Source organism: Bradyrhizobium sp. ORS 86 (genome assembly GCF_045571475.1).
GTDB lineage: Bacteria > Pseudomonadota > Alphaproteobacteria > Rhizobiales > Xanthobacteraceae > Bradyrhizobium.
The window spans coordinates 6773710-6827639 of record NZ_CP120699.1; the positions used below are offsets into that span (position 1 = coordinate 6773710).

Consider the following 53930-nt stretch of genomic DNA (forward strand, 5'->3'; position numbering starts at 1 on the left):
CTGCCGAACGGCGATTCGATGCGCTCGGCGATCAAGCAGGTCGCCTCGGGCCGGTTCGGCGTGACCACGGAGTATCTCGTCAACTCCGACATGATGCAGATCAAGATGGCGCAGGGCGCCAAGCCCGGCGAAGGCGGCCAGTTGCCCGGCCACAAGGTCGACGCGACGATCGCCAAGGTCCGGCATTCGACGCCGGGCGTCGGCCTGATCTCGCCGCCGCCACATCACGACATCTACTCGATCGAGGATCTCGCCCAACTGATCTACGACCTCAAGAACGTCAATCCGGACGGTCAGGTCTCGGTCAAGCTCGTCTCCGAGGTCGGCGTCGGCACGGTTGCCGCCGGCGTCGCCAAGGCGCGCGCCGACCATGTCACCATCGCGGGCTTCGAGGGCGGCACCGGTGCCTCCCCGCTGACCTCGATCAAGCATGCCGGCTCGCCGTGGGAAATCGGTCTCGCCGAAACCCACCAGACGCTGGTGCGCCAGCGGCTGCGCAGCCGCATCGCGGTGCAGGTCGACGGCGGCTTCCGTACCGGCCGTGACGTCGTGATCGGCGCGCTGCTCGGCGCCGACGAGTTCGGCTTCGCCACCGCGCCGCTGATCGCGGCGGGCTGCATCATGATGCGCAAGTGCCATCTCAACACCTGCCCGGTCGGCGTCGCGACCCAGGATCCTGTGCTGCGCAAGCGCTTCACCGGCCAGCCCGAGCACGTCATCAACTACTTCTTCTTCGTCGCCGAGGAAGTGCGCGAGATCATGGCGCAGCTCGGCTACCGGAAGTTCGATGAGATGGTCGGCCAGGTCCAGATGCTGGACCAGACCGCGTTGGTCTCGCACTGGAAGGCCAAGGGCCTCGACTTCTCCAAGCTGTTCGTGCGGCAACCGGAGGAGAAGGGTCAGACCATCTATCACTCGGAAGCACAGAACCATCATCTGGAGGCCGTGCTCGACCGCCGGCTGATCGAGAAGGCGCAGGCCGCGCTCGATCGCGGCGCGCCGGTCAGGATCGAGGAAGAGATCCACAACACCGACCGTTCCGCCGGCGCGATGCTGTCGGGCGCGGTGGCCAAGATCTACGGCCACGAGGGGCTGCCGCTCGACACCATCCATGTCGACCTAAAGGGCACGGCGGGACAGGCGTTCGGCGCTTGGCTCGCCAAGGGCGTCACCTTCGAGCTCGAGGGTGAAGGCAACGACTATGTCGGCAAGGGCCTCTCCGGCGGCCGCATCATCATCAAGCCGCCGAAGGTCTCCGGCATCGTTCCCGAAGAGTCGATCATCGTCGGCAACACCGTGATGTACGGCGCGATCGCGGGCGAGTGCTACTTCCGCGGCATCGCCGGCGAGCGCTTCGCGGTGCGCAACTCCGGCGCGGTCGCGGTCGTCGAAGGCTCAGGCGACCATTGCTGCGAATACATGACCGGCGGTATCGTGGTCGTGCTCGGCAAGACCGGACGCAACTTCGCGGCCGGCATGTCCGGCGGTATCGCCTATGTGCTGGACGAGGCCGGCGACTTCGCCAAGCTCTGCAATCTCGCGATGGTCGAGCTCGAGCCGGTGCTGTCGGAGGAGATGATCAATGCCGGCACCTACCATCACTCCGGCGATCTCGAGGCGCATGGCCGGGTCGATGTGTTCCAGAACCTGCTCGACTCCGACGTCGAGCGGCTGCACGTCCTGATCACGCGCCACGCCAAGCTGACCGGCTCGAAGAAGGCCGCCGAGATCCTCGCGAACTGGACGACGTGGCTGCCGAAATTCCGCAAGGTGATGCCGGTGGAGTACCGCCGCGCGCTGAAGGAAATGAAGGCGAACGCCGACGCCGAGCCGAAAATCGCGATCGGAGCGTAAGCCTTGGAGACCCTCATGGTGAGGAGGCGCGAAGCGCCGTCTCGAACCATGAGGCCGCGACACGGGCCTCCATCCTTCGAGACGCGGCGCACGCGCCGCTCCTCAGGATGAGGGTCGAGGAGAACAGACACATGATGCAGGGGCATCGGGTTTAATGGGCAAGATTACAGGTTTTCTCGAGATCGACCGCAACGAGCGCAAGTACACGCCGGTCGCCGAGCGGTTGAAGAACTTCAACGAGTTCGTCATTCCCCTGAGCGAGAAGGACACGCGCGACCAGGCCGCGCGCTGCATGAACTGCGGCATCCCTTATTGCCACGGCACCGGCTCCGCCGCGCCGGGCACGCCGGGCTGTCCGGTCAACAACCAGATCCCCGACTTCAACGACCTCGTCTATCAGGGCAACTGGGAAGAGGCCTCGCGCAACCTGCACTCGACCAACAACTTTCCGGAGTTCACCGGGCGCATCTGCCCGGCGCCGTGCGAGGCCTCCTGCACGCTCAACATCGACGACAACCCGGTCACCATCAAGACCATCGAATGCGCGATCGTCGACCGCGCCTGGGACAATGGCTGGCTGAAGCCGGAGATCGCGCCGGAAAAGACCGGCAAGAAGGTCGCCGTGATCGGCTCCGGCCCCGCGGGCCTCGCCTGCGCACAGCAGCTCGCGCGCGCCGGCCACGAGGTGCATGTCTACGAGAAGTTCGCCAAGGCCGGCGGCCTGCTACGCTACGGCATCCCCGACTTCAAGATGGAAAAGAACATCATCGACCGCCGCGTGGCGCAGATGGAAGCCGAGGGCGTCACCTTCCATTACGGCAAGGCAGTGGGCGGAAGCACGCCAGGCGCGATTGATCCGCAGGAGCTCGCCAAGCAATATGACGCCGTGGCGCTGACCGGCGGCGCGGAAGCCCCGCGCGACCTGCCGATTCCCGGCCGCGATCTCGCCGGCATCCACTTCGCGATGGACTTCCTGCCGCAGCAGAACCGCCGCGTCTCCGGCGAGCCGCTGAACGGCGCCGCCGAAATCCTCGCCGGCGGCAAGCATGTCGTCGTGATCGGCGGCGGCGACACCGGCTCCGACTGCATCGGCACCTCGTTCCGGCAAGGAGCCAAGTCGGTGACGCAGCTCGAGATCATGCCGGCGCCGCCCGAGCATGAGAACAAGGGCGTGACCTGGCCGAACTGGCCGCTGAAGATGCGCACGTCGTCGAGCCAGGCCGAGGGCGCGGTGCGCGAATTCGCGGTGCTGACCCAGAAGTTCGAGGGCACCGACGGCAAGGTCACCAAGCTGCATTGCGTGAAGGTCGACGACAAGTTCAAGCCGCTGCCCGGCACCGAGTTCACGCTTGAAGCCGAGCTCGTGCTGCTCGCGATGGGCTTCGTGCATCCGGTGCACGAGGGCCTGCTCAAGACGCTCGGCGTCGATCTCGACCAGCGGGGCAACGTCCGCGCCAACCTGCAGGACTACAAGACCTCGCAGGCCAAGGTGTTCTCCGCCGGCGACATGCGCCGCGGCCAGTCGCTCGTGGTCTGGGCGATCCGCGAAGGCCGCCTCTGCGCGCGCTCGATCGACACCTTCCTGATGGGGAAGACGGACCTGCCGCGGTAACGCCGCGGCGGTTGCGCGGGACTGCTCTCCACAAACTCAACTGTCATCGCCCGCGAAGGCGGGCGATCCAGTATTCCAGAGACGTCAGGGCGTAAACGAAAGGCCACGGCGTACTGGGTGCCCCGCCTCGCCGCTAATTCTGCACCCGCACGCCCAGCATCACCACCGTCGAGGCCGAGCTCTGTCCGGGCTGGTTGGAGTCCAGCCAGTCGCGGCGCACGGTGCCCTTGACCCAAAGGCTGCGGGTCATCTTGTAAATCAGGTCGGTCGATACCGAGTAGATCGAGTCGGTGCGGTTGTCGCCCTTGTACTCGAGCGTGCCGTAGGTGAACTTGCCGATCGCGGTGAGCCAGCGGCGGAAGTCGTGATCGACCTCGACGGTGTAGGTGCGCGACAGCACGCCCGAGGTACCGGGCAGCGTGGTCTCGCCGAGCTGGGTGTCGGAATAGAATTTCGCCGTCGTCAGCGGCGTCGCGGTCCAGGTCAATGATGCCGTCGTGAGCAGGCCTTCGAGCCGGCCGAGCCGCGTGTCGGCATAGTCGCGCATCGCGTAGCCGATCGAGACCTCACCGAACAAGAGCCGCGTGAACTCGAACGACGTGCCGGCCTTGGCATAGCCACCGTTCGAATCGCGCGCGTAGCCGGCGCGGTCGAGGTAGAGATCATGGACGCGGCTGTCGCCTTCCACTTCGAGGAAGGGCTTGACGGCCGGCGTCAGCTCATAGCTGACGCGGCCGACGCCGCCATACTGGGTGAAGTTGCGATCGTCGTTCGACGAGGTGGTGCCGTCGGTGAGCTTGGACCACTGGTAGTCGGTGCGGTCGATGGTGGCGCCGGCGGCGACATTCAGGCGGTTGAAATTCTGGTCGATGCCGAAGGTGCCGCCGACCGTGCTGTAGAGCGGATATCTGGCAAGGCCGGCCTGGATGTTCGGGCTGCCCGGATTGTCGGTCGAGACCAGCAGGCGCGCCTGCGCGGTGAGGTGCGTGTCTCGCGAGACGTCGAAGCGGCCGTCAACATGGCCGACGAAATTGGGACGGTCGATGTCGAGCGGCGCCGACAGCGGCGTGCCGTCGGCGTTCGGCGTCAGGTCAGAGCCGTAGCCGGTGAAGGAGCCGCGCAGGTCGGCCACAACAGCATGCCGCTCCCAGTCGGACACCGCGAGGAATTCCGGCGAGACCATGTAGAACGCCCGTCCCTGCGGCGAATACAGCCGGCCCGGATTGGTATCGTAGCCGGCCATGACCTCGACGGCGGTCTTGATCAGGAACGAGCCGGCGTAATCGCCGACCGCACCGAACGGATCGTCGTCGAGCCTCAGCCGCCTGCGCGGCGGTTGCCCAGGAATGATGCCGGCCATCGCCGGCGGGACCGGCGGCTTGTTGGCCGTGGCCGACGGCGGGATCGACAGCCGCAACTGCCCGGCGGCATCGAGCGGCGGCGATGGAGGCGGCGGCGTGCCGGGACCGGGCGACGGCTTCGGCCTTGCCTGGCCTGGATAGTATTTCGGTCTCTGTCGCTTGCGGTTGAGCGAATCGTAGCCGGAGGTCGAGGCGCCGTTGGCAGCCGGCAGCCCGTAGATCGGGAGCTGGCCGGTGCCGAGTTGAGCAGTGCCGGCACGCGATGGCGTGCGCCGGTTGCGATCGCGGTCAGGCAAGCCTGAACCATTGAGCGGATCGCTCGCATCGGCCGTGATCGGGCGCAGCGGCGAGTTGGGATCGATGAACTGGCTCTGCCGCGTCGGGCTGAACAGGTCGGGCGTCACGGTCTGGGCCTCCGCGAACCCCGCAGTCGCAGTCAGCGCAAGACACGGCAAGGCAATGCGAACGAGACGCCCGCGCCCAGCCCGGCCCCTTGCTGGCCCCCGCACCACGACAGAAATACCTCAACAAATCCATGCACTTGACGAACGCATTCCGGCTGCTGCCGGAAATCGTCGTTAATGGAGTTAAAACAATTATGGTTAATGAGCCGTTGAGGGCCGCGCGCCGCGCGTCGCGTCACGGAATGGACCGTGCTAAGGGAGACGCCCGGGCGCAAAGCTCTTCCCTGGAATCCGATATGGCCAAACCGAAACCGCTGATGACCAAATCATCCGGCCCCGATGACGGCGCCGTTCAATCGGCGCTCCGCACCCTTGATGCCGAGGCGAGCGGCGTTGCCGCGATCGCGGCGGCGCTTAAGTCCGACCTTGGCGTGTGCTTCACCGCGGCGGCTGACCTGATCCGCAACGCGAAGGGGCGGCTGATCGTCACCGGGCTCGGCAAGTCGGGTCATATCGGACGCAAGATCGCGGCAACCTTCGCTTCGACAGGCACGCCGGCGTTCTTCGTGCACGCCGCCGAAGCGAGCCACGGCGACCTCGGCATGATTACCGCCGACGATGTGATCCTGGCGCTGTCATGGTCCGGCGAGCAGCCGGAGATGCGCAACCTGATCGCCTACGCCGCGCGCTTCGGCATTCCCTTGATCGCGATGACGGCGGACAAGGAATCAACCTTGAGCAAGGCCGCCGACGTCCAACTGACGCTGCCGAAGGCGCGCGAGGCCTGCCCGCACAATCTGGCGCCGACCACGTCCTCGCTGATGATGCTGGCGCTCGGCGATGCGCTGGCGATCGCGCTGCTCGAAGGCCGCGGCTTCACCTCGACCGATTTCAGCGTGCTGCATCCGGGCGGCAAGCTCGGCGCCATGCTGAAATATGCGCGCGACCTGATGCATACCGGCGATGCGGTGCCGTTGAAGCCACAGGGCACCAAAATGTCGGATGCACTGGTCGAGATGACCTCGAAGGGCTTCGGCTGCGTCGGCATCCTCGATGCGCAGGGTTACATCATCGGCATCGTGACCGACGGCGACCTCCGCCGCCACATGGGCCCCGATTTGATGACCGCGACCGTCGACGAGGTGATGACCAAGACGCCGAAGACAATCAGCCGCGACACGCTCGCCGGCGAGGCGCTGGAATTGCTCAACGCGTCGAAGATCACCACACTGATCGTGACCGATGCGAAGAAGCCGGTCGGCATCATTCACCTGCACGACCTGTTGCGGGCTGGCGTGGCGTAGACCAGCTCAGTCTCTCACCGCGTCATTGTGAGCGAAGCGAAGCAATCCATCCTTCCGAGTGCGAGGACGTGTAGGGTGGGCAAAGGCGCGCATGCGCCGTGCCCACCACCAGCTAGCGTGCTCGCGATGGTGGGCACGCTTCGCTTAGCCCACCCTACGGTCGCGCAATGACGGCTACATCGGAAACCGCGCCGCCGTCGCCTCCAGCGGCATCGCCAGTGCATTGGTGAGATAGGAGACCGTGCGGTAGAAGCCGCACAGCAGGATGATCTCCAGGATCTGGTCGTCGTCGTAATGCGCTCTCAGCGCCGCGAACTCGGCCTCGCTCAAGGTCGCGCGCGCATGCAGCGCGTCGACTGCCGCGATCATCGCCTGTTCGTCCGGCGACCAGCAATCTGCGTCGGCCGGGCCGTGCACGGTGGCGCGAACCTGCTCCTCCGAAAGCCCGGCGGCCGCGCCGAACGCGGTGACATGCACGCCCCACTCATATTCGCAGCCGTTCAGCGCGCAGGTGCGATCGATCACGATCTCGCGCTGCCGCAAGGGCAGCGGCCCGCGGTCGAGCAGGCCGCCGCCGCGAAACTTCTCCCAGGCGCGCGGATGGCCGGCCATGACGCGGAACAGCAGCAGCGGCGGCCTGCCGCGCATGATGCGGTCGAAATCCTGTTGAACGTCCGCCGGGTAAGGCGGATCGAGCGGCGCGATGCGTGACATGGACTGATATCCTAGCTACAATTATTGTAGCAGCACGCTACAATATCTGTAGCAATACGCAAGAGGGAGTCGTGTTTATGCCGAAGCAGGTTCAGCCCGCCAGACCCGGCGTCCGCGGCTCACGGACCGGGCGTCCGATCATGGCGCTGCTCGACCTCTTGGGCCGTCGCTGGACGTTGCGGATCATCTGGGAATTGCGGGAGAACGCGCTGACCTCGCGCGCGTTGCGCACCGCCTGCGACGAGGCCTCGCCGACAATCCTGCAGACGCGGTTGACCGAGCTGCGCGACGCCGGTTTCGTCGAGCTGACAAGCGACGGTTACGGCCTCACCGCGCTCGGCAGGGAGCTGTTGCAGACCTTCGCGCCGCTCAATCGCTTCGCCGAGCGCTGGCGCCGGCGCGATGACTGATCTTCTCCCTCTCCCCGCTCTTCGCAGGGCCGAGACGAGCGAAGCTAGGCCACCGCCACCGTCAGGCTGGCACCGTCGGCCCGGATGACCTTCACCCGGCTGCCGGCCGGGATGTCGGGGCCGGCGATGCGCCAGACCGTATCGTCGATCCGCACCGTGCCCGCGCCGTCGATGATCGGCTTCTCGAGGGTGAATTCGCGGCCGATCAGGGCCTGGTTGCGGCGGTTGAGGAACGGGTTGCTCTGGCTTGCCGCTGTCGCGCTCCTGGCGAAATGCCGCCACGCCGGCACGGCGGCGGCGGCGAACACGGCGAACATCAGGAGCTGCGTCTGCCAGGACGGAGTGATCGCGAACGACAGCAAGCCGACCAAGAGCGCCGCAAGCCCGAGCCAGAACAGGAACACGCCGGGCGCCGCCAGCTCCAGCGCCATCAGGATGAAGCCGAAGATCAGCCAGTTCCATGTGCCCAACGTCGAAAACATCTCGGCCATTGTCACGACCTCTCTGATTGCGGGCGCGATGCCATCACGCCCTCACCTCTGCGGCGGCAGAGTCGGCCCGGCCGGCGGCACTGCCGGCGGAGTTGACCCAGCCGGCGGCACCGAGCCGCGCCGCGCGGCCGCCGAGGCGGACGCGGCACTCTCGCCGAACGTGGCGCGCGCGATCTCGCCGATGCCGGCGAGCGAGCCCAGCACGCTCGAAGTCTCGATCGGCAGCATCAGCACCTTCTGGTTCGGCGATTCCGCAAGCAGGCCGAACGCCTTGATATACTTGTCGGCGATGAAATAGTTCAGCGCGGCGACGTCGCCCTTGGCAATCGAATCCGAGACCATCTGCGTCGCCTTGGCCTCGGCTTCAGCAAGGCGCTCGCGCGCCTCGGCGTCGCGGAAGGCGGCTTCGCGCCGGCCCTCGGCCTGCAGGATCTGGCCCTGCTTGGCGCCCTCGGCGCGCAGGATCTCGGACTGCCGCTGGCCTTCCGCCTGCAGGATGTCGGCGCGCTTGACACGCTCGGCCTTCATCTGCCGCCCCATCGCCTCGACGAGGTCGGCCGGCGGCACGATATCCTTGATCTCGATGCGGTTGACCTTGACGCCCCAGGGCGACACCGCGGCGTCGACCACGCGCAACAGCCGCTCGTTGATCTCGTCACGATGCGACAGCACCTGGTCGAGATCCATCGAGCCCATCACCGAACGGATGTTGGTCATGGTCAGCACGGTGATGGCCTGTGTCAGATTGGCGACCTCGTAGCTCGCCTTCGCCGCATCGAACACCTGGAAGAACGCAACGCCGTCCACCGTCACGGTGGCGTTGTCCTTGGTGATCACCTCCTGCTCGGGAATGTCGATCACCTGCTCCATCATGTTGATCTTGCGGCCGACGCGGTCGAAATACGGCACGATCAGATTGAGCCCCGGCGTCAACGTGCGGGTGTATTTGCCGAAACGTTCGATGGTCCAGTCAAAGCCTTGTGGGACGGTCTTGACCCCGGCGAACAACGTGACGATGACAAGAAGAACAAGCGCGATCGCGAAAACATCGAAACCAGTCATAAAGTCCTCCAGGGCCGGCCGGACCGCCCGCCGGGCGCGGTCGCCCATTGGTCGGCAGGACCGCTACGCCGGTTCAGCCGGCCGTTCTTTTTGAGCATTACGTAGGGAGTGGTGTTGCGGGCTGCCAGATGCATGAAGGCTGAACCGACGCGGTGTGTCCAGCGACATCGATCGTTAACGATCTAGATCCAGCCTTGTTATATCCAGCCTTGCAACTCGCGCAGCACAAGCTGGCGGATCACGTTCATCCCGCCGTCGCTGTCGTTGAGACACGGGATCGCCGCGAACTGTTCGCCGCCATTGTGCCGGAAGATCTCGGCGTTCTCCTGCGCGATCTCTTCCAGCGTCTCCAGGCAGTCGGCCGAGAAGCCGGGCGTGACCACGGCGATCCGCCGCACGCCATCCTTCGCCAGCTTCTCGACGGTCTTGTCGGTATAGGGCTGCAACCACTCGGCGTTGCCGAAACGCGACTGGAAGGTGAGGATCAGCTTCGACGCGTCGAGCCCGAGGCGTTTGCGCAAGGCGTCGGTCGTCGCGATGCACTGCGCCTGATAGGGATCGCCCTTCTCGACATACTCCTTCGGCATACCGTGGAAGGACGCGAGGATGATCTCGGGCTGGAACGGCATGTCAGCCAGATGCGCAGTGATCGATTGCGCCAGCGCCTCGATATAAGCGGGGTCATCGTAGTAGGGCGGCGTCACCCGCAGGATCGGCTGCGCGCGCATGCCCGCCAGCACACGAAACGCTTCGTCGCAGACCGTTGCCGAGGTTGCGGCGGAATATTGCGGGTAGAGCGGCACGACCAGGAGCCGGCTGCAGCCACGGGCAGCGAGCGCCTCGATGCGCGACTGCATCGACGGGTTGCCGTAGCGCATCGCCCAGTCGACCGTGACATGCCCATGACCGGCGATATCGGCCGCGAGCTTGTCGGCCTGCGAGCGCGTGATCGTCTTCAGCGGCGACTCGTTCTTCTCGACATTCCAGATTTTCAGGTAGTCGCGCGCCTTGCTGCGCGGACGCACGCGCAGGATGATGCCGTTGAGGATCAGCTTCCAGAGCAGGCCCTGATCCTCGATCACCCGCGGATCGGACAGGAATTCCTTCAGGTACACCCGCACGCCCGCCGCGTCCGCCGTATCCGGCGTGCCGAGATTGACCAGCAGCACGCCGACGCGCTCAGCCGTCGCGTCCGCGGCCCGCTTCGCAGTTTCGAACGGAATGACCGTGCTCATGATGACCTTGGGCTTCGCGCGTTGCTCCAACCTTGTCAAGCCGAGCGCGGGTTGGCTACCTTCCGCTCCGAAATGGGGGAGGAACCATGACGGTCGCCGAATGGTGCGTCTTCGGGACGCTGATGCTCTCGCTCCTGACGATCGCATCCGTGAAATGGATCGGCTTCCGCGGTTTCGACAATTCCCGGCCGCGCGATCCGCACTTCTACGACGACCCGATCCGGTCGCGGGCGCTCGGCGCCCACCAGAACGGCCTCGAGGCCTTTCCGTTCTTCGCCGTCGCCGTGCTGCTCGCCGAGTTTCGGCTCGGCCCTTTGCGGCTGATCGACGAGCTGGCAGTGCTGTTCCTGATCGTGCGCATCGCCTACGTCTTCACCTATATCGGCAACCGGCCGACACTGCGCTCGATCCTGTGGAGCATCGGTTTCGCGATCAACATCGCGATCTTCTTCCTGCCGGCGATCAGAGGGTATTTGACGAGTTGAATGCGGATTCTTCCCGCTCTCCCCGTTCTTGCGGGGAGAGGGTTGGGGTGAGGGGCTGTCTCCGCAAAGCGACGGTCCGCAACTCGTGGAGAGTCCCCTCACTCGGATCGCTTCGCGATCCGACCTCTCCCCGCAAGCGGGGCGAGGTGACTTAGAGGCACGTCACCCGTTCGGCGGCGACGTAGCCGAACAGCAGGCCCAGGCCGAACAGCAGCACGAACGCGGCGGCGACGAATTCCAGGCCGCGCATGATCAGCATGCCGCCGCCGTCGCGGGCGGCGCTGAGCGTCTCGGCCACCCCGCGCGCCGACACCGCCACGATGGCGATCGCCGCTACCGTGATCGCGGTCCCGAGCCCCATCACGAAGGTCGCGGCTACGCCGGCCCAGAACAGGCCCTGCGCCAGTGCGAACACCAACACCAGGATCGCGCCCGAGCACGGCCGGATCCCGACCGCGAAAATCGCGCTCAGGCCGCGCTGCCAGCCGCCGGGACCGGCGAGCTCGGCCGGCGTCGGTCCGTGCGAATGGCCGCAATGCTCGTCATGGACGTGGTGCGGATCATCGTCGGGCTGATGACCGTGGTCATGTCCGTGCCCGTGACGATCATCGTGATGCGCGTGGGCGTGGTGATGCTCGTGGCCGCCGGAACCATGCTGCTGGGCACCAGCCACCGCCAGCGCCGGACGTGGCATCTGCAGCGCCCGGATCAGGCCGCGGCCCTTGACCCAGAGCAGCCGGGCGCCGAACGCGGCGATCAGCGCGTAGCTCGCGATCTCGATTGCCTTCTCCGCCCCGCACATGGTCTTGGCCGTCGCATTGAGCAGCCAAGCGCAGATCCCGACAATGACGACCGCGACCAGCGACTGCAGCAGCGCCGAGGCGAACGACAGCACGATGCCGCGGCGGGCGGTTTCGCGATTGGCGACCAGATAGGACGAGATCACCGCCTTGCCGTGGCCGGGGCCGGCGGCGTGGAAGATCCCGTAGGCAAAGGAGATCGCCAGCAGCGTCCACACCGCCGAGCCATCGGATTTGGCCGCGCGGATAGTTGCAGACATCTCGCGGTAGAACTCCGACTGCTTTGCCAACAGCCAGCCGACGAGGCCCCCCTGCGGCTCCGCCACGCGCGGCGCGCCGAACGGATTCTGCGCCAGCAAGGCGTGGCTCGCGCCATCGAGCAAGGCCACCGCTCCCAGCACGGCGCCGGAGATGGCGAGGCCACGCATCATGCGGGACAGCATTGTCGTCATGGGCAATCCACCACGATCTTGTTGGCGAACATCATGCCGAAATTGCTGTTGCTGCCATCCAGGAAATTCTGCTCGCCGAGCTTCTGCGCGGCGGCAGAGCCGTCATTCGGCCGCTCGAACTGCATCTTGCAGTCGGCCGATGCGCCGGTCAACTTGACCGGGTCCTTGTCGGCATATTGGAAATCGATGAAGTAGGTCGGATCAAACACCTCGAGCGCGAGCTGACGGGCCTTGAACGGCGTCTTCACCGGCAGCGTGAAGTGCAGGGTCAGTGCCGTGTCCTTGTATTCGAGGAAATAGTCCACCGGCTCGGTGAATTTCTGCTTCTTGCCGTCGGCCTTGGCGAAGGTGAAATAGGCGTATTCCTTCAGCGACTCGACATTGGTCTGGGCCAGCGGCGCCAGCTCCTCGCGACTGTAGCTGCCCTTGGTCTTGGCTTCGATGCCCTGCAGCGCATAGGTCGAGAACATGTCGTCGAAAGTCCAAGCGTGCCGAACCCCGGTGATGGTGCCGTCGGGCGCGTAGATCAGCTCGCTCCTCGCCGTGATCCAGACATGGGGATGGGCATAGGCGGGAGCCGTGCCGAGCAGGACGGCACCCATGAGCGCGAGCGAGCCGACAAGGCGGCGCAGGATCGGCGCCATCTCAGGCCGCCTCATGGGTCTCGAGCAGACCGCGCCGGCGCAGCAGCGCGTCCGGCTCGGGCTCGCGGCCACGGAAGGCGACGTAGGCTTCCTCGGGATCGCGCGAGCCGCCCGACGAATAGATATCATCATGCAGCCGCTTGGCGGTGGCGGGATCGAAGATGTCGCCGGCCTCCTCGAAGGCGCCGAAGGCGTCTGCGTCCATCACCTCCGACCACATGTAGCTGTAATAGCCCGAAGCATAATGGTCGCCGGAGAAGATGTGGCCGAACTGGGTCGGGCGGTGCCGCAGCGAGATTTCGGCGGGCATGCCGATCTTCTCCAGCTCCTGCTTCTCGAACGCCCGGACGTCGCGGCTGGCCGCGGCCGGCTGGGTATGGAATTCGAGGTCGACAAGCGCCGAGGAGACGAACTCCACAGTGGCAAAGCCCTGGTTGAACCTGCGCGCGGCGAGGAAGCGCTGCAGCAGGTCATCCGGCAGTGGTTCGCCGGTCTGGTAGTGCCGGGCGAAACGCTGCAGCACCTCTGGCCGCTCCTGCCAGTGCTCGTAGAGCTGCGACGGCAGCTCGACGAAATCGGTGAACACGGAGGTTCCCGACAGCGAGGGATAGGTCACATCCGAAAGCATGCCGTGCAGGGCGTGGCCGAACTCGTGGAACAGGGTCCGCGCGTCGTCCGGCGACAGCAGCGACGGCGCACCGTCCGCCCCCTTCGCGAAGTTGCAGACATTGATCACCAGCGGGGCGACGTCGCCATCGAGCTTCTGCTGGTCGCGCAGCGAGGTCATCCAGGCGCCGGAGCGCTTCGAGGGCCGGGCGAAGTAGTCGCCGTAGAACAGCGCCTTGTGATTGCCGTTGCGGTCCTTGACCTCCCAGATCCGCACGTCGGGATGCCAGACCGGGATGTCCTTGCGCTCCTCGAAGGAGATGCCGAACAGGCGGGTGGCGCAGTCGAAGGCGGCCTCGATCATGTGGTCGAGCACCAGATAGGGCTTGATCGCGGCATCGTCGAAATTGGCCCGCCGCTGCCGGAGCTTCTCGGCGTAGTAGCGCCAGTCCCATGGCGCGAGGGCGAAATTGCCGCCCTCCTCCGCAATCAGCTCCTGTAGCGCGTCGCGGTCCGCCAGCGCCCGCTCGCGCGCCGGCTTCCACACCCGCTCAAGCAGGCCACGGACGGCCTCCGGCGTCTTGGCCATGGAATCCTCGAGCCGGTAGGCGGCGTAGGTCGGGTAACCCAGAATCCCGGCGCTCTCCTCGCGGAGCTTCAGGATCTCGACGATGGTCTCGTTGTTGTCATTGGCGTTGCCGTTGTCGCCGCGGGCGATGAAGGCCTTGTAGACCTTCTCGCGCAGGTCGCGGCGGGCGGAGCTCTGCAGGAACGGCTCGACCGAGGAGCGCGACAGCGTCACGATCGCCTTGCCGGGCTTGCCGCGCTCTGCTGCCGCAGCCCTGGCGGCCGCCACAAATGTGTCGGAGAGGCCGGCGAGGTCGCCGTCGCCGAGCTCCATCGACCACTCCTGCTCGTCGCCGAGCAGATGATGGCTGAAGGAGGTGCCGAGATGGGCGACGCGCTCGTTGATCTCAGCCATCCGCGCCTTGGCGGCGTCGTCGAGGCCGGCGCCGGCGCGGCGGAAGCGGGTGTAGGTGCGTTCCAGCAACCGCATCTGCTCGCCGGTCAGGCCGAGCGAGGCGCGCTTCTCGTGCAGCATGGCGATGCGGCCAAACAGCACAGCGTTCATCATGATCGGATTCCAGTGCCGCGCCATCCGCAGCGAGACCTCCTTGTCGATCTCGAGGATCGCGGGGTTCGAATGCGCCGAGACCAGGTCGTAGAACACCGCCGAAACCTTCGACAGCAGCTTGCCCGAGCGTTCCAGCGCGGTGATGGTGTTGGCAAAGTCGGGCAGCGCCGGATCATGAGTGATCGCGGCGATTTCCGCCGAATGATCGGCAAAGGCCTGCTCGAAAGCAGGCAGGAAATGCTCTGGCTGGATCTCGGCGAAGGGCGGCGTTTCGAACGGCGTCTGCCACGCCTTCAGGAGGGGGTTGGCAAAATTCCGAGCCTCGGCCTGCGCGCTGGTTTCTGACATCGAATGTTCCGTTTTTCGTCTTGAAAATGCGGCGAGTCTATATCACGTGATACGGCGTTTTTAGGCCTTTTGCGCTTGATAGATGGGCACTTTTCGGAGAGATTGCGCCCCCTGAACAGGACCTATTCCATGACCATGCAGCCCTCCCCCTCAGGCAACCGCACCATCGTCTGGCCGAGCGTCATCACCGTGATCTCGGCGGCGATCCTGATCGGCGCGGAAGTGTTCGGCGCGGCGTTCGCCGGCGGATGGGCGCTCGCAATTCTGTTCGGGCTCAACGATGTCGGCGCACACATCCTGCAAGCCGTGCTGTTCGGCATCGGCGTCCTGATCATGATTGCCTTCATCCGCGCCGCTCAGCGCGTCGAGCCGTTCACACGTCGCGCGTGACACCGGCGATTCGAGAAAGCGCTGCGGCACAGGGCTGAAACGCACACGCTTCGTTAGTCATTCTTAACACCCGTTCATCTTCCGCACACTGAAGCGAGCACGACGCGCGCGATCGCAAGCGCGCGTTAGGGAAATTTGTCGCTGTCGCAAAAAAAATCTTGCGCGACAAAGTCAAAAGACTTATTTCCTCGCTTGCCCAATTTCGCACGTGCCTGTGGTCGTGTGTCAGTCGGTAGGTATCCGGACAAGAGGCCGGACAGCCGCCAAGGGGTGGAAGAACCGAGGGTCGCTTACGTCCATCAGGACACGAGGCGGCCAGCATCTCTCTCCAGGGATGCCGTTGAAGGTCTCGCCACTTTTTGCAACCGTGACTGGCAGCCGGAGGCGAACCGGCGCACCCCGCTCTCCACGGGGGACGCGACTTAAAGCAACGACGGATCGGGCTTTTTTGGTCTCTACCGGCAGTCCAACGCCGGCGCGGGCTACTGAAAAGGCTTGTCCTTCATTGCCAGGTGAGCGGGCGGGAGACTCTCCCAACCAATCCACGGCAGCACAGTCTGGTTTGAGTTTTTTGGCTTCGTTGCGCCTCCATCGCGCAATGTGGCCAGAGCGCTCTTATCCGACGTCACGTTGAGCGGATCCCCGTCGCTGGGGCCGTTGGAGAGTGCCATGACTGAACGCATCCAGGAATTCCTGCGCAACCGCCGCAGCGAGGGCCTCGACACCGAGCCATGCCTCGTCGTCGACCTCGAAGTCGTGCGCGACAACTACCAGACCTTCGCGAAGGCGCTGCCGGACAGCCGCGTGTTCTACGCGGTGAAGGCGAATCCGGCGCCCGAGGTGCTGTCGCTGCTCGCCTCGCTCGGCTCCTGCTTCGACACCGCGACGGTGGCGGAGATCGAGATGGCGCTGGCCGCCGGCGCGACGCCGGACCGCATCTCCTTTGGCAACACCATCAAGAAGGAGCGCGACATCGCGCGCGCCTTCGCGCTCGGCATTCGGCTGTTCGCGGTCGACTGCGTCGCCGAGGTCGAGAAGGTCGCCCGCGCCGCTCCCGGCGCCCGGGTGTTTTGCCGCATCCTCTATGATTGCGCCGGCGCCGAGTGGCCGCTGTCGCGCAAGTTCGGCTGCGACCCGGAGATGGCGGTCGAGGTGCTCGACCTCGCCAAGCGCCTGGGGCTGGAGCCGTGCGGCATTTCGTTCCATGTCGGCTCGCAGCAGCGCAAGGTGAAGGCGTGGGACCGCGCGCTCGCGATGGCGTCGACCGTGTTCCGCGATTGCGCCGAGCGCGGCATCAACCTGACCATGGTCAACATGGGCGGCGGCTTCCCGACCAAGTACCTCAAGGACGTCCCGCCGGTCGTGCAGTACGGCCGGTCGATCTTCCGCGCGCTGCGCAAGCACTTCGGCAACCAGATTCCGGAGACGATCATCGAACCTGGTCGCGGCATGGTCGGCAATGCGGGCATCATCGAGACCGAGGTGGTGCTGATCTCGCGGAAGAGCGACGAGGACGAGGTGCGCTGGGTCTATCTCGACATCGGCAAGTTCGGCGGTCTCGCCGAGACCATGGACGAGTCGATCCGCTACGCCATCCGCACCCCGCATGACGGGGCGGAGATGACGCCGTGCGTGCTCGCAGGTCCGACCTGCGATAGCGCCGACGTGCTGTACGAGAAGCTGCCGTATCCGCTCCCGGTGACGCTCGAGATCGGCGACAAGCTGCTGATCGAAGGCACCGGCGCCTATACGTCGACCTACTCGTCGGTGGCGTTCAACGGCATTCCGCCGCTGAAGACCTACCACATCTGATCCGCCTCCTGTTCGAGGCCTGACGAACCGGGAGCCGGCCCGCCGGCTCCCTCCCAGACCATTTGCAAAGCTCTGAACGACGCTTGCCGCGGCATGCCACATGCCGCTGCGAGCGGGGACTGACGTGCCATGACTGCAAGACGGAACACCCCCGTTGCCCTCATCCGGAATGCCGCTCCGTTCGCGATCCGTGCGGAGCGGGCATCGGACGTCGTCGCGCGCGAAGCGCTGCTGGATGCCTGCTTTGGCTGCAACCGCCATACGCGCACCTGCCAGCGCCTGCGCGACGGACGCGCGCCCGCCGCAGGCCTCAGCCTGTCGGCGGTGCGCCAGGACGGCCGGCTGGCTGGAACCGTGCGGCTGTGGCACGTCAGCGCGGGGGGCCGCAGCGCGCTGATGCTGGGGCCGCTGGCAGTCGACGGCGACTGTCGCGGCCTCGGCGTCGGCGCCGCCCTGATGCGGCGCGCGCTCACCGTCGCCGGGGCGCGCGGCCATGGCGCGGTGATCCTGCTCGGCGATGCGCCCTATTACGCCCGCTTCGGCTTCTCGGCCGGCAAGACCGGCGCGCTCGCGCTGCCGGGCGCGTTCGAGCGCGAGCGGCTGCTCGCAATCGAGCTCGTCGAGGGTGCTCTCGACGACGCCTCCGGCATGATCACGCCGACCGGCGCATGGCTGCCCAAGGCGAGGGCATCCCGCGCCCGCAACCGGAAGGCACCGCTCGCCGTGCCGCACGCGGCGTAAGAAGCGCGGTCGCCATGGCAGACAACCTTCCCGCAACCGACGTCGCGCGCCCGCGCCTGCGCGGCCTCGTCACCACAGTCATGCTGGCCCTGATTTCAGTCATGATCGTCAGGGACATCCTGGTGCGGCGCTGGGCCGCCACGCCGCCGTCGCCGCCCGACACCACGCAGCAATCCCGCTGAGCCCACGAGCGGGGGTTGCACGGGCGCGCAAATTGCCCGTAAACCCCGCGCCAAGCTCCCCCTTCAGTCGAGGTCCGAACATGCCCCGCCGCCTGATTTCCACCGGCTCGCCCTTTGAGAAGACCGCCGGCTACAGCCGCGCCGTGATCGACGGCGACTTCGCCTTCGTCGCCGGCACCACCGGCTACGACTACACCACGATGACCATGCCCGATGATGTCACGAGCCAGTCACGCAACTGCTTCAAGACCATCGAGGCAGCCCTCAAGGAGGGCGGCTTCGCGATGGCCGACATCGTCCGCGCGACCTACTACCTGACCGACGCCAACGATGCGGACGCCCATTTCGCGGTCTGCGGCGAGGTTCTCGGCGAGATCCGCCCGGCGGCGACGCTGCTGATCGTCGCAGGGCTTTACCGGCCCGAGATGAAAGTCGAGATCGAAGTCACCGCGAAGCGACGCAACCCCTGATCCACTCCTGACGATTTGTCTGCCAGCACTTTCCGGAGAAACCATCCCATGAGCCCCGCCTCGCAGATCTACGCGAAGATTACCGGTCCTATCGTCATGGTCGGCTTCGGCTCCATCGGCAAAGGCACGTTGCCGTTGATCGAGCGCCATTTCGACTATGACAAGTCGCGCATCACCGTGATCGATCCCAAGGACGAGGGCCGCAAGGCACATTGCGAGAAGCACAATGTGAGGTTCATCCAGCGTGGCCTGACCAAGGACAATTATCGCGATGTGCTGACCCCGCTGCTCACGGAAGGCGGCGGCCAGGGCTTTTGCGTCAATCTCTCGGTCGATACCGGCTCCACCGACATCATGGAGCTCTGCAACGAACTTGGCGCGCTTTATATCGACACTGTCAACGAGCCCTGGCTCGGCTTCTATTTCGATTCGTCGAAGGGCCCGGAAGCCCGCTCCAACTACGCTCTTCGCGAAGTGACGCTGGCCGCCAAGAAGGCGCGCCCCGCCGGCTCGACGACAGCCGTCTCCTGCTGTGGTGCCAATCCCGGCATGGTCTCTTTTTTCGTCAAGCAAGCGCTGCTCAATGTCGCCGCGGATCTGAAGCTCAATGCCCCCAAGCCGAAGACCAAGGCCGAATGGGCGGACTTGATGCGGCAGGCCGGCGTCAAGGGCATCCACATCGCTGAACGCGACACCCAGCGTTCCAAGTCGCCGAAAGAGCCGGATGTCTTCGTCAACACCTGGTCGGTAGAGGGTTTCCTGTCGGAAGGCGTACAGCCGTCCGAACTCGGTTGGGGCACCCATGAAAAATGGATGCCCGAGAATGCGCGTACCCACGAAGCTGGCTGCGGCGCTGCCATCTATCTGATGCAGCCCGGCGCCAACACGCGCGTGCGCACCTGGTGCCCGACCCGCGGCGCGCAGTATGGCTTCCTCGTCACCCACAACGAGGCGATCTCGATCGCCGATTACTTCACGGTGCGTGACGCATCGGGCACGGCGATCTATCGGCCGACCTGCCACTATGCCTATCATCCGGCTGACGATGCCGTGCTGTCGCTGCATGAAATGTTCGGCCGCGCCGCGAAGATGCAGGAAAAGCACCACATCCTCGATGAGAACGAAATCGTCGATGGCATCGACGAACTCGGCGTGCTGCTGTTCGGCCATGACAACAATGCCTACTGGTACGGCTCGCAGCTCTCCATCGAAGAGACCCGCAAACTCGCGCCCTATCAGAACGCCACCGGCCTGCAAGTGACCTCCGCCGTGCTCGCGGGCATGGTATGGGCACTGGAAAACCCGAACGAAGGCATCGTCGAAGCCGACGAGATGGATTTCGATCGTCTGCTGGAAATCCAGATGCCCTATCTCGGGCCGGTCAAGGGTTACTATACCGACTGGACCCCGCTGACGGATCGTCCGGGTCTGTTTCCGGAAGATATCGATTCGAGCGATCCCTGGCAGTTCCGCAACGTTCTGGTGCGCTGACCATCGGCTGTCGTCACCCGCGAAGGCGGGTGACCCAGTAACCATCGGCCTGTCGATCCCAATATCTGTCTCGGCGTACTGTCATGCCCCGCCTGCGCGGGGCACGACAGTTCGGGGATCACCGCGCCATGTAGTCGAACGCCACCGTCCCCAGCCCCAGCGTCAGATCCGCCTTGTAGTGCAGCGCCGAGACCACCTCGCGCACCGGCAGGCGGGCGACGTCGCAGAGCGCGTGAGGAAACAGGCCGAGCGCGGCGGGACCGGTCCAGGCCTCCTTCAGCGTGATGTCCTCGAGGTGGAAGCGCACCAGCTCGCAGATCCGCGGGCTGCCGTCGACATGCGGGATGATCTTGAGGATGAAGTTCGGCACCTTCATCGCGCTCAGCAACGTGTCGTGGTCGATCTTGCGGTGCTTGTAGCCCATGGTCGCCGAAGCGCACAGCACCGAGCCATAGTGCAGCGAGCCGACCAGCACGTCGCTTTCGACCTCGATCTTGGGCTTTGCGAGCTTCTTCGGGAATCCCCACAGCTCCCGCCCGCCGGCGATCGGACCTTCGTCGTCGAGGTACATCGCGTGGGTATAGGCGCCCTCCTCGCCCCTGAAGCGAACCGGAATGACCTGTCCGGTTTCGGTGTAGTCGCCGAAGCCGGTCGAGTCGGGCATGCGGATGAATTCGTACTTCACCACCGGCTCGGCGACCTCGAGCGGCTCCGGCACGATGGCCGCGAGTGCTTCCGGATCGGTCTTGTAGGTGATGATGAAATACTCGCGGTCGAAGAACCGATAAGGCCCCGGCGGAAATGACGGATTGGTGAGCGGCATCGAATAGGCGTTGCGCCTGACGTCCTCGATCTTCATGGCATGCCCCATCTGGCGTTGCAGTGAGGACGGATTATGGGGCGAGCGCGCGGCCGAGGCGAGACTGGATAATCGGCATCGATCGTCAAATGCGCGTCACAATGCGCAGGGCTCGCGGCCGGCTATTTCTGCTTGATCGGCGGCGCGGTCTTCTCGGCGGGCGCCGGCGGCAACACCGGCTTGGCGCCCTCCTTCTGCGCGTTGGTGTCCGGATGCGCCGGCTCCGGTGCCGGTGTGGTCGGACGATCGCCGCCGGGCTTCGACTCCGCCGGCGGAGCGGTCTTCTGCGGCTCCGGCGAAGGCTTCAGCGGTTGTGTCGCCTGCGCCATCTGCTCGGGAGCGGTCGCGTAGATCTCGTGCAGCGAAAGGCCCGCAATCGCGACGCCGGCCGCCACCAGCGCGGCGGCGATCAGCATGTGTTTGCGATACGTTTGCCTGGTATGATCCGCAGCCATTTCGTCCCACTCGCGACGTTTCCGCGACGTCAACGATTCCGCTCCGGCATGGTTCCTTGGCGCGAGATCGCTGGAACTCAGTCCGCGGTATTGCTTTCCCAGGTCGCATGACGCACGCCCGGTTGCCGTTTGAGGTCGGCGACCACGGTGTTCAACTCGGTAGGATCGATCGCGGTCGAGACCAGCGTCGCCACGATCTCGGGTAGGCCGTCGCCGACCTCGACCACGGCAACATCGGCGACCGGATAGCTCGCCGCTTCGAGCTTCTCCACCAGGCGGTCGCGCATCGCGGGCAGGCCATCTGTGGTCACCGCGACCTTGACGTAGTAGGTCGCCTCCGAGGCTTTCTCGTCGAACGGAATGCGGTTGATGGCATTGACCAGCGGACGCAGCAGCGTGTTGCCGGCGATCACAAACACAGTCAGCGCCACCGCCTGCGCCACCAAGTCGGCGCCGGCGCAGGAGCCGACCGCGGCCGAGGCCCACAGCGTTGCCGCGGTGTTGAGGCCGCGCACGTCCATGCCCTGCTTCATGATGACGCCGGCGCCGAGGAAGCCGATGCCCGACACGACATAGGCAATCACCCGCACCGCGCCGTCGGCGCCCGCCAGATGCATCGCGAGGTCGACGAAGGCGGCCGCGCCGACCGCGACCAGCACATTGGTGCGCAGGCCCGCGGTGCGCTGCCGGTACTGCCGCTCGGCGCCGATCAAGGTGCCGAGCACGAAGGCAGAAGCCAGACTGATCAGCGTGTCGATGAAGTCGGCGGTCTGGAACGTCGCAAGAAATCGCATGGCACCTGCCCGGCTGGATGCCGCGATCTCTTACATTTCCAGGATGCCCGCGTCACCATCTTCCGCGCCGAAGGCGAGCAGCGTGCCCTTGGCATTCCACGCCAGTCCCGAGACCGCCGCGCCGCCGTTCCGCCGCACCAGGATCTCGGCACCATCCTCGAGCCGCACCATCAGCACCGCGCCGTCGCTGTAGCCGACCGCCATGATGTCGTTCTTCGGATGGCATGCGACCACGGCAACCCGCGCCGGCATCGGCGCCAGCATCGCCGGCTCCTTGCCCATCGGGCCGTCCTTGCTGGCAAACGGCCAGACGATCACGCTATCGGCGCCCGAGGTCGCGAGCCCCTTGCCGCCGACAGTCCATGACATCGAGCGCACCCGGCCGGGATAGCCGCTCATCCGCATATGCCTGTTGTCGGCGAGCCGCCAGCCATGCATCGCGGGCTCGTGCATCGCGGTGACAAGAAATTTGTTGTCCGGGCTGAAGGTGACGGCGAGATGCGAGCCGGCCCATTCCAGGAATTCCGGATTGGCCGCCATGTTGGGAAACCACAATGTCACACCGCCGTAATGCGCGATCGCAAGCCGCAGCCCCTTGGGCGCGAAGGCGAGCCCGCCGACGGTCGACGGCACGTCAAAGCTCTTGGCCTCGCCCTTGGAGCTGCGGACGAAGGCAGTCTTGCCGGCCGACCACGCCACCGTGCCGTCGGTGTGCAACGCGACGTTGTCGATCCAGCGCCGCTTGGCGTCGGTCGCGATCGTCGCTGTCTCGCCCTTCGCATCTGTTGCGATCAGCTTGCCGTCGTCACCGCCGGTGACGAGCCGCTTGCCGTCGGATACCGCGCACAGGATGGCGCCGAAATGGGTCGGCACGCGAGTGATCTCGCCATCGGCGGTCGCGATCGCGACGCTCTCTTCCGCACCGACGAAGAACGCGCGGTCGCCGAGGAAGTGTACCGAACCGATGGCTGCGCCGAGCGGGAGCTGCTTGACGCGGTCGGTGATCGAAACGATGGAGGGCCCGTCGGGCGCGTCGAAGTCGCTCATCACGTGGTGATGCACTGCTCGAAGCCGTCGCGGATCGCCTGTTCAGGCAGATCGCGACCGATGAACACGACCCGGCTTTCGCGCTTCTCGCCGTCCTTCCATTTCCGCTGGTGATCGCCCTCCAGCATCATGTGGACGCCCTGGAAGACGTAGCGATCGTCATCGCCGGTGAAGGAGAGGATGCCCTTCGAGCGCAGGATCTTCTGGCCCTCGGTGGCGACGAGCTGCTGCAGCCACGGCATGAACTTGGTCGGGTCGAGCGGCTTCTCGGAGCGCAGCGACAGCGACTGCATGTCCTCGTCGTGATAGTGCTTCAGCCCGCCATGATCGTGATCATGATGGTGGTGATGATCGTGGTCGTGATGGTGATGATCGTGGTCATGGTCGTGATCGTCGCCGGCCTCGAGGAAATCCGGCTCGATCTCCAGGATGCGGTCGAGATCGAACGCGCCGCGCTCCAGCACGTCGGTCAGCCCCACCTGGCAACGCTCGGTGCGATGCAGCTTGGCATAGGGGTTGATGCCGCGGATGCGGGCCTCGACCTCGGCAAGCTCGGGCTTCGAGACCAGGTCGGTCTTGTTCAGCACGATGACGTCGGCGAAGGCGATCTGGTTCTTCGCCTCGGGCGCGTCCTTGAGCCGATCGCTCAGCCACTTGGCGTCGGCCACCGTCACGACGGCATCGAGCCGGGCATTCTTCTGCACATCCTCGTCGACGAAGAAGGTCTGCGCGACCGGCGCCGGATCGGCGAGGCCGGTGGTCTCGACGATGATGGCGTCGAACTTGCCCTTGCGCTTCATCAACCCGTCCATGATGCGGACGAGGTCGCCGCGCACGGTGCAGCAGATGCAGCCATTGTTCATCTCGAACACTTCTTCGTCGGCGCCGATGATCAGGTCGTTGTCGATGCCGATCTCGCCGAATTCGTTGACGATCACGGCGTATTTCTTGCCGTGGTTCTCCGACAGGATGCGGTTCAAAAGCGTGGTCTTGCCGGCGCCGAGATAGCCCGTCAGCACGGTCACAGGAATCTTTTGCGATGCTTCAGCCATAACAACTCCGAGGAACTTGGAAGGCGCTCAACCCCGGCAGGGAGGGCCCCTGCCCTAGTCGGCGAGCGCGCTGGTCAGGGCCTTTATATTGTGCCTGACCATGTCAATGTAAGTGGGCGCATCGCCGTTTTCGCCTGTCAGACTGTCGGAGTAAAGGGTCCCGCCGACCCTCGCGCCGGTCTCGGACGCAATCTGCCGGATCAGGCGCGGATCACTGATATTTTCGAGAAAAACTGCCGGAATTTTCGCAACCTTGATCTGGGCGATGATGGCGGCGATGTCGCGCGCGCTGGGCTCGGCATCCGTCGAGACGCTGAGCGGCGAGAAAAAGGTCACGCCGTAGGTGTCGGCGAAATAGCCGAAGGCGCCGTGAGTGGAGATCACCTTGCGTCGCTCCTGGGGTATCTTCGCCACCGCCTCGCGCACCTCGCGGTCGAGTGCCTCCAGTTTGGCGAGATAGACATCGGCATTGGCCTTGAAGACGTCGGCACGATCCGGGGCCACGGCAATCAGCCCGTCACGGATATTGATGACGTAGATCTTCGCATTGGCCACCGACTGCCAGGCATGCGGATCGTCATGGCCACCCATCTTTCGCGGCATGATGCCCCTGGTCGCCACCGTGACCGGGGCCTTGCTTCCGGAAGCCTCTAGCAGCCGCGGCAGCCAACCCTCGAAGCCGAGACCGTTGACGACCAGAAGGCGTGCGGCGGCCACCTTCTTCGCGTCCGCGGGCGTCGGCGCATAGACATGCGGGTCGCCGTCGGGGCCGACGAGCGCAGTCACGTCGACGCTGTCGCCGCCGACGTTGCGCACCATGTCGGCAAGGATCGAGAAGCTCGCGACGACGTTGACGCGTCCCTCGGCGCGCGCCGCACCACTCGCCAGCAGCAGCGCCAGACCGATCAGCCCGATCAATTTGCGCATCGCCGTCACGCCTCGAGATGCCGGCCGGGGAAGAGCTGCCGCACCAGTCCACTGACGTTGCCAAGCAGCAGCGAGGCGACATAGAGCCCCGCCGCCACCAGGATGATCGCCGGGCCGGACGGAATCCGTGTCTGATACGATAGCACGAGCCCGGCATAGCCTGACAACATCGCGCTTGCGACCGCGATACAGATCATCGTGGTGATGTCGCGCGACCAGAACCGCGCAATGCCGGCAGGCAGGATCATCAGCCCGACGCCGAGCAACGTGCCGAGCGCATGAAAGCCATTGACGAGATTGATCACGACCAGCGCGAGGAAGGCGAGATGCGCCGGCGCCCCGGCCCTGCTCACCGTGCGCAGGAATACCGGATCGACGCATTCGATCACCAGCGGGCGGTAGATCACCGCGAGCACCAGCAACGTGAGGGTGGCGTTGAAGGCGATCACCAGCAGCGTCTGGTCGTCCATCGCCAGGATGTTGCCGAACAGCACGTGCAAGAGATCGATATTGGTGCCCTTGATCGAGACAATGGTGACGCCGAGCGCCAGCGAGACCAGATAGAAGGTCGCGAGCGAAGCGTCTTCCTTCAGCTCGGTGGTGCGGGCGACGAGGCCCGCCAGCAGCGCCACGGTGAAGCCCGCGATCAGGCCGCCGGTCGTCATCGCGAACAGATTGAGCCCGGACAGCAGGAAGCCGATCGCCGCGCCCGGCAGGATCGCATGCGCCATGGCGTCGCCGACCAGGCTCATCCGCCGCAGCATCAGGAACACGCCGATCGGCGCACCGCCGAGCGACAGCGCGATCACGGCTGCGAGCGCGCGGCGCATGAACTCGAATTCGGTGAACGGGCCAATTAGCGCATCGTAGATCATGGCGATCAGGCGGCCCTCGAACGCGGATCGGCCGCGCAGGCGGCGGCAGAGTCGTCGAAGGCCTCGCACATCCGCATCGCGACCGTCAGGTTGTCGGGCGTCAGCGCGTCCGCGGTCGGACCCCATTCCACCGGGCCACGCGCCAGCAGCAGTGTTTCGGGGAAGTTGTTGCGCACCATGTCGAGGTCGTGCAGCGCGGCCAGCACCGTGCGCCCTTCGGCGTTCCAGCGCTTGACCAGCGCCAGCAGGTCGGCGGTGGTCTTGGCGTCGATCGCGTTGAACGGCTCGTCGAGCACGATCAGGCGCGCATCCTGCAACAGCACGCGGGCAAACAGCATGCGCTGCATCTGCCCGCCGGAGAGCGTGCCGATCGGACGGTTCTCGAAGCCGTTGAGGCCGACAGCAGCAATCGCCATGAGGATTTTTTCGCGCGCAGCCTTGCTGATCCCGCCGAAGAAGCCGGTGCTGCGCCACAGACCGGTGCCGACGAAGTCGAACACCGAGATCGGGAAGCTGCGGTCGATGTCGGCGGTCTGCGGCAGATAGGCGATATCCCTGTGCCCGAGCCCGTCGAGATCGATCACGCCGGACAGCGGCTTGAGCACGCCGGCGATGCCGCGCAACAGCGTCGACTTGCCGGCTCCGTTCGGACCGATCACGGCGAGCAACGCACCGGGCGCGATCTCGCCGCTGAGGTGATGCACCGCCGGGTGACGGTCATAGCCCAGTGTGACGTCGCGGAATGTAACGAGCGGAGCCACGGATCACCTCATCGCCAGCCAGACCACGGCCCACAGACAGGCACTGACGGCAATTGCCGCGGACAGCCGGGCCGGCACGGTCATGCGCAGGATTGACCAATGCGTGCCCTGCGCCGGATGCGGCGATGCCGGTCCATGGCTGTGCCCATGGGAATGGGTGTGGCCGTGGTGGGCGTGATCGTGGGAATGCGCGTGTGCCATGGAATAGTGTTATATTATAACATAACGCGAGTCCACAAAGCGGAACCATCATGGCTGGCAGGCAAAATCGGGATAGATTCGAGCTGCGCCGACAGAGCGACGGCCTTGTCTACACCTTCGTGCGGCAAACCCGCACCGATGGAACCGTCGGGTACCAACGACAGGACCAGGATCTCTGGATCGAACGCCGCAGGGACTGGGGCTGGGTGGCTTGGGACACAGCAAGCCAATCCTGCACCGGCCGGCCCTGGAACGTGCTGCCGGCCGATCAGGGCGATCATCCCCCGGAAGGCGACTGGGTGAGCCGGAAGGAGACGAAGTCGTATGTCTACAATCTGGTCTATGTGAGCTAGGCGGAGGCTTAATCGCAGCGAGATTTTCCTCGCCTTCCAGGCGGAAGTCAGGACGAGGATAGCCCTACCGGTAAGAGGGGTGCGCAACTGAAGAGTGTGCTCACCTCACCGCCATTTCCGGGCTCGTGCTTCGCATGCCCCGGAATGACGGTGAGTTCTGCTCACGCCTCACACGCGTAGCTCTTCAATCTTGCTTCGAGCACGGCGAGCACGCGATCGCGGATTGGATCGCGCGAGCCTTTCAGCCACGCGGCGGCGAGCGGGAGACGGCCGGTGCTGCTGCCGCGCTTCAGCCTGAGCGGCACGAAGCGGACGCCTGATATCGCCATCCGCGAGGTCCAGCGCGGCACGATGGCGACGCCGAGCCGGGCCGCGACCATGTTGACGATGGTCTGCTTCTCGTCGGCGATCTGGTGGATGCGCGGCGCCAGCCCGGCCTCGTCGAACAGCTTGACAGTGAGATCGTGGCTGTGCGGCCGCGAGCGCCGCGCCGGCACGATCAGGGGCTGGTCCGCAATATCGGCCAGCGAAATCACGCTGCGCCGCGCCAGCGCATGCTTCCGCGACACCGCGACCACCGCGGTCTCCTGCAGCAGCGACACGAATTCGATGCGGTTATCGGGGCGTTCCGGCGGACGCACGAAGGCGAGATCGAGCGCGCCGGAGAGCAGCTTCGGCAACAGCCGGATGGTCTTCTCCTCGAGAAGCTGCACGGCGATGTCGGAATGCGCGCGGCGGATATCGCGCAAGAGCGGCGGCAACAGGCCGGCGGCGGCGCTGTCGATCGCCCCGATCCGGAACCGCCGCGTCGACGGCTTGCGCAGGCGCTTGCGGAAGCCGTCCTCGATCGCTTCGGCGCGGCTCAACAGCGCCCTCCCCTCGCGCAGCAGCACGGCGCCGTCCTCGGTCAGCGACACCGCGCGCGTGGTCCGCGCGAACAGGCGCGTGCCGAGATCTTCCTCCAAGAGCTTGATGTGACGGCCGAGCGCCGAGGGCAGCATCTGCAAGCGCTGCGCGGCACGGCCGAAATGCAGCTCCTCGGCGGCGGCCACGAAGCAGCGGAGCTGATGCAGTTCCAAGACGCGTTCCTTCAATCCGTTGCCATCGCAGACGAGGAGGGATGGATGCTTCGTCGCGGAGCCTGTCATCGGGCGCGCGTTCGCGCGACCCGCTGGCTCCTCGCAATGACGGCTCCGCGATTATATCGTTTTTTTGTATAAACTCGCGCGGATTGAATGGGAAGGGCGCCCCCTTCTAGGCTTCCTGCTGGCGCGGCGAGAGCGCGCCGTCCCAACAAGAACACCAACCCGAGGGAGGCTCATGGCCGGCGAGCTTCAGACGCGCGTGTTGCGCAAGATTTCACTGCGCATCGTTCCGTTCATCATGCTGCTGTACTTCGTGGCCTTCATCGACCGCGTCAACATCGGCTTCGCGTCGCTGACAATGAATAGGGACATCGGCCTGTCGCCGACGGTGTACGGCTTCGGCGCCGGTATCTTCTTCTGGGGCTACTTCCTGTTCGAGGTGCCCTCCAACATCATCCTGCACAGGATCGGCGCGCGGATCTGGATCGCGCGGGTGATGATCACTTGGGGCCTCGTCTCCGCCGCGATGGCGCTGGTGCAGGGCGCGACCAGCTTCTACGTGCTGCGCTTTCTGCTCGGCGCCGCGGAGGCCGGCTTCTTCCCCGGCATCATCCTGTATCTGTCCTACTGGTTTCCGGCGCGCCAGCGCGCGGCCGTCACTGCGCTATTCATGGCGGCGGCGCCGCTATCGACCGTGCTGGGCTCGCCGGTATCCGGCGCGCTGCTCGAGATGGACGGCCTGCTCGGCTTCAAGGGCTGGCAGTGGCTGTTCGTGCTGGAAGCGGTGCCGGCCATCGTCCTCGGCTTCGTCGTGCTCGGCTTCCTGACTGATCGGCCGGAACAGGCCAAGTGGCTTGCCGACGACGAGCGCGACTGGCTGGTCAAGACCATGAAGGCGGAGAACGACGGCAAGGCCGCGACCGCAAGCCACAGCATCTGGCGCGGGCTCGCCGATCCGCGCGTGCTCGCGCTGGCGCTGGTCTATTTCGGCACTTCGGCCGGGCTCTATACGCTCGGCGTCTGGGCGCCGCAGATCATCAAGCAGTTCGGCCTGTCGTCGCTTGCGGTCGGCTTCCTCAACGCGGTGCCCGCGACCATTGCCGTGATCGCCATGATCCTGTGGGCGCGGCATTCGGACCGCACCGGCGAGCGCACCTGGCACGTGGTGATCGCCTGCCTGATCGCCGCTGCCGGGCTCGCGCTTGCGGGGCTGTGGACTGGGCTCGCCGCCGTGATCGCGGCGCTGACGCTGGTCAATATCGGCATCTCCTCGTCGAAGCCGCCGCTGTGGAGCATGCCGACCATGTTTCTGTCGGGCTCGGCCGCCGCGGCCGGCATCGCCACCATCAACTCGATCGGCAATCTCGGGGGCTTTGTCGGGCCCGCCATGATTGGCTGGATCAAGGAGCGGACCGGCAGCTTCGACGGCGGTCTCTACTTCGTCGCCGGCCTGCTGGTGCTCTCGGCCGTGCTCACGCTGCTGCTGTCGCGGGCGAGCCCCAAAGCGAACACCGCTCCTCAACCGTCACCAGCCCGGTCCCATTGATCCCACCCTCATTCAGGAGATTGTCATGCGCACCCATTCCATTGCCGCCATCCCCGCCGATGGCATTGGCCCCGAAGTGATCTCGGCCGGCGTCCGCGTGCTGGAGGCTCTGGCCAAACGCACCGGCGACATCCGCTTCAACGTCAAGACCTTCGATTGGGGCTCGGACTATTACAAGAAACACGGCGTGATGATGCCGGCCGACGGCCTCGCTGAACTGAAAAAGTTCGACGCGATCTATTTCGGCGCGGTCGGCGCACCCGACGTGCCCGATCACATCACGCTGTGGGGCCTGCGCCTGCCGATCTGCCAGGGCTTCGACCAATACGCCAATGTACGGCCGACCAAGATCCTGCCCGGCGTCGCCTCGCCGCTGCGCAATGCCGGCGTCGGCGATCTCGACTGGGTGATCGTGCGCGAGAACTCGGAAGGCGAATATGCCGGCATGGGCGGCCGCGCGCACAGGGGCCTGCCGGAAGAGGTCGGCACTGAAGTCGCCGTCTTCACCCGCGTCGGCGTGACGCGGATCATGCGCTATGCGTTCCAGCTCGCGCAGTCCCGGCCGCGCAAGCTGCTTACCGTGGTGACCAAGTCGAACGCACAGCGCCACGGCATGGTGATGTGGGACGAGATCGCGGCTGAGGTCGCCGCCGAATTTCCCGATGTGACCTGGGACAAGATGCTGGTCGACGCCATGACGGTGCGCATGACGCTCAATCCGAAGAGCCTCGACACCATCGTCGCCACCAATCTGCACGCCGACATCCTGTCCGATCTCGCCGGCGCGCTGGCCGGCAGCCTCGGTGTCGCGCCGACCGGCAACATCGATCCACAGCGCCGCTTCCCCTCGATGTTCGAGCCGATCCACGGCTCGGCCTTCGACATCACCGGCAAGGGCATCGCCAACCCGGTCGCCACCTTCTGGACCGGCGCGCAGATGCTCGAGCATCTCGGCGAGAAGGACGCCGCCGCGCGGCTGATGGCCGCAGTCGAGAAAGTATGCGCAGCCGGCGTGCTGACGCCCGACGTCGGCGGAAGTGCGACAACGAAGGAAGTGACGGACGCGGTGATCGAGGCGATCCATGGGTCGAATGTGTAGGATGCGGTGGTTCCCCGCGTCATGCAGTGAGGCGAGCACGCCGTCAGGGCTCCCTCCCCCCTTGCGGGGGAGGGAGCCTGAGAGGCGTGCTCACCCTACAACCTCACCTCACGAGCGCGACGGCGCACCCGCCTCCGCGCAGTTGGTCAGCCGCGCGGGCACGCCGACGGCGGTGCAGCCGGCGGGCACGTCCGACGTCACCAGCGCGCCGGCGCCGATCTTGGCGAAGTCGCCGATCGAGAGATTTCCGATCACCGTCGCGCCGGCGCTGAGCAGCACGCGTTGGCCGATTGTCGGCGCGTAGCGCGGATCAGCCTGATGCCGCGCGATGGTGACGTTCTGCAAAATCGTCACCTCGTCGCCGACAGAAGCCAGCGCGCCGATGATGATGCCGGTGCCGTGGTCGAGGAACACCGCCGTTCCGATCCGGGCCGAGGGATGAATGCTGATCTGCAACTGGTCCGATGCCGCGCTGTGCATCAGCAGAGCAAGGTCGGGGCGGTCCTCGCGCCACAGCCAATTCGACACGCGCCAGGCCTGCAGCGCGACGTAGCCCTTGAAGTTCAAGAGCGGCGGCAGGAAGCCCGTGATCGCCGGATCGCGGCGCACGATCGCGATGAGATCGGTGGCCGCGGCATCGACCAGCGCGGGCTCGGCAACATACGCCTCGCGAGCCGCGCGCGTGAACTGCGCGCGATCGGCCTCGGCGCGGCAGATAGCCCGGCCGATCAGGAAGGCGAGCGCGCTGCCGAGGTCGCCCTGATCGAGGATGAAGGCGGCGGACGCCTCGAGAAAGGGATCGGCGGCGATCGCAGCTTCCGCTTCGCGCCGGATCGCAAGCCAGAGATCGTCACATGCCGCAAGTGTCGTCATGATCCCCGCCTCATCGTCGGACTTCTCGACGGACTAAGGTGAGCACGATCGGCGCAAAATGCAAACCGTCCGCTTGCGTGGGGGCAAGCGGACGGCTCGCGGCCATTCAGGTGCTATGGGGGCACATCGCCTGAAGGCTCAGCTCCTTCGCGTGACGCTCAACCCTGCGGCGGCTGCGGCGGCTGATCGTTCGGCGGAGTCGGACGGGTGCGGTGCTGCGCCATGAAGGCGTCGAACTCTTCCTTGTCCTTGGCATGACGCAGACGGCTCAGGAAATCCTTGAACTCCTTCTGCTCCTCTTCCAGGCGGCGCAGCGTCTCGGCGCGATATTCGTCGAAGGCGCGGTTGCCGCTGGTGGGCGGACCGAAGCCCCAGCCGAAGCCACGGCGCTCCATGCGGTCGCGCATGCGGTCCATCTTGTACTGCATCCGCTCCATCTTGTTCTGCCAGCGATCCTGATCGTAGTGACTCCAACAGGCCATTTTTCTGCTCCCGAGTGTGAAAAAGAGAAGGGCGAGACCGATCGGCCACCAGATCATGAAGCCGAGAATGATCAGGGCGATCTTCAGGGGATGCCACGGCGCCCAATGCATATGCATGTGCGGGGGATACGATTCATCGACGGGGCCGCGCCAGCGATTGACATCAGCGGTGTAGGCCATTGACCTTCTCCATCACGGCATCACGCCGTTGTGAATGTAAATAACATTTACATAGGTAGCCGATCCCTTCGGAAAGTCAAGCAGCGCGGATGACGCACCCCTCAGATTATTTTTGGAACTTTATTTCGGCTTGCCCCAGGGACCCGACGACTTTTGTTCGCTCGCCGCGGCATCAGGCCTGCGATCGGTCGGGAAGCCGAGGCCGCGCAGATAGATCAGCACTTCAGCTTCCAGCAATTCCTCCGGCGACATCGGCAGCTTGCGCCGCGCGGCATCGCCGCGCCCGAACAGCGAGGCGACGCCGTGCGACATCGCCCAGATGTGCAGCGCCATCATCATCGCCGGCGGCCGCGGCATGCCGGGCGGCGCCAGCGCGGCGAGTCGCTCGGCGGCGGCGCGGATGATCGCGAAGGCGCGCTCGCTTGCAGCCATCAACGTCGGATTGGCGTCGGGCGGCAGGCCGGATTCGAACATCGCCGAGTAGAACGCGGGCTCCTCGCGCGCAAAGGTGAGATAGGCCCTGCCGACGCGCTCGAACGCCGTGACGGTGTCGGGCCGGCCATCGTCCCAGGCCGCCGTCAGCACCGCCTCGAACTGCTCGAAGCCGCGCTGGGCGATGCTGGCGAGCAATTCCTCACGGTCGCGGAAATGCCGATAGGGCGCCGCGGGGCTGACGCCGGCCATGCGCGCGGCATCGGCGAAGGTGAAGCCGGCCGGCCCCTTCTTCGAGATCAGGTCGAGCGCGGCCTGCAGCAACGCTTCCTTGAGATTGCCGTGATGATAGCCGCGCTCGCTGCGGCTTTGGTCCTTGCTCCAGCTCATGTGAATAACTTTTACATGAGCCGGCCGCAAAGGTCACTAGCGGCGGCCGCGGGGCTGCATCGGGACTAACCGACAGCCCCCACCCTCCGACGTCGAATTAACGGCCCGGAATCGGCAGCACCGGCATGATCTCGACCGCCTCGCCGGGGAAGATCGTGAAGTGCGGGTGGTGTTCGAACAGCTTTGCGGCGGCCTCGTGCGAGGCGGCGCGCACCACGGTAAAGCCCGTCATCGTATTGGTGATGTCGGCGATCGCGTTGGCGTCGACCTTCTTGGTCTTGCCGAGCGGACCGCCCATCTCGACGATCACATCGTGATGCTTCTCGACCCAGGCGCCCCAGGCGGCCATGCCCTGCTGTTCCTTGGCCCGCCGCTCGGCCTCCGGCATCTTGTTCCAGGCCTCCATGCGCGGACCGCCCTTGCTGCCGAGATAGACGGCGAGGAACGTGTTGGTCGTGCTCATCTGCTGCTCCGTTGCGGTTGGTTGGATTGACGATCGGTGATTCAGCGCAGTGCCTTGCCCCAGCCGCCCTGCGGATGCTCGAAGGTGGCGGCGGCCTGTTGCACCTCCTCGGAGAAATCCGCCATCTCCTGCACCTGGCGAATCTCGATGATCTCGTTGCCCGTGGCCGGGCACTGCTTGGCCCATTCGATCGCCTCGGCGCGCGAGGCGACCTCGATCATCCAGAAGCCGCCGATCACCTCCTTGGACTCCGTGAACGGACCGTCGGTGACCACGGGCTTGCCGGTCGCGAACGAGACGCGCGCGCCAGTGGCGGGCGGATGCAGGCCTTCGAGCGTGATCAGCACGCCGGCATCCTTCAGCGCCTGATTGTATTTCATCATCGCGGCGACACGCTCGGGGTCGAGGTCGAGCTCGGCCGGAGCGCTCTCATAGCCGAGCGGGATCATCAGCATCATGAAACGCATTTGAATGGCATCCTTTGGTTTGCAGTCAGTCCGGTTCGATGCGCCGCATCGAAACCGGGGCAGGCTCTCGGATGTAAGACGGCCGGGGTTTTGCACAACCGACATGCAGCGGGAAATAATTTCGGACGTCGTTGACTTTGGCCTGCACGATCGGCATCGCGCGCTCAGCGATCCTGCCGAACCAGCGCGCCATCTTGGTGCGAGGGGCCGAAATAGACGTCGATGCGCTTCACCCTGTCGCCGTCGAACACGAAGAACTCGGTGTTGCGAAAGCTCTTGCCGTCCTTGGCGACGCAGCGATAGGTGACGAAGGCTTCACTCCCCTCGACCATAATGCGCTCGATGTCGTGGCGGCCGATCCAGTCGCTGCTGCGCCAGCACTCGGCGAAATAGGTCGGCTTGTCGGTGTTCTCGCCATAGGGCGTATTGAGGCGGAAGTCGTCCGCGAACGCCGCTTCGACCGTCCGGCGATCGTCGGCCAAATAGGCGGCGAAGATCGCGCGGACGATCTCCGCTCTGTTGCCATCTGCAGCCATGTCGTCTCCACGTGCTCGGGCGCGCGCGATCCGGCCGGATCGCGCGCCTCACGTGGAAGACGAGCGGAACCGGCCGATCGAGACATCATGGCCGCAATTATTTTTCAGTGCCGGCTAAGAGTTCAGCTCTGCACACGACCTCAGGTCTCCTGCGGGAACATGCCGAAATAGGGCTCGGCCTCGCGGAGAACGCGCGCGAAGGACGGCCGCGCTGTCAGCCGTTCCAGATAGGCGGCCAGATGCCGGTGACGATCCGCGAACGGCTCGACCTTGTTGCCGTAGAACAGGGTCGGCGCGGCCGAGCAGTCGGCCAGGGTGAAGCTGTCGCCCATCATCCAGCCGCCGTGGGCGAGTTGGTCGTTCAGCATCGCATAGGAGGCGCGGATCTGCTCCCGCGCCTCGGCCACGCCATGCGGGTCCTTCTTGTCGGCCGGACGGAGCCGGTCGCCGACGATCTTCTGCATCGGCAGATGGACGTAGAGGTCCAGGACGCGGTCGCGCAGCCGGGTGTTGAGCGCGAGATCGGGGTCCGCCGGGATCAATCGCGTGGCAGCGGGATAATGCCGGTCGAGATATTCGATGATGATGCTGGATTCTGGTACCGTTTCTCCCCTCGCCTCGTCGCTCAGCACGGGGAAGCGGCCAATCGGCGAGATCCGCAGCAGCGCCGCGCGTTGCTCGGGATCACCGAGATTGAGCAGGTTCGGTGTGAACGGGACCCCGTTCTCGTAAAGCGCGATCAGCGCCTTCCAGCAGAACGAGGACAGCGGGTGGTAATGCAGTGTCAACGACATCGGAACTCCATCTGATCTACGACCACAGGACGAAGACGAGGCGGCCGCGCCGACATCCCGGATAATTATTTATTTTGCGGCGGGATACCGGGCGAGAGAGCAAATCGGCCGCTGATTGGAGACAGTGTCGTACGGTTGACACCGCGCGCTAAAGGTCGCAGACGCTGCCCTAGTTGCGCGCAGACGCCGCTCGCCCGAACAATGTGGACCGCATCATGACCTCGTCTCCTTCCAAAGTCGCACTCGTCACCGGCGCCGCGCGCGGCATTGGGCTCGCCGCGGCCAAGCGCTTTCTCGCCGAGGGCTGGCGCATCGCGCTGCTCGACATCGAGGGCGCGTTGCTGGACGGCGCAGTGGCGGCGCTGAACAAGCCCGCGGATACGATGGCGCTGACCTGTGACGTTTCCGACGCCGACGGCGTGGCGGCGGCGCTCGCTGCGATCAACCGCCGCTTCGGCCGGCTCGATGCGCTGGTGAACAATGCGGGCGTTGCCGTGTTTGCGCCGGTGCTGGAGACCTCGGACGCCGACTGGAGCCGGATCATGGCGGTCAACCTCACCGGCCCGTTCCTGTGCACCAAGGCCGCCGCGCCGCTGATGCGCGAGCATGGCGGCGGCGCGATCGTCAACATCACCTCGATCTCAGCGGTGCGCGCCTCGACGCTGCGCTCGGCCTACGGCACCAGCAAGGCGGGGCTTGCGCATCTCACCAAGCAGCTCGCGGTCGAGCTCGCCTCGCTCGGCATCCGCGTCAACGGCGTAGCTCCAGGCCCGGTCGAGACCGCGATGGCCAAGGCCGTGCACACGCCGGAGATCCGCGCCGACTATCACGACGCGATTCCGCTCAACCGCTACGGCTTGGAGGAGGAGCTCGCGGACGCGATCTTCTTCCTGTGCTCGGATCGCGCCAGCTACATCACCGGGCAAATCCTCGCCGTCGACGGCGGCTTCGACGCCGCCGGCATCGGCCTGCCGACGCTGCGTGGCCAGCGGCGAAACGGATAGCACTTCGTATCCGATCTAACGCCCATTCACGGCGACCACACGCCACGCATGTTCCAGCCGATCGATCCGCGTCAATGACAGCGGATCGATCACGAAGCGCAGCGCGGTCTCGGGCGCGAGGTCGAGCGCGATCGCAAGGATCGCGCGGATGGTCCCGGAATGCACGACGAGCACGGCGTCGCCCGAGCGAAGGCGCGCGAGCCCTGCCCGGGCGCGCGTGATCTGGTCGGCAAAGCTTTCGCCGCCCGGCGGCCGGTTGCTACCCGGCGCATTCCAGAACCCGCGATAGGCCGCACCTAGCTCGGCCTCGAGCTCGCTGTGCCGCCGTCCGGTCCAGTCGCCAAAATCCTGCTCGCGGAAGGCCTCGTCCTCGATCGCGTCAAGGCCGAGCCGCGCTGCGGTCTCGCGGGTGCGCCGCGCCGGGCTGCAAACAGCGAAGGCGCCGGCCGGCAGCCGCGCCCGCAGCGCCGCGAATGCCGCGGCGTCGCCGAGATCGGCCGGCGCATCGGGTGCATGGATCACGCCGCGCGGCCCGTCGACCGGCGCGTGGCGGATCAGCCAGAGCTGCGTTTCGCCCTGCATGCGCTCACCCAAGCCGCGCCGCGAGCAGCACCAGGATCGCGGTCTCCGCAACCTGTTCCGCTGCGCCGAGCACGTCGCCAGTCTGGCCGCCGATCTGTCGCTTTGCCAGCAGCGCGATGACACATGCACCGGCGCCTGCCGCGATCGCCGCCAGCAGCGCATCGGAGACGCGCAACGACAGCAGCGCGATCGCGAGCGCAATACCGGCCGCGATCACCGCCATCACAGCATCAGGCCGGCCGGCATTGGCCGCGAGCCCATCCTTGCGCGCGTAAGGCATGCTGATCGACAGCCATGGCAGCACGCCGCGACTGAGCGCGTGCGCCACGATCAGGCTCTGCACGACGGCACCATCCGGGATCGCCGCCACCGCTGTGAGCTTGGCAGCAAAACTCACCAGCAGCGCCAGCGCGCCATAAGTGCCGAGCCGGCTGTCGCGCATGATCTCGAGCTTCGCGGCGGTGTCGCGGCCGCCGCCAAAACCGTCCGCGACATCGGCGAGCCCATCCTCGTGCAGTGCGCCGGTCAAGAGCGCGCCGCCGCCGAGCGCCAGCGCGGCGGCCGCCAGATCCGGCACGCCGATCGCGCGCAGGAGCAGGCAGACGAGCCCGATGGCCGCCCCGATGAAGGCGCCGACCAGCGAGAAGGCCCGTTGCGCCCGCACGAAATTCTCCGGCCGCGCGCCGTCTGGATGTGGCATCGGCAGGCGGGTCAGAAAGCCGGTGGCTATCCTGAGATCCTCGAGCCATTGATTCATGGTAGCGGCCTGCAAATTGAACTAGCTTGCGGCCCCGCTCAACGAGGGAATCGCATGCAGTTCAATACTCTAGACGACATCCGCAGCTTTTGTCGCGATCTCCCGGGAGGCGACGATGAATGCGCGGAGGCGGCCGCACGGCGCCAGCAGAACCTGACCAAGCCGCCGGGCAGCCTCGGGCGTCTGGAGGACCTCGCGATCTGGCTGGCGCGCTGGCAGAGGCGGGAGCTGCCCCGGCTCGACCGCGTTACCATTGCCGTGTTCGCCGGCAATCATGGCATCGCCGAACGCGGCGTCTCCGCCTACCCGTCCGAGGTCACCGCGCAGATGGTTGCGAATTTCGCGGGCGGCGGTGCTGCGATCAACCAGATCGCCAGGCTTGCCGGCGCCGAGCTGCGCGTCGAGCCGATCGAGCTCGGGCGGCCGACGCGCGATTTCACGATTGCGCCGGCGATGGACACGGCTGATTTCCTCATGGCGCTCGACACCGGCTGGCGCACGGTGCCCGAGGCATGCGACCTGCTCGTGCTGGGCGAGATGGGCATCGCCAACACGACGGTGGCCGCGACACTCTGCGCGGCGTTGATGGGCGGGCGCGGCGCGCGCTGGGCCGGCCGCGGCACCGGCGTCGATGATGCAGGCTTATTGCGCAAGCGCGTCGCGATCGACGCGGCGCTGAAATTCCATCGCAGCCTGCTCGACGATCCGCTGGCGGTTGCGATGTCGCTCGGCGGCCGCGAGCTCGCGGCAATCGCGGGCGCCGTGCTGGCGGCGCGGGCCAGATGCATTCCGGTGCTGCTCGACGGCTTCGTGGCGACTTCGGCGACGTTGCCGCTAGCGCGGCTTGCGCCGGATATGCTTGCGCATTGCCGTGCGGGACATGTCTCGGCCGAGCTTGGTCACCGCGAATTGCTGCGCGAGCTCCAGCTTGTCCCCCTGCTCGATCTCGACATGCGGCTCGGCGAGGCTTCCGGCGCCGCCGTTGCGGTTCTGCTCCTGCGCGCCGCGCTCGCCTGTCATGGCGGCATGGCGACGTTTGCCGAAGCCGGCATCTCCGGCGCCAATTGAGGATCTCCGCCAGCCATTTTCCCGGTGCATAGCGGCCATATTCGCGCGCAATCTTCGCGTGTGCAGCATGACCTTTGCGCCCGAACAGCCTAACCTTTCGAAGGTGGGCGCCGGCGCGGCGCCACACCGTGCTGAAACCAGGGACCGGGGAGAATCACGTCATGTCGGGAGTTCTCATCAATCTGATCATCCAGGTCATCAGTGGAGCGATCGGCGGCAATGTCGCGGCGGGAGCGGCCAAGAACATCGATCTCGGCACGCTCGGAAACACCATTGCAGGCGCCATCGGCGGCGGCGCCGGGGGGCAGCTTCTCGGCATGCTGATCCCGCTGCTCGCCAACTCCGGCGCGACGCCGGACATCGGCAGCATCGTTGGCCAGGTCGCCGGTGGTGGCGTGGCCGGCGCCATCCTCACCGCGATCGTCGGCGCGATCAAGAACCGGTCGGTGGCCTGATCGATTTTTGACCGGGACGGGGCATCGGTCTTGATGATGCCCCGATCCGCGCGCATGTCTTCCCGCAACGGATGCGGTGCGACCCTGATCGCACCGGCGGGGAGGATTGCGCCGATGAAGATGCTTCTCGCTGCGGCCAGCCTCTGTGCAACCATAGCCTCAGCGCAAGCCGAGGTGCGGATCCTCGAGAGCCCCGGCGGACAGGTCGGGCCCTTCATCGAATTGTTCGACAAGGTTCGCGAATCCGGCGAGCGCGTGGTGATCGATGGCCCGTGTCTGTCGGCCTGCACGCTGGTGCTCTCGATGGTGCCGCACGACCGCATCTGCGTGACGCGACGCGCAGTGCTCGGCTTCCACGCCGCGCGCTCGATCGACGGGCGCGGCCGGACCTATGCGGAGCCGGAAGCCTCCGAGGCGGTGCTGGAGGCCTACCCCGCGCCGGTGCGCGGCTGGATCATCCGCCGCGGCGGACTGAGCTCGCGACTGCTCCTGTTGCGCGGACGCGAGCTGGCGACGATCTATCCGCGGTGCAGGTAAAGCCTACGCTGTTGATCCGTCATCCTGAGACGGTCGCGGGAGCGAGCCTCGAAGGATGCACGGCCACCGGCGTGGCCTTCGCCCTTGGAGACGGCCGCGTCGCGGCCTCCTCAGGGTGACGGTGAGAGAGAGTGCCTCACCGCTCGCTGGCCTACATCTGCGCCGGGCAATTCACCATCCAGGGAATGCCGAACTGATCGACGCACATGCCGAAGCCGTTGGAGAAGAAGGTCTTGCCGAACGGCATGGTGACGGTGCCGCCCTCGGCAAGCGCCTTGAACCGGCGTTCGGCGTCAGCGGGATCCTCGACCTGTAATGCGACGTGAAACCCCTGCGGCTTCTGGAAATGCCCGGGAGGTGCGTCGGACGCCATGATGATCTCGCCATCGACGCTGATCCGGGCGTGCATGATCTTGTCCTTCCAGCCGGGCGGCGTCTGCATCTCCGCATTGCCCTCTCCGTAGGGGAAGGATTCCTCGATCCGCGCACCCAGCACCTTCTGGTAATGCTTCAACGCGGCATCGCAATTGCCGTCGAAGGAAAGATAGGGATTGACCTGCATCGCGTGCTCCTTGGCGTGGTTATTTTTCGGCGAGCGTCTTCAGATTGGCGAGACCGACCTCGAAATCCTTGCCGATCATGTGATCCAGGTTCATGAACACCTGCATCAGCTTCGACATGAAGGCCGCCGGACCATACATGGTCCATGTGACGTTGGTCGCATCACCCTGCGGCAGCATTGTGAACTCGGCGGTGTTGTGGCCCTCGAACGGCGTGAAGAAGTCGAGCTTGATCACAAGCTTGGACGGCGCCTGCGCATCGAGGATCTCCATCCGGCCGGAGCCGACATTCTTGTTGCCGTTCCAGGCATAGACCGCGCCCTTGCCGCTCGCCGCGCCGTCATAGGTTCGCTTCATCGCGGGGTCCCGGGTCTCGTAGGGCGACCACGTCGTCCACCGGTGGAAGTCGTTGATCAGCGGAAAGATGCGCTCCGCCGGCGCCTCGATGCTGGCCGCACGCGTGACCCGGAACGTATCCGGCTTGGTCGCTGCCAGGACGAGGACGACCGCAATCGCGATCGCCAGGATGACGGCAACGATGATAATGACTTCGAGCATGACGGTCTCCGCAAGGATGGATTGAAGAACAGCTTAGCGACGAAACGGAAGCAGCGCGCGCAGATTGCCATCGCGCAGATACAGCCCGCCCCACACCATCAGACCGAGATAAAGTCCGAACAGCGTGTGCGTGAACAGCGGGCTGCCGATCCGCACATGGGACGCGATCGCGCCGCCGAGATAGCCGGTGAGCAGGATCGCGCCGAGGATCGAGGTCGGCGGCACGGAATAGAGCAGCGTGCAGACGATTGTGATGAGGCCGAGGCTGCGCGCCAGCGTCTCACTCGCGCCAAAGCCCATCTTGTCCATCGTGTCGGTGACGACCGGCCACGGCACCAGCTTGATCGCGCCGTCGAACAGCAGGAAGACGATGACAAGACCGCTCATGATGCGGCCGGTGATGCGCGCAGGCTTTGAGATTTCGATCTCCTCATTCGTCGGCATGGCTGGCTCCGCAGGGATTGGTGATGCTCTGCCTCTATGACGAACGGAGGAATGCGTGGCCGACAGTGGGGTGGAGATTTTTCGGGAGCCGCGACGGGGCAGCGCCCGCTCTGCCGCTCACACGGTTGAACGGCATGTGACTGGCGTTGCGGGAGTGATGCACATGTCGATCAGCTCGCCCCGGGGCTTACCCCTCTCCCCGCCGTGCCCCGCAAGGGGGGGAGGGAGCCCGACCCGCGTGCTCACCTGACATGATCGGTTACGAGGACTGGTGCGCACACGCCATCTGCTTCGCGTGAGGGAGGCATCGGCAGTCGGCTCCCTCTCCCGCTTGCGGGGGAGGGCTGGGGTGGGGGTTCTCTCCGCGAGTCGTCTCGTGGAGGGAGCCCCCACCCGCCGCGCGCTGCGCGCGCGTCGGCCTCCCCCGCAAGCGGGAGAAGCGAAGGGAGCCCGCGGACAACCTCCGCAGACGCCATATGCGATTGCCCTGCCTTGCGGGGGAGGGTTAGGGAGACGGGTGCCACGCGGGAAGCATCTCACCTTGCACGCGAACAACGCACCGTCGCGCGACGCTACTTCGCCTTGGCGTTGCGCGGCTGGCTGTCGCGCATCAGGCGGTCGATATGCATGCGGATATGGGCGGCTTCCGCGGTGGTATTGGCGAGCGCGATGGCGCGGTCGAAGGCGACGCGCGCTTCATCGTTGCGGCCGAGCTGCATCAGGAAGGCGCCGCGCACGCCGAAATAGTGGAAGTAGTTGGAGAGCCGCGGTGCCAACGGCTCGATCATCTCGAGGGCCGCTTCGGCTCCCCTCACCTTGGAGACCGCCACCGCGCGGTTGAGCGTCACCACCGGAGAGGGCTGCATGACCTCGAGCGCGCCGTAAAGCAGATCGATCTGCGCCCAGTCGGTCTCCTCGGGCGTGCTTGCGCGGGCGTGAAGTGCCGCGATCGCCGCCTGCACCTGATATGGCCCGCTCCGGCGGTGCCGCATCGCCTTGTCGATCAGCGCCAGCCCCTCGGCGATCAGCTCCTGATTCCACAGGCTGCGGTCCTGGTCGTCGAGCAGGATCACCTCGCCGTCGGCATCGAAGCGCGCCGCCGCGCGGGCATGCTGCAACAACAACAGCGCCGTCAGCCCCATGATCTCAGGCTCGCTCTGGAACAGGCGGAGCAGCAGGCGGGCGAGCCGAATCGCCTCCTCGCACAGCGGCGCGCGGATGTTTGCAGTGTCGCCGCCGGCGGAGTAGCCCTCGTTGAAGATCAGGTAGATCATCGCGGCCACGGAGGCGAGCCGCTCGCTGCGCTCGACCGCACCAGGGGTCTCGAACGGCACCTTGGCATCGGCGACGCGCGCCTTGGCGCGCGTGATGCGCTGCTCCATCGCGGCCTCGCTGACCAGGAAGGCACGCGCGATCTGCTTCACGGTCAGCCCGGAGACGATGCGCAAAGCGAGCGCGATCTGCTGCGTCGCCGGCAGGTCCTTGTGGCAACAGATGAACAGCAGGCGCAGGATATCGTCGCGATAATGCGAGCCGTCGAGCCGCTCGGCGATCTCGTCCTCGGCATCGTCGAGGTCGGAGATCGCCTGGTCATCCTCGGGCAACGGCTCCTGCTTCCGGTTGCGCCTGACTTCGTCGATCGCGACGTTGCGGCCCACCATGATCAGCCACGCCGCGGGATCGCGCGGCGGGCCGTTCTGCGGCCAGCTCTTCAGCGCCCGCAGGCAGGCGTTTTGATAGGCTTCCTCGGCGGTGTCGAGATTGCGAAAATAGCGCAGCAGCGCGCCGACCGCCTGGGGACGCGCAGACGTCAGCGCGGCATCGATCCAGGCGGTATCGGTCACGACTTGACACTCCCCGGCTTGAACACGCCGACCGGGCGGATCTCATAGGTGCCGCCGGGATTGGCCGCGCCGAGATCGCGGGCGACGTCGAGCGCCTCGTCGAGGTTCTTGCAGTCGACGACGTAGAAGCCGAGCAACTGCTCCTTGGTTTCGGCGAACGGGCCATCCAGCACCAACGGTGGATCGTCCTTACGCAGCGTGGTCGCGGCCGTGGTCGGCAGCAGGCGCGCCACCGGGCCGAGCCGGCCCTGCCTGGCGAGCTTGTCCTGCACCACGGACAGTTTTTGCATGACGGCGGCGTCGTGCTCCTTGCTCCAGGAACCGACCATGTCCTCGTCGTGGTAGCAGAGGATGGCGTACAGCATCGAAATGGCATCTCCGTTCATTCCAAGAACGAACGATTATGCCCGTGCCCGACAGGGACGCGAAAGAAATTTTGCTTGCGGGTTCCGATGGCTACGGCCCGACATTGACCGATACAGGGCGACCTCAGGAATTGCTAGGGCATGGATGTTCTCCCCTATTGATGGCAGGAGACCGGGGGCGGGCCCGACCCGTTCCGTGACAGAGAGGTTGGAGGTATCTAGATGAGCAAGGGCGCACTCGCGCTGCTAGTCAACGGCGGCACGGAAAACTGGTCGCCGGCGCGCTGGGAGGCGCGGTTCGAGGCAGTCTGCCCCGACCGCCGGGTCGTGCTGCTGCCGGATCCGGCGCTCGATCCGGCCGAGGTGCACTATGCCGCGGTGTGGAAGCCAAAGCCCGGTGAGCTGGCCGCCTTCAGCAATCTGCGCGTTATCTTCAATCTCGGCGCCGGCGTCGATGCGCTGATGGCCGACCGTTCGCTGCCCGACGTGCCGCTGGTGCGGGTCGCGGTCGGCGATCTCACCGACCGCATGACCGAATATGTCGTGCTGCACGTGCTGATGCACCACCGGCAGGAGCCGTACCTGCGCGAGTCACAGCGGCTGAAGCGCTGGGCGCCGAAGTACCAGTGGGTGGCGGGTGCGCTCACCGTCGGCGTCATGGGGCTGGGCACGCTGGGCGCCGCCTCGGCGCGCGCGCTCCGCGCCCTGGGCTTCCGCGTGGTCGGCTGGAGCCGAAGCGAGAAGCGGATCGACGGCATCCCCTGTTTCCACGGCGCCAGTGGGCTCGATGCATTCCTGCGCCAGACCAACATCCTGGTCTGCCTGCTGCCCCTGACGCCCGAGACACGGCACGTGCTCAACCGCGAGGTGTTCGCGAAGCTGAACCGGGACAGCCCGCTCGGCGCGCCCGTGATCATCAATGCCGGCCGCGGCGGCCTGCAGAACGAGGCCGACATCCTGCGCGCGCTCGACGACGGCACGCTGGGCGCGGCCTCGCTCGACGTCTACGAAACCGAGCCGCTGCCCGAGGCGAGCCCGTTCTGGAGCCATCCGAAGGTGGTGCTGACGCCGCACAATGCCGCCGACACCGACGCCGACGAGATCTCGAAATATGTCGCCCAGCAGATCGCACGCTTCGAGGCCGGCCAGACGCTGGAAAACGTGGTCGATCGCGGGCGGGGATATTAGGGCCACCCGTAGCCCGGATGGAGCGCAGCGAAATCCGGGGCCGCTTTGTTCGCGGCGAAAACTGTTCCGCATTGCGCTTCGCTGCATCCGGGCTACGAAGCTATCAACACGGCGTCGTCCCGGCGAAGGCCCATAGGCGTTAAGTTAGGCTTGCGGTGCGGGATGGTTCGTGATTCCAGCATGGCATGAGATATGAAGCACTGGCGAATCGCGACTGGGCGGGGATCGTAACCCGGCTTGGAGGGGCCGCAGCGCTCGATCGGACCGCACGGGAGACGAAGGCTTTCGTGCGTCCGCGCGAGATACGCAATGCCGTGGACTTGCTGCGGTTGATCCTGGCGTATTGCCTTGGTGAACGGGGATTTCGATTGACGGCGGCATGGGCGACGTCGGTCGGTCTTGTCGATGTTTCGAGCGTGGCTCTGTTGTACCGCTTGCGCCAGTGCGGGGATTGGCTGGCGCTCCTGATCGGGCAGGCACTCGCTGCCGCAGCTCCGAGGGCCGGCCGAGGTCGCCTGATCCGCATCATCGATGCCACGACGGTGCCGAAGAAGGGGTTGAATGGCAGGAAGAAGAACGAGGTGTGGCGCATTCACAGCGCGTTCGATCTTCCGCAAGAGCGTTTTGGCCACTTCGAACTGACCGATCAACAGGACGGCGAGAGGCTCGACCGGATTCCGGCGGTTGCGGGCGAGATCCGTCTTGCCGATCGGGCCTATTTGCAGCCGGAGCGCATGGCAACATTGATCCAGGCCGGCGCAGACTTCGTCATTCGAGCGGGTTGGAAGAGCGCACGCTGGCTCGATGGTAAGGGCTGTGCATTCAATCTGATCGCCGAACTGCGCAAGGCGGCGGAACGAGGCCTCCTCGATTGTCCGATCTGGATCAAACCCAAGCGCGGCACGCCGCTCGCCATGCGTCTGGTCGCCGTCAAGAAGCCGCAACAGGCCGCTGCCGAGGCGCGGCGCAAGGCGCGCCGGACCGCACAGAAGGGCGGCCATCAGCTCTCCAATAAAACGCTGCAGGCCGCCGATTGGGTCATCCTGGTGACCTCACTTGCGCCAGATGACTTCACCACGGATGACATTCTCGCCCTCTACCGCCTGCGCTGGCGGATCGAGCTGGGCTTCAAGCGGCTGAAGAGCCTGGTTGGTTTGAAGGGGCCGCCGGGAACTAACGAGCGATCCGCCAGATCGCATATCCTTGCTCATCTGCTGATGATTCTATTGCTCGAGCCGCTCGTCGACGAACTCGAGGACTCTCCCCGCTTGGCGGAAGCCGCCTGACCAGTCCTGGCGCCTGGCGATTGCTCCGTCAGCTCATCGTCTCACTCTTGCAGGCCGTCATTCCGCAACCCGCAATGGCTCGTCTCCGCCAATCTCTCCCCATTCTCCAGCGCCATCTTCGCGAGCCGCCGAGGAAAACCCGACGCTATCAAACCATGGTCCGCTTACCTTAACGCCTATGGGCGAAGGCCGGGACCCATAACCACAGGGAGGAGTTGTTGCGCACAACGTCTCCCTGTGCGCCCAAGAGAAGCCGCGGAGTATGGGTCCCGGCCTGCGCCCATAGGCGTTAAGTTAGGCTTGCGGTGCGGGATGGTTCGTGATTCCAGCATGGCATGAGATATGAAGCACTGGCGAATCGCGACTGGGCGGGGATCGTAACCCGGCTTCGAGGGGCCGCAGCGCTCGATCGGACCGCACGGGAGACGAAGGCTTTCGTGCGTCCGCGCGAGATACGCAATGCCGTGGACTTGCTGCGGTTGATCCTGGCGTATTGCCTTGGTGAACGGGGATTTCGATTGACGGCGGCATGGGCGACGTCGGTCGGTCTTGTCGATGTTTCGAGCGTGGCTCTGTTGTACCGCTTGCGCCAGTGCGGGGATTGGCTGGCGCTCCTGATCGGGCAGGCACTCGCTGCCGCAGCTCCGAGGGCCGGCCGAGGTCGCCTGATCCGCATCATCGATGCCACGACGGTGCCGAAGAAGGGGTTGAATGGCAGGAAGAAGAACGAGGTGTGGCGCATTCACAGCGCGTTCGATCTTCCGCAAGAGCGTTTTGGCCACTTCGAACTGACCGATCAACAGGACGGCGAGAGGCTCGACCGGATTCCGGCGGTTGCGGGCGAGATCCGTCTTGCCGATCGGGCCTATTTGCAGCCGGAGCGCATGGCAACATTGATCCAGGCCGGCGCAGACTTCGTCATTCGAGCGGGTTGGAAGAGCGCACGCTGGCTCGATGGTAAGGGCTGTGCATTCAATCTGATCGCCGAACTGCGCAAGGCGGCGGAACGAGGCCTCCTCGATTGTCCGATCTGGATCAAACCCAAGCGCGGCACGCCGCTCGCCATGCGTCTGGTCGCCGTCAAGAAGCCGCAACAGGCCGCTGCCGAGGCGCGGCGCAAGGCGCGCCGGACCGCACAGAAGGGCGGCCATCAGCTCTCCAATAAAACGCTGCAGGCCGCCGATTGGGTCATCCTGGTGACCTCACTTGCGCCAGATGACTTCACCACGGATGACATTCTCGCCCTCTACCGCCTGCGCTGGCGGATCGAGCTGGGCTTCAAGCGGCTGAAGAGCCTGGTTGGTTTGAAGGGGCCGCCGGGAACTAACGAGCGATCCGCCAGATCGCATATCCTTGCTCATCTGCTGATGATTCTATTGCTCGAGCCGCTCGTCGACGAACTCGAGGACTCTCCCCGCTTGGCGGAAGCCGCCTGACCAGTCCTGGCGCCTGGCGATTGCTCCGTCAGCTCATCGTCTCACTCTTGCAGGCCGTCATTCCGCAACCCGCAATGGCTCGTCTCCGCCAATCTCTCCCCATTCTCCAGCGCCATCTTCGCGAGCCGCCGAGGAAAACCCGACGCTATCAAACCATGGTCCGCTTACCTTAACGCCTATGGGCCTGCGCCGGGGACGACATTGATGGATCACCCCTTCGCCGGCAGCGCGTGCGCAAAACTCCAGGAATGGCCGAACGGATCGATGACGCGGCCGTAGCGAGCGCCCCAGAAGGCATCCCACGGTTCCATGGTCACGGTGGCCCCGGCCTCGGCCGCGCGCTTCACCGCGGCGTCGCAATTTTCCACCTCGAGATGCATGGTCACTGAGGTGCCCTTGAGCTGGTCCGGCGGGAACACGGCGTCGACATGGGTGCCGCGATGCTCGGGAAAATCGTCCATCAGCATGATCCGGGCGCCATAGGCGTTGATCTCGGCGTGCATCAGCCGCTTGCCGTCCTGCGCCGGCATGCGCAGGACTTCGGTGGCGCCGAGCGCCTTTTTGTAAAAATCGACGGCGGCATTGCCGTCATTGACCACCAGATGCGGGATCACGACCTGCGCGGGCTGGGACATGGTTGAGGCCTTTCCTGACAACGGCGGTCGCGGTACGCGGCCGCTACGGCACCATGACGAATGCGGCTGCCCGCATCCGACATGGCGCCGCAATTTTTCTCTAGGCGTGCTGTGGCCTGCTAACCCATTGTCGCGACGACGTCGGCGAGCCGGTCGTAGGCGGGCTCGACACCCTTCTCGATGCCGGAATTGAGGTGACCGTCGCGCGCCTCCTTGGTGGGGTGCTCGATGATCGTCGTCAGCCTGGTCTTGCTACCCATCTCGGTGAAGATCGAGGTCACCTGGTATTCCTCGCTGGTGAAGCCGGGCATCGAAAACACTTCGCCGAACACGACGTACTCCGGACGCACCACCTCGCGATAGGTCCCGGTCAACACGTGCTCGATGCCGTCGGACGAGCGGAACACGAAGCGATAGGCGCCGCCGACGCGCAAATCGATCTCGCAGACCGGCATCGCCATCTCGGCGCAGCCGAGCCAGCGGACCACGAATTCCGGTTTTGTCATTGCGTCGAACACCAGATGCCGGGGCGCGTCGAACTCGCGGGTCATCGCGATCTCCAGATCCGACGGGGTGGTGATCTTCAGTTTCCTATCCACGCGTGCGTCCACGTTGCTTCTCCTTTTTTGCTCTGACACTGACTTTACGCTTGCGCGGCGAGGCCTTCGCGGCCTCCTCCGCCTTCATCTCCTCGAGCAGGCCGTCGAGGCGGTTGAAGCTCTCGTCCCAGAAGCGGCGGAAATTCCCGAGCCAGCCGTCGACCTGCTTGAAGGAGGCAGGCGCGATGCGGCACGGCCGCCATTGCGCCTCGCGTCCGCGCGAGATCAGCCCGGCATGCTCCAGCACCTTCAGGTGCTTGGAGATCGCCGGCAGGCTCATGTCGAACGGCTTCGCCAACTCCATCACCGAGGTCTCGCCGAGTGCGAGCCGCGCCAGGATCGCGCGCCGGGTCGGATCGGCCAGCGCAGCGAAGGTCGAACTCAGGGGATCGAGCGGCATGTACTTAGCTCACTAGTTAAATAACCTATGGGTTAAGTACGACCAAATGGCGCGCGCGTCAACGGCCAATTTTGGCTGCTGACGCAGGCGTGAGCGATCTAGGATTTACGCGCGATGGTGACGTGCGTGGCGTGCGGGCTCGCGACATGCCCGACGACGGCATAGCCGAGCGCAGGCAGATCGATGCCCGCGAACAGGCTCTCGCCGGCGCCGAGCAGCACCGGCGGCAGCGCCAGTTGCAGCTCGTCGAGCAGACGCGCTTGCAGGAATTGCCGCACGACCGACACGCCGCCGCCGACGCGGATGTCCTTGTCCCCCGCAACCGCGCGCGCCCGCTCCAGCGCCGCCTCAATGCCATCGGTCACGAAATGGAAGGTGGTCCCGCCTTCCATTTCGATGGCGGGCCGCGCGTGATGGGTCAGCACGAACGTCGGCGTGTGATATGGCGGATTGTCGCCCCACCAGCCTTTCCAGGAATGATCCGGCCACGGCCCACGGACCGGGCCGAACATGTTCCGCCCGAGGATCCAGGCGCCGATATTGTCCATCGCCTTGCGCGCGATCTCGTCGTCGAGACCGGTCGTCCCGCCATCCTGGCCGATCATCTGGCGGAAGGTCCGGGTCTGGAAGAACCAGCTAGCCGGCAGCGCCAGGCCGCCCTCGCCGAATGGATTGTCGAGGCTCTGACGCGGCGCGGCTCCAAAGCCGTCGATCGAGACCATGAACAATGACGTCCTGACTTTTCCCATGATGTTCCGCTTCCGTGAATGAGGGCACCTTACGGAAGACGGTCGGGAAGGCCAGCGGCCGACATCTGCCGCGCGTGAATTTTCGCGGCGGCTATTTGGCCCCGCACATCACGTCGATGGCGCCCTGCACGATCGCCTCGAGCTCCTTGCGCGGCACGCGGGCGCGGGCGCGGATCGCGATGGTGTGGATGGTGGCTGATGCGAGATGCGCGAGCGCGGCCTCATCGGCCGTCTCAGGCAACTCGCCGCGTTCCTTGGCGAGGCGGAAGCAGATCGAAAACGCCTTGTCCAGCTCGGTGAAGCCTTCCAGCACCATGGCGCGGATGTCGGGATCCGCCACCGCTTCGGAAGCCGCAGTCATTACTGTGAAGCAGCCGCGCGGTGAGTCCCCTTCGGTGTAGATGTCGAGCGCGATGGCGTAGATCCGCGCCAGCCGCTCCCGCAGCGGCGCCTCGGCGCGGAAGATGTCGATCATCGCGGCGCGCGCCCCATCGCGATAGCGCTGATAGCTCTTGATGTAGAGAGCCCGCTTGTCGCCGAACGCGCCATAGAGGCTCGGCCGGTTCATGCCGGTGGCGGCGCTGAGATCATCGAGCGAGGTCGCGGCAAAGCCGTCGCGCCTGAACAGATCGAGCGCCTTGCCGAGCGCGACGTCGGGCACGTAGGCACGCGGCCGCCCGCGCCGCTTCGGCGCCACAGGCGCATCGATCTTGGCAGCAGATGGCGGCTTTCTACTTTTTTGTACCATGTCGCATTAAATTCCTTGACGCCTCCGATATTATTCGAGACAGTACAAAAATCAACCCGGCCGGAAGATCCGCGCCCAGCACCGCCAAGGAGGCACCCATGGACCTTTATTTCTCGCCGCTCGCCTGCTCGATGGCGACCCGTGTCGCGCTGTACGAGGCAGGCCAGCCGGCCAACTATCTCGAGGTCGATCCCAAGACCAAGCAGGTGCGTAGCGACGGCTCCGACTTCAACAAGATCAATCCGCTCGGACTGGTGCCGACGCTGCGCACCGATGACGGCGTGGTGCTGACCGAGAACGCGGCGATCCTGCAATATGTCGCCGATCGGTTTCCGCAGGCCGGCATCGGCACGACATCGAATGTCGAGCGCTCACGGCTGCATCAATGGCTGTGCTTCATCGGCACCGAGCTGCACAAGGGCCTGTTCCTGCCGCTGCTCGACAAGAAGGCGCCGCCGGAGGCCAAGACCTATGCGCTGCAGAAATACACCTCGCGGCTCGATTATCTCGAGGATCACCTGAAGGGCCGCGACTATCTGCTCGATCATTTCAGCGTCGCCGACGCCTATCTCGTCACCGTCATCAACTGGACGATGGCGACGCCGCCAATCGAGCTCGCGAAATGGCCGGCACTGAAGGCCTATTACGAGCGCCTGCGCGCGCGCCCCTCGGTCGCAAAGGCGATCGCAGAGGAGTTCGAGCTCTACAAAGCCGAGATCGCGCGGCACAAGGCGGCGGCGTAGAGCGGTCTCTCACTATGCGTCGTCCCGGCGAACGTCGGGACGACAACTAAAACGGCTCCTGCCCCAATCCCGGCACGTCGGCCGGCCGCGGCCCCGGGGCGGGCCAGTGAAAGCGGCGGTCTTTTTCCGCGATCGCGATGTCGTTGATCGAGGCTTCGCGCCGTCGCATCAGGCCGTGCTCGTCGAACTCCCACTGCTCGTTGCCGTAGGAGCGAAACCAGTTGCCGCCGGCATCGTGCCATTCGTACTGGAAGCGCACCGCGACGCGGTTCCCGTCGAACGCCCAGAGATCCTTGATCAGGCGATAGTCGAGCTCCCTTTCCCATTTGCGGGTGAGGAAGGCCACGATCGCGTCGCGGCCGTGAAACACCTCGGAGCGGTTGCGCCAGCGGCTGTCCTCGGTATAGGCGAGCGCGACGCGCGCGGGATCGCGCGAATTCCACGCATCCTCCGCCATGCGCGCCTTCTGCGCGGCGGTCTCGCGGGTGAAGGGTGGCAGCGGCGGGCGTGACATCGGCGATCCCTCGCGGTTGTGATTACGCGCAAATTTATCGCGCCGACGCCAGGAGTCGATGGCTCCGCACCTATCGACCGATAGCTAGGCCAAATCGGCCTTCATCAGCGCGCGAATGGACTTAGGAATCGGCTGCGCGCGGCCGCCGCTGACGAAGGCGACGCGGACCTCGGCCTTCACAAGCACGTCATCGCCGCGCCTGACTTCCTGCGCCAGCATGATGGACGCGCCCTTCACCGCGATCGGCCAGGTCACGACGTCGAGCACGTCATCCATCCGCGCGGGCTTGAGGAAGTCGAGCGCCATCGAGCGCACCACGAAGGCGAACCCGCCGGTCTCCGCCTCGGCCTCCTCGAACAGCGCCTGCTGCCCGGCGCCCATCAAGCGGAGATGGTTGGTGCGCCCGCGCTCCATGAAGCGCAGGTAGTTGGCGTGATAGACGATGCCGGAGAAGTCGGTGTCCTCGTAATAGACGCGGACCTGCATGTGGTGGCGGCCGTCGCGGATCTCGCCGTCGAGGATGGGTGAGGTCATCGGCTATTCCGGAATCCTGGCCGCGAGCGACAGCGCCTCGGCTGTTGCCAGCGCGCGCTTGTCGCGCGTCCAGAACACTGTCTCGGGTGTCAGCGCGGTGGCCGCCAGCAGATGCGCATCGACGTAACCGATGCCTGAGCCGGGCAACTTTCGATTCGAGATGAAGGTCAGGACTTCGTCGGTCGTTGCGACGATCGCCTTCGGAAGTGCGTTCAGGTCATCCATCATTTCAGCGATTTTCGGCACGTGTCCGAGCACCAATTCACCTATCACGAATGGATGCATGACAACGTCGCCGTGATCAAGGAGTCTCACCAGCCGCGGATCACCACGACGAAAATGATCGATCCAGATCGACGTGTCGACGAGAACAGTCATTTCGGGCGACGGCGCGGAGGCGCCTTGGCGTCGGGTCGCGAGCCTCCCATCCGGGCGAGCCGGCGGGCGGCCTCGCGCTCGACGAACGCCTTCAATGCCTCGCGGATCACCGCGGACTTCTCCGTGACCCCGGCGAATTCCTGCGCCTTGGCAAACAACTCGTCGTCTATGGCAATCGTCGTTCTCATGGCAAGGATTCCTCGACATCAAATATAACATCAGACGATGCGAGATTCCATGCCTCTGCCGGTCGCGCGGCCGCGCAAGCGTGGTCAGGAGACCAACGGCCTCTTTGCACCGAGCGTCACCTGCACGATCTCGGGCGGCACGCCGAGGCGGAACGGCATGATGCTGCAGCCGAGGCCGCCGGAGACGATGACATCGGTCTTCAGCTTGAGGTGGCCGTAGGCGAGCCTCATGCCGTGCTTCACCGGCACCGCGGGCGACCAGCCGAGCAATCGAACCTGGCCGCCATGGGTGTGGCCGGATAGTTGCAAGGCGACGCGCGAGGGCACGCGGAGTGCGATGTCGGGCTCGTGGGCGAGCAGGATCACCGGCGCATCGTCGGTGACCTTGGCGAGCGTGGCGCTGAGATCGTCGGCACCGACATGCGCGACATGGCGAAAGCGTCGCGCCGGCAGATAGGCGAGCTGGTCGCCGAGGCCGGCGAGCCAGAACGGACGGCCGTCCTTGACGAGCCGCACCGCATCATTCTCGTAGACCGGAATGCCCACCCGCTCCAGCGCCCGGCGGGCGATCGGGACGCCCTGCCCCTGACGCTGCACGGCCTTGTCTTCCCAATAATCGTGATTGCCGAGGATGGCGTGCACGCCGAGCGGCGCCTTCAGGCCCCTCAGAACCGCGGCCCATTC

Annotated in this window: 63 protein-coding genes (2 of these 63 only partly in view); 22 read left to right on the top strand and 41 right to left on the bottom strand. The window is 65.5% G+C overall.

Annotated features, from left to right (window positions below):
* Both gltB and P6U25_RS31190 read left to right on the top strand, forming a co-directional pair.
* Positions 1-1854: the final stretch of a glutamate synthase large subunit gene (gltB, locus tag P6U25_RS31185; protein WP_407148576.1), read on the top strand. The gene continues 2898 nt to the left of window position 1, outside the view; the window shows 1854 of its 4752 coding nt (coding positions 2899-4752); its start codon lies beyond the left edge, outside the window; it ends in the stop codon at positions 1852-1854.
* A 154-nt stretch (positions 1855-2008) separates the two neighbouring features.
* Positions 2009-3466: a glutamate synthase subunit beta gene (locus P6U25_RS31190; protein WP_407148577.1), complete on the top strand. Its 1458-nt coding sequence runs from the start codon at positions 2009-2011 to the stop codon at positions 3464-3466.
* 133 nt (positions 3467-3599) lie between these two features.
* Here the strand turns inward: P6U25_RS31190 and P6U25_RS31195 are convergent, their stop codons facing one another.
* A complete protein-coding gene (locus P6U25_RS31195) occupies positions 3600-5339 on the bottom strand; it encodes an outer membrane beta-barrel protein (protein ID WP_407148578.1) in 1740 nt (579 codons plus the stop codon).
* 188 nt (positions 5340-5527) lie between these two features.
* Here P6U25_RS31195 and P6U25_RS31200 point away from each other — a divergent pair, with 188 nt between their 5' ends.
* The gene (locus P6U25_RS31200; RefSeq protein ID WP_407148579.1) at positions 5528-6535 is read left to right on the top strand and encodes an SIS domain-containing protein; all 1008 of its coding nucleotides are present in this window, start codon (positions 5528-5530) and stop codon (positions 6533-6535) included.
* A gap of 174 nt (positions 6536-6709) precedes the next feature.
* On the opposite strand, the gene P6U25_RS31205 is transcribed toward P6U25_RS31200, so the two are convergent.
* Complete coding sequence (locus P6U25_RS31205) at positions 6710-7249, bottom strand: carboxymuconolactone decarboxylase family protein (protein WP_407148580.1); 540 nt, start codon at positions 7247-7249, stop codon at positions 6710-6712.
* A gap of 77 nt (positions 7250-7326) precedes the next feature.
* Here P6U25_RS31205 and P6U25_RS31210 point away from each other — a divergent pair, with 77 nt between their 5' ends.
* On the top strand, positions 7327-7659 hold the full coding sequence (locus P6U25_RS31210) for a winged helix-turn-helix transcriptional regulator (RefSeq protein WP_407148581.1): 333 nt from the start codon (positions 7327-7329) through the stop codon (positions 7657-7659).
* A gap of 44 nt (positions 7660-7703) precedes the next feature.
* Here the strand turns inward: P6U25_RS31210 and P6U25_RS31215 are convergent, their stop codons facing one another.
* The 3 genes from P6U25_RS31215 to hemH form a co-directional block, all read right to left on the bottom strand.
* The gene (locus P6U25_RS31215; RefSeq protein WP_407148582.1) at positions 7704-8150 is read right to left on the bottom strand and encodes an NfeD family protein; all 447 of its coding nucleotides are present in this window, start codon (positions 8148-8150) and stop codon (positions 7704-7706) included.
* A gap of 42 nt (positions 8151-8192) precedes the next feature.
* Positions 8193-9212 carry an SPFH domain-containing protein gene (locus tag P6U25_RS31220; RefSeq protein WP_407148583.1) on the bottom strand — a complete coding sequence of 340 codons (1020 nt, stop codon included), beginning with the start codon at positions 9210-9212 and terminating at the stop codon, positions 8193-8195.
* 197 nt (positions 9213-9409) lie between these two features.
* Complete coding sequence (hemH, locus tag P6U25_RS31225) at positions 9410-10447, bottom strand: ferrochelatase (protein ID WP_407148584.1); 1038 nt, start codon at positions 10445-10447, stop codon at positions 9410-9412.
* 86 nt (positions 10448-10533) lie between these two features.
* Between hemH and P6U25_RS31230 the strand changes: the two genes are divergently transcribed.
* Positions 10534-10932, top strand: a complete 399-nt coding sequence (locus tag P6U25_RS31230; protein ID WP_407148585.1) for an MAPEG family protein — start codon at positions 10534-10536, stop codon at positions 10930-10932.
* Between the two features lie 151 nt (positions 10933-11083).
* On the opposite strand, the gene P6U25_RS31235 is transcribed toward P6U25_RS31230, so the two are convergent.
* The 3 genes from P6U25_RS31235 to P6U25_RS31245 are packed head-to-tail and all read right to left on the bottom strand — an operon-like array spanning position 11084 to position 14917.
* Positions 11084-12184, bottom strand: a complete 1101-nt coding sequence (locus P6U25_RS31235) for a nickel/cobalt transporter (RefSeq protein WP_407148586.1) — start codon at positions 12182-12184, stop codon at positions 11084-11086.
* Positions 12181-12843, bottom strand: a complete 663-nt coding sequence (locus tag P6U25_RS31240) for a DUF1007 family protein (protein WP_407148587.1) — start codon at positions 12841-12843, stop codon at positions 12181-12183. Before P6U25_RS31240 ends, P6U25_RS31235 begins: the two co-directional genes overlap by 4 nt.
* The gene (locus P6U25_RS31245; protein WP_407148588.1) at positions 12830-14917 is read right to left on the bottom strand and encodes a M3 family metallopeptidase; all 2088 of its coding nucleotides are present in this window, start codon (positions 14915-14917) and stop codon (positions 12830-12832) included. Before P6U25_RS31245 ends, P6U25_RS31240 begins: the two co-directional genes overlap by 14 nt.
* Before the next feature lie 129 nt (positions 14918-15046).
* On the opposite strand from P6U25_RS31245, the gene P6U25_RS31250 reads away from it, so the two are divergent.
* The 6 genes from P6U25_RS31250 (at position 15047) to P6U25_RS31275 (ending at position 20003) form a co-directional block, all read left to right on the top strand.
* Complete coding sequence (locus tag P6U25_RS31250) at positions 15047-15307, top strand: hypothetical protein (protein ID WP_407148589.1); 261 nt, start codon at positions 15047-15049, stop codon at positions 15305-15307.
* A 669-nt stretch (positions 15308-15976) separates the two neighbouring features.
* On the top strand, positions 15977-17119 hold the full coding sequence (locus P6U25_RS31255) for a type III PLP-dependent enzyme (protein WP_407148590.1): 1143 nt from the start codon (positions 15977-15979) through the stop codon (positions 17117-17119).
* A gap of 129 nt (positions 17120-17248) precedes the next feature.
* A complete protein-coding gene (locus tag P6U25_RS31260) occupies positions 17249-17860 on the top strand; it encodes a GNAT family N-acetyltransferase (RefSeq protein ID WP_407148591.1) in 612 nt (203 codons plus the stop codon).
* A 14-nt stretch (positions 17861-17874) separates the two neighbouring features.
* Positions 17875-18042, top strand: a complete 168-nt coding sequence (locus tag P6U25_RS31265) for a hypothetical protein (RefSeq protein WP_407148592.1) — start codon at positions 17875-17877, stop codon at positions 18040-18042.
* Positions 18043-18122: 80 nt separating this feature from the next.
* Entirely contained in the window at positions 18123-18512 is a 390-nt protein-coding gene (locus P6U25_RS31270; protein WP_407148593.1) for a RidA family protein, read from the top strand.
* A gap of 48 nt (positions 18513-18560) precedes the next feature.
* Positions 18561-20003 carry a homospermidine synthase gene (locus P6U25_RS31275; RefSeq protein WP_407148594.1) on the top strand — a complete coding sequence of 481 codons (1443 nt, stop codon included), beginning with the start codon at positions 18561-18563 and terminating at the stop codon, positions 20001-20003.
* Positions 20004-20121: 118 nt separating this feature from the next.
* Here the strand turns inward: P6U25_RS31275 and P6U25_RS31280 are convergent, their stop codons facing one another.
* From P6U25_RS31280 to P6U25_RS31315, 8 genes are all read right to left on the bottom strand, one after another.
* Positions 20122-20862, bottom strand: a complete 741-nt coding sequence (locus P6U25_RS31280) for an acetoacetate decarboxylase (protein WP_407148595.1) — start codon at positions 20860-20862, stop codon at positions 20122-20124.
* A gap of 122 nt (positions 20863-20984) precedes the next feature.
* On the bottom strand, positions 20985-21317 hold the full coding sequence (locus P6U25_RS31285; RefSeq protein WP_407148596.1) for a hypothetical protein: 333 nt from the start codon (positions 21315-21317) through the stop codon (positions 20985-20987).
* 77 nt (positions 21318-21394) lie between these two features.
* Entirely contained in the window at positions 21395-22111 is a 717-nt protein-coding gene (locus tag P6U25_RS31290) for an MgtC/SapB family protein (protein WP_407148597.1), read from the bottom strand.
* Between the two features lie 30 nt (positions 22112-22141).
* The gene (locus tag P6U25_RS31295) at positions 22142-23158 is read right to left on the bottom strand and encodes a WD40 repeat domain-containing protein (RefSeq protein ID WP_407148598.1); all 1017 of its coding nucleotides are present in this window, start codon (positions 23156-23158) and stop codon (positions 22142-22144) included.
* A complete protein-coding gene (locus tag P6U25_RS31300) occupies positions 23158-24210 on the bottom strand; it encodes a CobW family GTP-binding protein (protein WP_407148599.1) in 1053 nt (350 codons plus the stop codon). The genes P6U25_RS31295 and P6U25_RS31300 overlap by 1 nt, the downstream gene beginning before the upstream one ends.
* Before the next feature lie 54 nt (positions 24211-24264).
* Positions 24265-25137, bottom strand: coding sequence for a metal ABC transporter substrate-binding protein (locus P6U25_RS31305; RefSeq protein WP_407148600.1), 873 nt, complete (start codon positions 25135-25137; stop codon positions 24265-24267).
* A 5-nt stretch (positions 25138-25142) separates the two neighbouring features.
* Positions 25143-26012 (bottom strand): metal ABC transporter permease, encoded by an 870-nt coding sequence (locus P6U25_RS31310; RefSeq protein WP_407148601.1) that lies wholly within the window; start codon positions 26010-26012, stop codon positions 25143-25145.
* Positions 26013-26017: 5 nt separating this feature from the next.
* Complete coding sequence (locus tag P6U25_RS31315) at positions 26018-26773, bottom strand: metal ABC transporter ATP-binding protein (RefSeq protein WP_407148602.1); 756 nt, start codon at positions 26771-26773, stop codon at positions 26018-26020.
* Between the two features lie 251 nt (positions 26774-27024).
* On the opposite strand from P6U25_RS31315, the gene P6U25_RS31320 reads away from it, so the two are divergent.
* Positions 27025-27327, top strand: a complete 303-nt coding sequence (locus tag P6U25_RS31320; protein ID WP_407148603.1) for a hypothetical protein — start codon at positions 27025-27027, stop codon at positions 27325-27327.
* Positions 27328-27488: 161 nt separating this feature from the next.
* Here the strand turns inward: P6U25_RS31320 and P6U25_RS31325 are convergent, their stop codons facing one another.
* Positions 27489-28406 (bottom strand): LysR family transcriptional regulator, encoded by a 918-nt coding sequence (locus P6U25_RS31325; protein ID WP_407148604.1) that lies wholly within the window; start codon positions 28404-28406, stop codon positions 27489-27491.
* 241 nt (positions 28407-28647) lie between these two features.
* Here P6U25_RS31325 and P6U25_RS31330 point away from each other — a divergent pair, with 241 nt between their 5' ends.
* Together P6U25_RS31330 and P6U25_RS31335 are read left to right on the top strand one after the other, a co-directional pair.
* Complete coding sequence (locus P6U25_RS31330; protein WP_407148605.1) at positions 28648-29958, top strand: MFS transporter; 1311 nt, start codon at positions 28648-28650, stop codon at positions 29956-29958.
* 25 nt (positions 29959-29983) lie between these two features.
* Entirely contained in the window at positions 29984-31057 is a 1074-nt protein-coding gene (locus tag P6U25_RS31335) for a tartrate dehydrogenase (protein ID WP_407148606.1), read from the top strand.
* Positions 31058-31165: 108 nt separating this feature from the next.
* Here the strand turns inward: P6U25_RS31335 and P6U25_RS31340 are convergent, their stop codons facing one another.
* From P6U25_RS31340 to P6U25_RS31370, 7 genes are all read right to left on the bottom strand, one after another.
* Positions 31166-31930: a serine acetyltransferase gene (locus tag P6U25_RS31340; protein WP_407148607.1), complete on the bottom strand. Its 765-nt coding sequence runs from the start codon at positions 31928-31930 to the stop codon at positions 31166-31168.
* A gap of 158 nt (positions 31931-32088) precedes the next feature.
* Positions 32089-32592 (bottom strand): DUF2852 domain-containing protein, encoded by a 504-nt coding sequence (locus P6U25_RS31345; protein ID WP_407148608.1) that lies wholly within the window; start codon positions 32590-32592, stop codon positions 32089-32091.
* Between the two features lie 120 nt (positions 32593-32712).
* The gene (locus P6U25_RS31350) at positions 32713-33414 is read right to left on the bottom strand and encodes a TetR/AcrR family transcriptional regulator (protein ID WP_407148609.1); all 702 of its coding nucleotides are present in this window, start codon (positions 33412-33414) and stop codon (positions 32713-32715) included.
* A 97-nt stretch (positions 33415-33511) separates the two neighbouring features.
* Complete coding sequence (locus P6U25_RS31355) at positions 33512-33877, bottom strand: hypothetical protein (protein WP_407148610.1); 366 nt, start codon at positions 33875-33877, stop codon at positions 33512-33514.
* 41 nt (positions 33878-33918) lie between these two features.
* Positions 33919-34344, bottom strand: a complete 426-nt coding sequence (locus P6U25_RS31360; protein ID WP_407148611.1) for a YciI family protein — start codon at positions 34342-34344, stop codon at positions 33919-33921.
* 164 nt (positions 34345-34508) lie between these two features.
* Positions 34509-34880 carry a nuclear transport factor 2 family protein gene (locus P6U25_RS31365; RefSeq protein ID WP_407148612.1) on the bottom strand — a complete coding sequence of 124 codons (372 nt, stop codon included), beginning with the start codon at positions 34878-34880 and terminating at the stop codon, positions 34509-34511.
* 140 nt (positions 34881-35020) lie between these two features.
* Positions 35021-35674 (bottom strand): glutathione S-transferase family protein, encoded by a 654-nt coding sequence (locus P6U25_RS31370; RefSeq protein WP_407148613.1) that lies wholly within the window; start codon positions 35672-35674, stop codon positions 35021-35023.
* A 215-nt stretch (positions 35675-35889) separates the two neighbouring features.
* On the opposite strand from P6U25_RS31370, the gene P6U25_RS31375 reads away from it, so the two are divergent.
* Complete coding sequence (locus tag P6U25_RS31375; RefSeq protein ID WP_407148614.1) at positions 35890-36678, top strand: SDR family NAD(P)-dependent oxidoreductase; 789 nt, start codon at positions 35890-35892, stop codon at positions 36676-36678.
* A 15-nt stretch (positions 36679-36693) separates the two neighbouring features.
* On the opposite strand, the gene P6U25_RS31380 is transcribed toward P6U25_RS31375, so the two are convergent.
* Both P6U25_RS31380 and cobS read right to left on the bottom strand, forming a co-directional pair.
* Positions 36694-37260 (bottom strand): histidine phosphatase family protein, encoded by a 567-nt coding sequence (locus tag P6U25_RS31380; RefSeq protein ID WP_407148615.1) that lies wholly within the window; start codon positions 37258-37260, stop codon positions 36694-36696.
* 4 nt (positions 37261-37264) lie between these two features.
* Complete coding sequence (cobS, locus tag P6U25_RS31385) at positions 37265-38017, bottom strand: adenosylcobinamide-GDP ribazoletransferase (protein ID WP_407148616.1); 753 nt, start codon at positions 38015-38017, stop codon at positions 37265-37267.
* A gap of 54 nt (positions 38018-38071) precedes the next feature.
* On the opposite strand from cobS, the gene cobT reads away from it, so the two are divergent.
* The 3 genes from cobT (at position 38072) to P6U25_RS31400 (ending at position 40077) form a co-directional block, all read left to right on the top strand.
* Complete coding sequence (gene cobT / locus P6U25_RS31390) at positions 38072-39085, top strand: nicotinate-nucleotide--dimethylbenzimidazole phosphoribosyltransferase (RefSeq protein WP_407148617.1); 1014 nt, start codon at positions 38072-38074, stop codon at positions 39083-39085.
* Positions 39086-39246: 161 nt separating this feature from the next.
* Positions 39247-39540: a hypothetical protein gene (locus P6U25_RS31395; RefSeq protein WP_407148618.1), complete on the top strand. Its 294-nt coding sequence runs from the start codon at positions 39247-39249 to the stop codon at positions 39538-39540.
* Positions 39541-39654: 114 nt separating this feature from the next.
* Positions 39655-40077: a hypothetical protein gene (locus tag P6U25_RS31400; RefSeq protein WP_407148619.1), complete on the top strand. Its 423-nt coding sequence runs from the start codon at positions 39655-39657 to the stop codon at positions 40075-40077.
* Between the two features lie 151 nt (positions 40078-40228).
* Here the strand turns inward: P6U25_RS31400 and P6U25_RS31405 are convergent, their stop codons facing one another.
* From P6U25_RS31405 to P6U25_RS31425, 5 genes are all read right to left on the bottom strand, one after another.
* Complete coding sequence (locus P6U25_RS31405) at positions 40229-40639, bottom strand: VOC family protein (protein ID WP_407148620.1); 411 nt, start codon at positions 40637-40639, stop codon at positions 40229-40231.
* Between the two features lie 19 nt (positions 40640-40658).
* Positions 40659-41195: an SRPBCC family protein gene (locus P6U25_RS31410; RefSeq protein WP_407148621.1), complete on the bottom strand. Its 537-nt coding sequence runs from the start codon at positions 41193-41195 to the stop codon at positions 40659-40661.
* Between the two features lie 33 nt (positions 41196-41228).
* Positions 41229-41639, bottom strand: a complete 411-nt coding sequence (locus P6U25_RS31415; protein ID WP_407148622.1) for a DoxX family protein — start codon at positions 41637-41639, stop codon at positions 41229-41231.
* A gap of 572 nt (positions 41640-42211) precedes the next feature.
* Entirely contained in the window at positions 42212-43483 is a 1272-nt protein-coding gene (locus P6U25_RS31420) for an RNA polymerase sigma factor (RefSeq protein WP_407148623.1), read from the bottom strand.
* Complete coding sequence (locus tag P6U25_RS31425) at positions 43480-43848, bottom strand: YciI family protein (protein WP_407148624.1); 369 nt, start codon at positions 43846-43848, stop codon at positions 43480-43482. The genes P6U25_RS31420 and P6U25_RS31425 overlap by 4 nt, the downstream gene beginning before the upstream one ends.
* A 222-nt stretch (positions 43849-44070) precedes the next feature.
* Between P6U25_RS31425 and P6U25_RS31430 the strand changes: the two genes are divergently transcribed.
* The 3 genes from P6U25_RS31430 to P6U25_RS31440 all read left to right on the top strand — a co-directional run bounded on the left by P6U25_RS31430 (position 44071) and on the right by P6U25_RS31440 (position 47758).
* Positions 44071-45036 carry a 2-hydroxyacid dehydrogenase gene (locus P6U25_RS31430; protein ID WP_407148625.1) on the top strand — a complete coding sequence of 322 codons (966 nt, stop codon included), beginning with the start codon at positions 44071-44073 and terminating at the stop codon, positions 45034-45036.
* A gap of 185 nt (positions 45037-45221) precedes the next feature.
* On the top strand, positions 45222-46322 hold the full coding sequence (locus P6U25_RS31435; protein WP_407148626.1) for an IS4 family transposase: 1101 nt from the start codon (positions 45222-45224) through the stop codon (positions 46320-46322).
* A gap of 335 nt (positions 46323-46657) precedes the next feature.
* Positions 46658-47758, top strand: a complete 1101-nt coding sequence (locus P6U25_RS31440; RefSeq protein WP_407148627.1) for an IS4 family transposase — start codon at positions 46658-46660, stop codon at positions 47756-47758.
* A 209-nt stretch (positions 47759-47967) separates the two neighbouring features.
* Here the strand turns inward: P6U25_RS31440 and P6U25_RS31445 are convergent, their stop codons facing one another.
* The 5 genes from P6U25_RS31445 to P6U25_RS31465 all read right to left on the bottom strand — a co-directional run bounded on the left by P6U25_RS31445 (position 47968) and on the right by P6U25_RS31465 (position 50889).
* Entirely contained in the window at positions 47968-48393 is a 426-nt protein-coding gene (locus tag P6U25_RS31445; protein WP_139480588.1) for a VOC family protein, read from the bottom strand.
* Between the two features lie 119 nt (positions 48394-48512).
* Complete coding sequence (locus tag P6U25_RS31450; RefSeq protein ID WP_407148628.1) at positions 48513-48992, bottom strand: SRPBCC family protein; 480 nt, start codon at positions 48990-48992, stop codon at positions 48513-48515.
* On the bottom strand, positions 48985-49392 hold the full coding sequence (locus tag P6U25_RS31455; RefSeq protein ID WP_407148629.1) for an ArsR/SmtB family transcription factor: 408 nt from the start codon (positions 49390-49392) through the stop codon (positions 48985-48987). Before P6U25_RS31455 ends, P6U25_RS31450 begins: the two co-directional genes overlap by 8 nt.
* A 98-nt stretch (positions 49393-49490) precedes the next feature.
* Positions 49491-50141 carry a dihydrofolate reductase family protein gene (locus tag P6U25_RS31460; RefSeq protein WP_407148630.1) on the bottom strand — a complete coding sequence of 217 codons (651 nt, stop codon included), beginning with the start codon at positions 50139-50141 and terminating at the stop codon, positions 49491-49493.
* A 91-nt stretch (positions 50142-50232) separates the two neighbouring features.
* Complete coding sequence (locus P6U25_RS31465; RefSeq protein WP_407148631.1) at positions 50233-50889, bottom strand: TetR/AcrR family transcriptional regulator; 657 nt, start codon at positions 50887-50889, stop codon at positions 50233-50235.
* Between the two features lie 98 nt (positions 50890-50987).
* Between P6U25_RS31465 and P6U25_RS31470 the strand changes: the two genes are divergently transcribed.
* The gene (locus P6U25_RS31470) at positions 50988-51632 is read left to right on the top strand and encodes a glutathione binding-like protein (RefSeq protein ID WP_407148632.1); all 645 of its coding nucleotides are present in this window, start codon (positions 50988-50990) and stop codon (positions 51630-51632) included.
* A 46-nt stretch (positions 51633-51678) separates the two neighbouring features.
* Here P6U25_RS31470 and P6U25_RS31475 read toward each other — a convergent pair whose 3' ends face one another.
* The 5 genes from P6U25_RS31475 to P6U25_RS31495 form a co-directional block, all read right to left on the bottom strand.
* The gene (locus P6U25_RS31475) at positions 51679-52146 is read right to left on the bottom strand and encodes a DUF1348 family protein (RefSeq protein WP_407148633.1); all 468 of its coding nucleotides are present in this window, start codon (positions 52144-52146) and stop codon (positions 51679-51681) included.
* A gap of 84 nt (positions 52147-52230) precedes the next feature.
* On the bottom strand, positions 52231-52680 hold the full coding sequence (gene ybgC / locus P6U25_RS31480) for a tol-pal system-associated acyl-CoA thioesterase (RefSeq protein WP_407148634.1): 450 nt from the start codon (positions 52678-52680) through the stop codon (positions 52231-52233).
* Positions 52681-52683: 3 nt separating this feature from the next.
* A complete protein-coding gene (locus P6U25_RS31485; RefSeq protein ID WP_407148635.1) occupies positions 52684-53058 on the bottom strand; it encodes a type II toxin-antitoxin system VapC family toxin in 375 nt (124 codons plus the stop codon).
* Complete coding sequence (locus P6U25_RS31490) at positions 53055-53246, bottom strand: type II toxin-antitoxin system VapB family antitoxin (RefSeq protein WP_407148636.1); 192 nt, start codon at positions 53244-53246, stop codon at positions 53055-53057. Before P6U25_RS31490 ends, P6U25_RS31485 begins: the two co-directional genes overlap by 4 nt.
* Positions 53247-53330: 84 nt before the next feature.
* Positions 53331-53930, bottom strand: the 3' portion of a protein-coding gene (locus P6U25_RS31495) for a metallophosphoesterase (protein WP_407148637.1). It continues 318 nt past the right edge of the window; only the last 600 of its 918 coding nucleotides appear in the window; its start codon lies beyond the right edge, outside the window — the gene reads right to left on this strand; its stop codon occupies positions 53331-53333.

Coding starts and splice junctions, on each gene's coding strand:
- P6U25_RS31375 (WP_407148614.1), top strand. CDS start 35,890: ATGACCTCGTCTCCTTCCAAAGTCGCACTCGTCACCGGCGCCGCGCGC.
- P6U25_RS31285 (WP_407148596.1), bottom strand. CDS start 21,317: ATGGCTGCGGATCATACCAGGCAAACGTATCGCAAACACATGCTGATC.
- P6U25_RS31410 (WP_407148621.1), bottom strand. CDS start 41,195: ATGCTCGAAGTCATTATCATCGTTGCCGTCATCCTGGCGATCGCGATT.
- P6U25_RS31280 (WP_407148595.1), bottom strand. CDS start 20,862: ATGAAGATCGAGGACGTCAGGCGCAACGCCTATTCGATGCCGCTCACC.
- P6U25_RS31230 (WP_407148585.1), top strand. CDS start 10,534: ATGACGGTCGCCGAATGGTGCGTCTTCGGGACGCTGATGCTCTCGCTC.
- P6U25_RS31465 (WP_407148631.1), bottom strand. CDS start 50,889: ATGGTACAAAAAAGTAGAAAGCCGCCATCTGCTGCCAAGATCGATGCG.
- cobS (WP_407148616.1), bottom strand. CDS start 38,017: ATGAATCAATGGCTCGAGGATCTCAGGATAGCCACCGGCTTTCTGACC.
- P6U25_RS31295 (WP_407148598.1), bottom strand. CDS start 23,158: ATGAGCGACTTCGACGCGCCCGACGGGCCCTCCATCGTTTCGATCACC.
- P6U25_RS31215 (WP_407148582.1), bottom strand. CDS start 8,150: ATGGCCGAGATGTTTTCGACGTTGGGCACATGGAACTGGCTGATCTTC.
- P6U25_RS31445 (WP_139480588.1), bottom strand. CDS start 48,393: ATGTCCCAGCCCGCGCAGGTCGTGATCCCGCATCTGGTGGTCAATGAC.
- P6U25_RS31365 (WP_407148612.1), bottom strand. CDS start 34,880: ATGGCTGCAGATGGCAACAGAGCGGAGATCGTCCGCGCGATCTTCGCC.
- P6U25_RS31405 (WP_407148620.1), bottom strand. CDS start 40,639: ATGCAGGTCAATCCCTATCTTTCCTTCGACGGCAATTGCGATGCCGCG.
- P6U25_RS31235 (WP_407148586.1), bottom strand. CDS start 12,184: ATGACGACAATGCTGTCCCGCATGATGCGTGGCCTCGCCATCTCCGGC.
- P6U25_RS31440 (WP_407148627.1), top strand. CDS start 46,658: ATGAGATATGAAGCACTGGCGAATCGCGACTGGGCGGGGATCGTAACC.
- P6U25_RS31425 (WP_407148624.1), bottom strand. CDS start 43,848: ATGCTGTACGCCATCCTCTGCTACCACGACGAGGACATGGTCGGTTCC.
- ybgC (WP_407148634.1), bottom strand. CDS start 52,680: ATGACCTCACCCATCCTCGACGGCGAGATCCGCGACGGCCGCCACCAC.
- hemH (WP_407148584.1), bottom strand. CDS start 10,447: ATGAGCACGGTCATTCCGTTCGAAACTGCGAAGCGGGCCGCGGACGCG.
- P6U25_RS31340 (WP_407148607.1), bottom strand. CDS start 31,930: ATGACGACACTTGCGGCATGTGACGATCTCTGGCTTGCGATCCGGCGC.
- P6U25_RS31270 (WP_407148593.1), top strand. CDS start 18,123: ATGCCCCGCCGCCTGATTTCCACCGGCTCGCCCTTTGAGAAGACCGCC.
- P6U25_RS31210 (WP_407148581.1), top strand. CDS start 7,327: ATGCCGAAGCAGGTTCAGCCCGCCAGACCCGGCGTCCGCGGCTCACGG.
- P6U25_RS31335 (WP_407148606.1), top strand. CDS start 29,984: ATGCGCACCCATTCCATTGCCGCCATCCCCGCCGATGGCATTGGCCCC.
- P6U25_RS31350 (WP_407148609.1), bottom strand. CDS start 33,414: ATGAGCTGGAGCAAGGACCAAAGCCGCAGCGAGCGCGGCTATCATCAC.
- P6U25_RS31470 (WP_407148632.1), top strand. CDS start 50,988: ATGGACCTTTATTTCTCGCCGCTCGCCTGCTCGATGGCGACCCGTGTC.
- P6U25_RS31355 (WP_407148610.1), bottom strand. CDS start 33,877: ATGAGCACGACCAACACGTTCCTCGCCGTCTATCTCGGCAGCAAGGGC.
- P6U25_RS31320 (WP_407148603.1), top strand. CDS start 27,025: ATGGCTGGCAGGCAAAATCGGGATAGATTCGAGCTGCGCCGACAGAGC.
- P6U25_RS31435 (WP_407148626.1), top strand. CDS start 45,222: ATGAGATATGAAGCACTGGCGAATCGCGACTGGGCGGGGATCGTAACC.
- P6U25_RS31370 (WP_407148613.1), bottom strand. CDS start 35,674: ATGTCGTTGACACTGCATTACCACCCGCTGTCCTCGTTCTGCTGGAAG.
- P6U25_RS31200 (WP_407148579.1), top strand. CDS start 5,528: ATGGCCAAACCGAAACCGCTGATGACCAAATCATCCGGCCCCGATGAC.
- P6U25_RS31255 (WP_407148590.1), top strand. CDS start 15,977: ATGACTGAACGCATCCAGGAATTCCTGCGCAACCGCCGCAGCGAGGGC.
- P6U25_RS31275 (WP_407148594.1), top strand. CDS start 18,561: ATGAGCCCCGCCTCGCAGATCTACGCGAAGATTACCGGTCCTATCGTC.
- P6U25_RS31455 (WP_407148629.1), bottom strand. CDS start 49,392: ATGCCGCTCGATCCCCTGAGTTCGACCTTCGCTGCGCTGGCCGATCCG.
- P6U25_RS31220 (WP_407148583.1), bottom strand. CDS start 9,212: ATGACTGGTTTCGATGTTTTCGCGATCGCGCTTGTTCTTCTTGTCATC.
- P6U25_RS31360 (WP_407148611.1), bottom strand. CDS start 34,344: ATGCGTTTCATGATGCTGATGATCCCGCTCGGCTATGAGAGCGCTCCG.
- P6U25_RS31430 (WP_407148625.1), top strand. CDS start 44,071: ATGAGCAAGGGCGCACTCGCGCTGCTAGTCAACGGCGGCACGGAAAAC.
- P6U25_RS31395 (WP_407148618.1), top strand. CDS start 39,247: ATGTCGGGAGTTCTCATCAATCTGATCATCCAGGTCATCAGTGGAGCG.
- P6U25_RS31205 (WP_407148580.1), bottom strand. CDS start 7,249: ATGTCACGCATCGCGCCGCTCGATCCGCCTTACCCGGCGGACGTTCAA.
- P6U25_RS31380 (WP_407148615.1), bottom strand. CDS start 37,260: ATGCAGGGCGAAACGCAGCTCTGGCTGATCCGCCACGCGCCGGTCGAC.
- P6U25_RS31330 (WP_407148605.1), top strand. CDS start 28,648: ATGGCCGGCGAGCTTCAGACGCGCGTGTTGCGCAAGATTTCACTGCGC.
- P6U25_RS31490 (WP_407148636.1), bottom strand. CDS start 53,246: ATGAGAACGACGATTGCCATAGACGACGAGTTGTTTGCCAAGGCGCAG.
- cobT (WP_407148617.1), top strand. CDS start 38,072: ATGCAGTTCAATACTCTAGACGACATCCGCAGCTTTTGTCGCGATCTC.
- P6U25_RS31290 (WP_407148597.1), bottom strand. CDS start 22,111: ATGCGATTTCTTGCGACGTTCCAGACCGCCGACTTCATCGACACGCTG.
- P6U25_RS31305 (WP_407148600.1), bottom strand. CDS start 25,137: ATGCGCAAATTGATCGGGCTGATCGGTCTGGCGCTGCTGCTGGCGAGT.
- P6U25_RS31415 (WP_407148622.1), bottom strand. CDS start 41,639: ATGCCGACGAATGAGGAGATCGAAATCTCAAAGCCTGCGCGCATCACC.
- P6U25_RS31345 (WP_407148608.1), bottom strand. CDS start 32,592: ATGGCCTACACCGCTGATGTCAATCGCTGGCGCGGCCCCGTCGATGAA.
- P6U25_RS31460 (WP_407148630.1), bottom strand. CDS start 50,141: ATGGGAAAAGTCAGGACGTCATTGTTCATGGTCTCGATCGACGGCTTT.
- P6U25_RS31250 (WP_407148589.1), top strand. CDS start 15,047: ATGACCATGCAGCCCTCCCCCTCAGGCAACCGCACCATCGTCTGGCCG.
- P6U25_RS31265 (WP_407148592.1), top strand. CDS start 17,875: ATGGCAGACAACCTTCCCGCAACCGACGTCGCGCGCCCGCGCCTGCGC.
- P6U25_RS31310 (WP_407148601.1), bottom strand. CDS start 26,012: ATGATCTACGATGCGCTAATTGGCCCGTTCACCGAATTCGAGTTCATG.
- P6U25_RS31475 (WP_407148633.1), bottom strand. CDS start 52,146: ATGTCACGCCCGCCGCTGCCACCCTTCACCCGCGAGACCGCCGCGCAG.
- P6U25_RS31400 (WP_407148619.1), top strand. CDS start 39,655: ATGAAGATGCTTCTCGCTGCGGCCAGCCTCTGTGCAACCATAGCCTCA.
- P6U25_RS31485 (WP_407148635.1), bottom strand. CDS start 53,058: ATGACTGTTCTCGTCGACACGTCGATCTGGATCGATCATTTTCGTCGT.
- P6U25_RS31190 (WP_407148577.1), top strand. CDS start 2,009: ATGGGCAAGATTACAGGTTTTCTCGAGATCGACCGCAACGAGCGCAAG.
- P6U25_RS31245 (WP_407148588.1), bottom strand. CDS start 14,917: ATGTCAGAAACCAGCGCGCAGGCCGAGGCTCGGAATTTTGCCAACCCC.
- P6U25_RS31260 (WP_407148591.1), top strand. CDS start 17,249: ATGACTGCAAGACGGAACACCCCCGTTGCCCTCATCCGGAATGCCGCT.
- P6U25_RS31300 (WP_407148599.1), bottom strand. CDS start 24,210: ATGGCTGAAGCATCGCAAAAGATTCCTGTGACCGTGCTGACGGGCTAT.
- P6U25_RS31240 (WP_407148587.1), bottom strand. CDS start 12,843: ATGAGGCGGCCTGAGATGGCGCCGATCCTGCGCCGCCTTGTCGGCTCG.